At 72.6% G+C, this 57,217-nt stretch carries 52 protein-coding genes and 2 pseudogenes (2 of these 54 only partly in view); 6 read left to right on the forward strand and 48 right to left on the reverse strand.

Annotated features, from left to right (window positions below):
- The 6 genes from rlmN to rpsB form a co-directional block, all read right to left on the reverse strand.
- Positions 1-614 carry the 5' portion of a dual-specificity RNA methyltransferase RlmN gene (gene rlmN, locus ABT122_RS06645; protein WP_351546373.1) on the reverse strand. 493 nt of this gene lie to the left of the window's left edge, so only the first 614 of its 1,107 coding nucleotides appear in the window; its start codon is at positions 612-614; the stop codon falls past the left edge of the window.
- A 102-nt stretch (positions 615-716) separates the two neighbouring features.
- The gene (locus tag ABT122_RS06650) at positions 717-1,883 is read right to left on the reverse strand and encodes a phosphatidate cytidylyltransferase (RefSeq protein WP_351546376.1); all 1,167 of its coding nucleotides are present in this window, start codon (positions 1,881-1,883) and stop codon (positions 717-719) included.
- Positions 1,883-2,440, reverse strand: coding sequence for a ribosome recycling factor (frr, locus tag ABT122_RS06655; protein WP_351546379.1), 558 nt, complete (start codon positions 2,438-2,440; stop codon positions 1,883-1,885). Before frr ends, ABT122_RS06650 begins: the two co-directional genes overlap by 1 nt.
- A 172-nt stretch (positions 2,441-2,612) precedes the next feature.
- On the reverse strand, positions 2,613-3,410 hold the full coding sequence (gene pyrH, locus ABT122_RS06660; protein WP_351546382.1) for a UMP kinase: 798 nt from the start codon (positions 3,408-3,410) through the stop codon (positions 2,613-2,615).
- A 195-nt stretch (positions 3,411-3,605) separates the two neighbouring features.
- Complete coding sequence (gene tsf / locus ABT122_RS06665; protein WP_351546385.1) at positions 3,606-4,442, reverse strand: translation elongation factor Ts; 837 nt, start codon at positions 4,440-4,442, stop codon at positions 3,606-3,608.
- A 141-nt stretch (positions 4,443-4,583) separates the two neighbouring features.
- Positions 4,584-5,522 (reverse strand): 30S ribosomal protein S2, encoded by a 939-nt coding sequence (gene rpsB / locus ABT122_RS06670; RefSeq protein ID WP_351546386.1) that lies wholly within the window; start codon positions 5,520-5,522, stop codon positions 4,584-4,586.
- 260 nt (positions 5,523-5,782) lie between these two features.
- Here rpsB and ABT122_RS06675 point away from each other — a divergent pair.
- A pseudogene (locus ABT122_RS06675) lies at positions 5,783-6,265 on the forward strand (M23 family metallopeptidase); the annotation flags it as partial.
- 166 nt (positions 6,266-6,431) lie between these two features.
- Here the strand turns inward: ABT122_RS06675 and ABT122_RS06680 are convergent.
- From ABT122_RS06680 to nsdA, 23 genes and pseudogenes are all read right to left on the reverse strand, one after another.
- Positions 6,432-6,989, reverse strand: coding sequence for a TetR/AcrR family transcriptional regulator (locus ABT122_RS06680; RefSeq protein WP_351546538.1), 558 nt, complete (start codon positions 6,987-6,989; stop codon positions 6,432-6,434).
- A 70-nt stretch (positions 6,990-7,059) separates the two neighbouring features.
- Positions 7,060-7,896, reverse strand: a complete 837-nt coding sequence (gene whiG, locus ABT122_RS06685; protein ID WP_351546388.1) for an RNA polymerase sigma factor WhiG — start codon at positions 7,894-7,896, stop codon at positions 7,060-7,062.
- 252 nt (positions 7,897-8,148) lie between these two features.
- Positions 8,149-9,276, reverse strand: a complete 1,128-nt coding sequence (gene dprA, locus ABT122_RS06690) for a DNA-processing protein DprA (RefSeq protein WP_451069326.1) — start codon at positions 9,274-9,276, stop codon at positions 8,149-8,151.
- A 296-nt stretch (positions 9,277-9,572) separates the two neighbouring features.
- Positions 9,573-11,201, reverse strand: coding sequence for a YifB family Mg chelatase-like AAA ATPase (locus ABT122_RS06695; protein ID WP_351546394.1), 1,629 nt, complete (start codon positions 11,199-11,201; stop codon positions 9,573-9,575).
- Positions 11,201-11,563, reverse strand: coding sequence for a YraN family protein (locus ABT122_RS06700; RefSeq protein ID WP_351546397.1), 363 nt, complete (start codon positions 11,561-11,563; stop codon positions 11,201-11,203). Before ABT122_RS06700 ends, ABT122_RS06695 begins: the two co-directional genes overlap by 1 nt.
- Before the next feature lie 84 nt (positions 11,564-11,647).
- Entirely contained in the window at positions 11,648-11,956 is a 309-nt protein-coding gene (locus ABT122_RS06705; RefSeq protein ID WP_003965949.1) for a DUF2469 domain-containing protein, read from the reverse strand.
- A 55-nt stretch (positions 11,957-12,011) separates the two neighbouring features.
- Complete coding sequence (locus ABT122_RS06710) at positions 12,012-12,518, reverse strand: NUDIX hydrolase (RefSeq protein WP_351546400.1); 507 nt, start codon at positions 12,516-12,518, stop codon at positions 12,012-12,014.
- Positions 12,508-13,248, reverse strand: a complete 741-nt coding sequence (lepB, locus tag ABT122_RS06715; RefSeq protein WP_351546403.1) for a signal peptidase I — start codon at positions 13,246-13,248, stop codon at positions 12,508-12,510. Before lepB (ABT122_RS06715) ends, ABT122_RS06710 begins: the two co-directional genes overlap by 11 nt.
- A 74-nt stretch (positions 13,249-13,322) precedes the next feature.
- Entirely contained in the window at positions 13,323-14,252 is a 930-nt protein-coding gene (lepB, locus tag ABT122_RS06720) for a signal peptidase I (protein WP_351546406.1), read from the reverse strand.
- Positions 14,170-15,280 (reverse strand): annotated as a pseudogene (lepB, locus tag ABT122_RS06725) (signal peptidase I); the annotation flags it as partial. The gene lepB (ABT122_RS06720) and the pseudogene lepB (ABT122_RS06725), both read right to left, overlap by 83 nt.
- A complete protein-coding gene (gene lepB / locus ABT122_RS06730; RefSeq protein WP_351546409.1) occupies positions 15,273-16,112 on the reverse strand; it encodes a signal peptidase I in 840 nt (279 codons plus the stop codon). The gene lepB (ABT122_RS06730) and the pseudogene lepB (ABT122_RS06725), both read right to left, overlap by 8 nt.
- Positions 16,113-16,200: 88 nt before the next feature.
- Entirely contained in the window at positions 16,201-16,551 is a 351-nt protein-coding gene (rplS, locus tag ABT122_RS06735) for a 50S ribosomal protein L19 (RefSeq protein WP_351546412.1), read from the reverse strand.
- A gap of 130 nt (positions 16,552-16,681) precedes the next feature.
- Positions 16,682-17,503, reverse strand: a complete 822-nt coding sequence (trmD, locus tag ABT122_RS06740) for a tRNA (guanosine(37)-N1)-methyltransferase TrmD (RefSeq protein ID WP_351546415.1) — start codon at positions 17,501-17,503, stop codon at positions 16,682-16,684.
- Entirely contained in the window at positions 17,503-18,111 is a 609-nt protein-coding gene (gene rimM, locus ABT122_RS06745) for a ribosome maturation factor RimM (RefSeq protein WP_351546418.1), read from the reverse strand. The genes trmD and rimM overlap by 1 nt, the downstream gene beginning before the upstream one ends.
- Before the next feature lie 117 nt (positions 18,112-18,228).
- Positions 18,229-18,468: an RNA-binding protein gene (locus tag ABT122_RS06750; RefSeq protein WP_005311361.1), complete on the reverse strand. Its 240-nt coding sequence runs from the start codon at positions 18,466-18,468 to the stop codon at positions 18,229-18,231.
- 2 nt (positions 18,469-18,470) lie between these two features.
- On the reverse strand, positions 18,471-18,917 hold the full coding sequence (gene rpsP / locus ABT122_RS06755; protein ID WP_351546421.1) for a 30S ribosomal protein S16: 447 nt from the start codon (positions 18,915-18,917) through the stop codon (positions 18,471-18,473).
- Between the two features lie 206 nt (positions 18,918-19,123).
- Positions 19,124-19,717, reverse strand: coding sequence for a hypothetical protein (locus ABT122_RS06760; RefSeq protein ID WP_351546424.1), 594 nt, complete (start codon positions 19,715-19,717; stop codon positions 19,124-19,126).
- Positions 19,718-20,164: 447 nt separating this feature from the next.
- Positions 20,165-22,087 (reverse strand): ATP-dependent zinc metalloprotease FtsH, encoded by a 1,923-nt coding sequence (gene ftsH, locus ABT122_RS06765; RefSeq protein WP_351546427.1) that lies wholly within the window; start codon positions 22,085-22,087, stop codon positions 20,165-20,167.
- Positions 22,088-22,206: 119 nt separating this feature from the next.
- The gene (ffh, locus tag ABT122_RS06770; RefSeq protein WP_351546430.1) at positions 22,207-23,757 is read right to left on the reverse strand and encodes a signal recognition particle protein; all 1,551 of its coding nucleotides are present in this window, start codon (positions 23,755-23,757) and stop codon (positions 22,207-22,209) included.
- A 158-nt stretch (positions 23,758-23,915) separates the two neighbouring features.
- Complete coding sequence (locus ABT122_RS06775) at positions 23,916-26,399, reverse strand: [protein-PII] uridylyltransferase (RefSeq protein ID WP_351546541.1); 2,484 nt, start codon at positions 26,397-26,399, stop codon at positions 23,916-23,918.
- Positions 26,400-26,465: 66 nt separating this feature from the next.
- Positions 26,466-26,804, reverse strand: coding sequence for a P-II family nitrogen regulator (locus ABT122_RS06780; protein ID WP_351546433.1), 339 nt, complete (start codon positions 26,802-26,804; stop codon positions 26,466-26,468).
- Complete coding sequence (locus tag ABT122_RS06785) at positions 26,801-28,162, reverse strand: ammonium transporter (RefSeq protein WP_351546436.1); 1,362 nt, start codon at positions 28,160-28,162, stop codon at positions 26,801-26,803. The genes ABT122_RS06780 and ABT122_RS06785 overlap by 4 nt, the downstream gene beginning before the upstream one ends.
- Positions 28,163-28,564: 402 nt before the next feature.
- Positions 28,565-30,037, reverse strand: coding sequence for a transcriptional repressor NsdA (gene nsdA, locus ABT122_RS06790; protein WP_351546439.1), 1,473 nt, complete (start codon positions 30,035-30,037; stop codon positions 28,565-28,567).
- Positions 30,038-30,580: 543 nt separating this feature from the next.
- On the opposite strand from nsdA, the gene ABT122_RS06795 reads away from it, so the two are divergent.
- Positions 30,581-31,243, forward strand: coding sequence for a bifunctional DNA primase/polymerase (locus ABT122_RS06795; protein ID WP_351546544.1), 663 nt, complete (start codon positions 30,581-30,583; stop codon positions 31,241-31,243).
- Between the two features lie 173 nt (positions 31,244-31,416).
- Here ABT122_RS06795 and ftsY read toward each other — a convergent pair whose 3' ends face one another.
- Positions 31,417-32,640, reverse strand: a complete 1,224-nt coding sequence (gene ftsY / locus ABT122_RS06800) for a signal recognition particle-docking protein FtsY (RefSeq protein ID WP_351546441.1) — start codon at positions 32,638-32,640, stop codon at positions 31,417-31,419.
- Positions 32,641-32,815: 175 nt separating this feature from the next.
- Between ftsY and ABT122_RS06805 the strand changes: the two genes are divergently transcribed.
- Positions 32,816-34,054: a GNAT family N-acetyltransferase gene (locus ABT122_RS06805; protein WP_351546443.1), complete on the forward strand. Its 1,239-nt coding sequence runs from the start codon at positions 32,816-32,818 to the stop codon at positions 34,052-34,054.
- Positions 34,055-34,117: 63 nt separating this feature from the next.
- Here the strand turns inward: ABT122_RS06805 and ABT122_RS06810 are convergent, their stop codons facing one another.
- The 4 genes from ABT122_RS06810 to ABT122_RS06825 all read right to left on the reverse strand — a co-directional run bounded on the left by ABT122_RS06810 (position 34,118) and on the right by ABT122_RS06825 (position 40,383).
- Positions 34,118-35,533, reverse strand: a complete 1,416-nt coding sequence (locus ABT122_RS06810) for a sugar porter family MFS transporter (protein ID WP_351546445.1) — start codon at positions 35,531-35,533, stop codon at positions 34,118-34,120.
- A gap of 131 nt (positions 35,534-35,664) precedes the next feature.
- Positions 35,665-39,330, reverse strand: coding sequence for an SMC hinge domain-related protein (locus tag ABT122_RS06815; RefSeq protein WP_351546448.1), 3,666 nt, complete (start codon positions 39,328-39,330; stop codon positions 35,665-35,667).
- A gap of 158 nt (positions 39,331-39,488) precedes the next feature.
- On the reverse strand, positions 39,489-39,707 hold the full coding sequence (locus tag ABT122_RS06820) for a hypothetical protein (protein WP_153486296.1): 219 nt from the start codon (positions 39,705-39,707) through the stop codon (positions 39,489-39,491).
- Positions 39,708-40,101: 394 nt separating this feature from the next.
- Complete coding sequence (locus ABT122_RS06825; protein WP_351546452.1) at positions 40,102-40,383, reverse strand: acylphosphatase; 282 nt, start codon at positions 40,381-40,383, stop codon at positions 40,102-40,104.
- A gap of 236 nt (positions 40,384-40,619) precedes the next feature.
- Between ABT122_RS06825 and ABT122_RS06830 the strand changes: the two genes are divergently transcribed.
- Positions 40,620-41,492, forward strand: a complete 873-nt coding sequence (locus ABT122_RS06830) for a CAP domain-containing protein (RefSeq protein ID WP_351546455.1) — start codon at positions 40,620-40,622, stop codon at positions 41,490-41,492.
- 107 nt (positions 41,493-41,599) lie between these two features.
- On the opposite strand, the gene mutM is transcribed toward ABT122_RS06830, so the two are convergent.
- The 9 genes from mutM to ABT122_RS06875 form a co-directional block, all read right to left on the reverse strand.
- Positions 41,600-42,466 carry a bifunctional DNA-formamidopyrimidine glycosylase/DNA-(apurinic or apyrimidinic site) lyase gene (mutM, locus tag ABT122_RS06835; protein WP_351546458.1) on the reverse strand — a complete coding sequence of 289 codons (867 nt, stop codon included), beginning with the start codon at positions 42,464-42,466 and terminating at the stop codon, positions 41,600-41,602.
- A gap of 187 nt (positions 42,467-42,653) precedes the next feature.
- Entirely contained in the window at positions 42,654-43,622 is a 969-nt protein-coding gene (gene rnc / locus ABT122_RS06840; RefSeq protein WP_351546461.1) for a ribonuclease III, read from the reverse strand.
- A gap of 19 nt (positions 43,623-43,641) precedes the next feature.
- Positions 43,642-43,815 (reverse strand): 50S ribosomal protein L32, encoded by a 174-nt coding sequence (gene rpmF, locus ABT122_RS06845; protein ID WP_043229344.1) that lies wholly within the window; start codon positions 43,813-43,815, stop codon positions 43,642-43,644.
- A 2-nt stretch (positions 43,816-43,817) separates the two neighbouring features.
- The gene (locus ABT122_RS06850) at positions 43,818-44,465 is read right to left on the reverse strand and encodes a YceD family protein (RefSeq protein ID WP_351546547.1); all 648 of its coding nucleotides are present in this window, start codon (positions 44,463-44,465) and stop codon (positions 43,818-43,820) included.
- A 183-nt stretch (positions 44,466-44,648) separates the two neighbouring features.
- Entirely contained in the window at positions 44,649-45,809 is a 1,161-nt protein-coding gene (locus ABT122_RS06855) for a F0F1 ATP synthase subunit B (RefSeq protein ID WP_351546465.1), read from the reverse strand.
- Positions 45,810-45,958: 149 nt separating this feature from the next.
- A complete protein-coding gene (gene coaD / locus ABT122_RS06860; protein ID WP_351546467.1) occupies positions 45,959-46,438 on the reverse strand; it encodes a pantetheine-phosphate adenylyltransferase in 480 nt (159 codons plus the stop codon).
- 26 nt (positions 46,439-46,464) lie between these two features.
- Positions 46,465-47,067: a 16S rRNA (guanine(966)-N(2))-methyltransferase RsmD gene (gene rsmD, locus ABT122_RS06865; protein WP_351546469.1), complete on the reverse strand. Its 603-nt coding sequence runs from the start codon at positions 47,065-47,067 to the stop codon at positions 46,465-46,467.
- 131 nt (positions 47,068-47,198) lie between these two features.
- Positions 47,199-49,391 carry an ATP-dependent DNA helicase RecG gene (gene recG / locus ABT122_RS06870; protein ID WP_351546471.1) on the reverse strand — a complete coding sequence of 731 codons (2,193 nt, stop codon included), beginning with the start codon at positions 49,389-49,391 and terminating at the stop codon, positions 47,199-47,201.
- Between the two features lie 378 nt (positions 49,392-49,769).
- Positions 49,770-51,377: a DAK2 domain-containing protein gene (locus ABT122_RS06875; protein ID WP_502976109.1), complete on the reverse strand. Its 1,608-nt coding sequence runs from the start codon at positions 51,375-51,377 to the stop codon at positions 49,770-49,772.
- 277 nt (positions 51,378-51,654) lie between these two features.
- On the opposite strand from ABT122_RS06875, the gene rpmB reads away from it, so the two are divergent.
- Positions 51,655-51,840 carry a 50S ribosomal protein L28 gene (gene rpmB / locus ABT122_RS06880; RefSeq protein WP_003957616.1) on the forward strand — a complete coding sequence of 62 codons (186 nt, stop codon included), beginning with the start codon at positions 51,655-51,657 and terminating at the stop codon, positions 51,838-51,840.
- Positions 51,841-51,967: 127 nt separating this feature from the next.
- Here the strand turns inward: rpmB and thiD are convergent, their stop codons facing one another.
- Both thiD and ABT122_RS06890 read right to left on the reverse strand, forming a co-directional pair.
- A complete protein-coding gene (gene thiD / locus ABT122_RS06885) occupies positions 51,968-52,771 on the reverse strand; it encodes a bifunctional hydroxymethylpyrimidine kinase/phosphomethylpyrimidine kinase (protein ID WP_351546477.1) in 804 nt (267 codons plus the stop codon).
- Positions 52,768-53,733 (reverse strand): thiamine-phosphate kinase, encoded by a 966-nt coding sequence (locus tag ABT122_RS06890; RefSeq protein WP_351546480.1) that lies wholly within the window; start codon positions 53,731-53,733, stop codon positions 52,768-52,770. The genes thiD and ABT122_RS06890 overlap by 4 nt, the downstream gene beginning before the upstream one ends.
- 373 nt (positions 53,734-54,106) lie before the next feature.
- On the opposite strand from ABT122_RS06890, the gene ABT122_RS06895 reads away from it, so the two are divergent.
- Positions 54,107-54,340 carry an Lrp/AsnC family transcriptional regulator gene (locus tag ABT122_RS06895; RefSeq protein ID WP_351546483.1) on the forward strand — a complete coding sequence of 78 codons (234 nt, stop codon included), beginning with the start codon at positions 54,107-54,109 and terminating at the stop codon, positions 54,338-54,340.
- A gap of 145 nt (positions 54,341-54,485) precedes the next feature.
- Here ABT122_RS06895 and ABT122_RS06900 read toward each other — a convergent pair whose 3' ends face one another.
- The 3 genes from ABT122_RS06900 to ABT122_RS06910 form a co-directional block, all read right to left on the reverse strand.
- A complete protein-coding gene (locus ABT122_RS06900) occupies positions 54,486-55,658 on the reverse strand; it encodes a D-alanine--D-alanine ligase family protein (RefSeq protein WP_351546486.1) in 1,173 nt (390 codons plus the stop codon).
- Between the two features lie 191 nt (positions 55,659-55,849).
- Positions 55,850-56,860: an NAD(P)H-dependent glycerol-3-phosphate dehydrogenase gene (locus tag ABT122_RS06905; protein WP_351546489.1), complete on the reverse strand. Its 1,011-nt coding sequence runs from the start codon at positions 56,858-56,860 to the stop codon at positions 55,850-55,852.
- Positions 56,857-57,217: the 3' end of a lysophospholipid acyltransferase family protein gene (locus ABT122_RS06910; RefSeq protein WP_351546492.1), read on the reverse strand. 392 nt of this gene lie beyond the right edge of the window; the window shows 361 of its 753 coding nt (coding positions 393-753); its start codon lies off the right edge, out of view — the gene reads right to left on this strand; it ends in the stop codon at positions 56,857-56,859. Before ABT122_RS06910 ends, ABT122_RS06905 begins: the two co-directional genes overlap by 4 nt.

Raw genomic sequence — 57,217 nt, forward strand, 5'->3', positions numbered from 1 at the left:
GGCTCCGGGTCGGTGAGGCGGCGGATGGCGCCCACGACCCGCTTGTAGTTGGCCAGCGGCTCGCCCATCCCCATGAAGACGATGTTCGACAGCCGGGCCGGTCCCCCGGGGACCTCGCCGTCGCGGAGCGCGCGCATGCCGTCGACGATCTGGTGGACGATCTCGGCGGTGGACAGATTGCGGTCCAGGCCCGCCTGTCCGGTGGCGCAGAAGGGGCAGTTCATCCCGCAGCCGGCCTGGGACGAGATGCACATGGTGACCCGGTCCGGGTAGCGCATCAGCACCGACTCGACGAGGGTGCCGTCGTGCAGGCGCCACAGGGTCTTGCGGGTGGTGTCGTCGTCGCAGGAGATATGGCGGACGACGGACATCAGATCGGGAAGCAGCTCCGAGGCCAGCTTCTCCCGCGCGGCGGCCGGGATGTCGGTCCACTGGGCCGGGTCGTGGGCGTACCGCGCGAAGTAGTGCTGTGAGAGCTGCTTGGCGCGGAACGGCTTCTCGCCGATCGCGGCGACGGCGTCCTTGCGCTCGGCGGGCGTGAGGTCGGCGAGGTGCCGCGGGGGCTTCTTGGCTCCGCGGGGCGCGACAAAGGTCAATTCTCCGGGCTTGGGCATGGTCTCTCCAGTGTCGCAGAGATACGACAAGGGGCTCGCCACCCTGTGGACAACGAGCCCCTCAGCCCTGATTCAGCCTGATTCACCATGGAAAAGCGCAGGTCAGCCGCTACCCACAAAGATCACCAGCAGCAGCCAGACCACCGGTGCCGTCGGCAGCAGCGAATCCAGCCGGTCCATGATGCCGCCGTGGCCCGGGAGCAGCGTCCCCATGTCCTTGATGCCGAGATCGCGCTTGATCATCGACTCGCCCAGGTCGCCGAGGGTGGCGCTGGCCGCGACCGCGAGCCCCAGCAGCAGCCCCTGCCACCAGGCTCCGCCGTCGATCAGGAACTCCATGCACAGCGCGCCCGCCGCCATCGCGAACACCACCGCTCCGAGCAGGCCCTCGCGGGTCTTGCCGGGGCTGATGCGCGGAGCGAGCCGGTGCTTGCCGAAGCGCCAGCCCACCGCGTACGCCCCGGTGTCGCTGACCACGGTCAGCACCAGGAAGGTGAGCACCCGCTCCGAGCCGTCGTCGGCCTTGAGCATCAGGGCCACGAAGGTCGCCAGGAACGGCACGTAGAACGCGGCGAAGACCCCGGCGGTGACATCCCGCAGATAGTCCTCGGGCGGCTCGGTCATCCGCCACACCAGGACGGCGAGGGCGGTGAGCGCCATGGCGACCCAGGCGCCCTCCGCGCCCCTGACGTACCCGGCCACGACCATCGCCGCGCCGCCGAGGGCGAGCGGCACCAGCGGCGCCTTGATCTGCTTGCGCTCCGCCAGCCGGGAGGTCAGCTCCCACAGGCCGACGACCACGGCGACCACGACCACCCCGACGAAGATCGACTTCACGGTGAAGAGCGAGGTCACGATGACGGCGCAGAGCCCGACTCCGACCCCTATGGCCGCCCGGAGGTCCCGGCCCGCGCTCTTCCGCTCCCGGACGGTCCGCTGGGACCGTCCGGCGCGGCCGGCCGGGCCCCTAGCCCGCCGGCGCTGCGGCTCGGGCGGCTGGTCCATGGGCTCCTGCGGAGACGGGTCGGGGAACGGGGGTCCGCTTCGCCGAGCGGCCCCCCGGTCGCGAGCGTTGCGGCTGTCGCGGCCATCACTGTCGTCGGCGTCTCTACCTGCGTCGGGAAAGTCCGGCACGATGGGCATGGGCCGAGTCTGCTGTGCCTCATGCCCATCGTAGGCGGGACCCGCCGAGGCGGGACCCTGGTCGGACGGTCGCAGGCCCCCGACATAGTCGGCCCTCGGCGGGGCCCCCCAGGAAGAGTCGTTCATCAGACTTCGAGCAGCTCGGCTTCCTTGTGCTTCAGCAGCTCGTCCACCTGCGCGACGTACTTCGCGGTGGTGTCGTCGAGCTCCTTCTCCGCACGGCGGCCCTCGTCCTCGCCGACCTCGCCGTCCTTGACGAGCTTGTCGATGGACTCCTTGGCCTTGCGGCGCACCGAGCGGATCGAGATCTTGGAGTCCTCGGCCTTGCTCTTGGCGACCTTGATGTAGTCGCGGCGGCGCTCCTCGGTCAGCTCGGGGAACGTCACTCGGATGATGTTGCCGTCGTTGCTCGGGTTGACACCGAGGTCGGAGTCGCGGATCGCCTGCTCGATGTTGCGCAGCGCGGTCTTGTCGAACGGGGTCACCACGGCCATCCGCGGCTCCGGCACCGAGAACGAGGCCAGCTGGTTGATCGGGGTCAGCGCACCGTAGTAGTCCGCCACGATCTTGTTGAACATCGCCGGGTGCGCACGTCCGGTGCGGATCGCGGCGAAGTCCTCCTTGGCGACGACGACGGCCTTCTCCATCTTCTCCTCGGCCTCGAGGAGGGTCTCTTCGATCACCACTTGCTCCTGCGTGTCTTGAGTAGGCTGTGGTCCCCCCGTACCAGAGGCCACGGGAAAACTGTCTGGGCCGGCGGAACTGTGTCGCGTCTTTCCTGCACGGTGTCCGACCGGCAGGACTTTGTCCATTCCCCGGACGGCCCTACCGGCCCGTCCCTGGAGTCCCGGGAAGTCAGGCCCGGGTGCCCTGGTCGCTCACCAGCGTGCCGATCTTCTCACCCTTGACGGCCCGCGCGATATTGCCCTCGGTGAGAAGTTCGAAGACCAGGATCGGCAGGGCGTTGTCGCGGCAGAGGGTGATCGCGGTGGCGTCGGCGACCCGGAGGTCCCGGGTGATCACCTCCGCGTACTCCAGCGCGTCGAACTTCACCGCGTCCGGGTTGGCCTTCGGGTCGGAGTCGTAGACCCCGTCGACACCGTTCTTGCCCATGAGCAGGGCCTCGGCGTCGATCTCCAGCGCGCGCTGGGCGGCTGTGGTGTCGGTGGAGAAGTAGGGCATGCCCATGCCGGCGCCGAAGATGACGACCCGGCCCTTCTCCAGATGGCGCACGGCCCGCAGCGGAATGTACGGCTCCGCGACCTGGCCCATGGTGATGGCGGTCTGGACCCGGGAGTCGATGCCCTCCTTCTCCAGGAAGTCCTGGAGCGCGAGGCAGTTCATCACGGTGCCGAGCATGCCCATGTAGTCGGAGCGGGCCCGGTCCATTCCGCGCACCTGAAGCTCGGCGCCGCGGAAGAAGTTGCCGCCCCCGATGACGATCGCGATCTGCGCACCGTCGCGGACGACCGCGGCGATCTCGCGGGCGATGGCGTGCACCACATCGGGGTCGACGCCGAGTCCCCCGCCGCCGGAGAACGCCTCACCCGACAGCTTCAGCATGAAGCGGCCGGCGCCCTTCTTCACGTCATGCTTCCCGTCGTGGTCGCTGTTGTCGCCGGCAGCCTGGTTGGCGTCCGCGCCCTTGTTCATGGAGATCTCCTCGTGCACATACGAAGAAGGCCATCGCCGTGGGTACTGATGTCCCTGTCGGCAATGGCCTCCTCGTCAGAACTGCGGTCGTCCGGCGCTTCAACGCCGCGGTGCCGCATGACACCCGCGGCCGTTGACAGCGTGGGAAACCCTAGCGGGCCCCCGGGCCGATCGCGTACTCGCCGTAACTCTCGCTCAGGCGCCGACGCGGATGCGCGCGAAGCGCGTCAGCGTGACACCGGCCTCGTCAAGAACCTTCTTGACGGACTTCTTGTTGTCCTTCGCGAACGGCTGGTCAAGGAGGGTGACCTCCTTGAAGAAGCCGTTGACGCGACCCTCGACGATCTTCGGGAGGGCGGCCTCGGGCTTGCCCTCCTCGCGCGAGGTGGCCTCGGCGACGCGACGCTCGTTCTCGACGACGTCGGCCGGGACCTCGTCACGGGTGAGGTACTTCGGGGCGAAGGCGGCGATGTGCTGCGCGACGTCCTTGGCGATCTCGGCGTTCTCCTTGTCCAGCTCGACCAGGACGCCGACCTGCGGCGGGAGGTCGGGCATGGTGCGGTGCATGTACACACCGACGTATCCACCGGAGAACTGGGCGAAGCGCTCCAGGACGATCTTCTCGCCCAGGTTGGCGTTGGCCTCGTCGACGTACGCCTGGACCGTCTTGCCGGCCTCGATCTCGGACGCGAGCAGCGCGTCGAGGTCGGCCGGGGAGGTCGCGGCGACGTGCTGGGCGAGCGTGTTGGCGACGGCCTGGAACTTGTCACCCTTGGCGACGAAGTCGGTCTCGCACTTCAGCTCCAGCAGCACGCCGGAGGTCTTGTCCTCGGAGATGAGGGAGACGACGGCGCCGTTCTCGGCACTGCGGCTCTCGCGCTTGGCCACGCCCTTCTGGCCCTTGACGCGGAGCACCTCAACGGCCTTGTCGACGTCGCCGTCGGCCTCGACCAGCGCCTTCTTGCAGTCCATCATGCCGGCGCCGGTCAGCTCGCGGAGCTTCTTGACGTCAGCGGCGGTGTAGTTCGCCATGTCCTTGAGTCTCTTCTCGAAAAGTCGAAATTCGAAGATCAGCCGCAGTTCGGAGGGTCTGACGGCGATCTACGGGTGAGCGGCGGGGGCCGGTGTCGCCACCGTCCCCCGCCGTTCACCTACCGAAGCTGTGCGACGCGGTCAGGCCTGCTCGGCGTCCGCGGCGGGCTTCTCGGCCTCGGCCTCGGCCGCGGGGGCCTCGGCGGCGGCCGGAGCCTCGGCGGCGTCGGCCTCGGGGGCCTCGGCGGCCGGGGCCTCGGCAGCGTCGGCGGGCTTCTCGTCAGCGGACTCGTCCGCCTTCTTCTCACCCTCGAGCAGGTCGCGCTCCCACTCGGCGAGGGGCTCGCCGGCGGCCTTCTCGCCCGGCTTGGAGTCACCGGTGGCGACGCCGGAACGGGCGATGAGGCCCTCGGCGACGGCGTCGGCGATCACGCGGGTGAGCAGGGTGACGGAGCGGATCGCGTCGTCGTTGCCCGGGATCTTGTAGTCGACCTCGTCGGGGTCGCAGTTGGTGTCGAGGATCGCGACGACCGGGATGTGGAGCTTGCGCGCCTCACCGACGGCGATGTGCTCCTTCTTGGTGTCCACGATCCAGACGGCGCTGGGCACCTTCTGCATCTCGCGGATACCGCCGAGGGTCTTCTCCAGCTTGGCCTTCTCGCGGGAGAGGACCAGCAGCTCCTTCTTGGTGAGGCCGGACGCGGCCACATCCTCGAAGTCGATCTGCTCAAGCTCCTTGAGGCGCTGCAGACGCTTGTAGACGGTGGAGAAGTTGGTCAGCATGCCACCCAGCCAGCGCTGGTTGACGTACGGCATGCCCACGCGGGTCGCCTGCTCGGCGATCGCCTCCTGGGCCTGCTTCTTGGTGCCGACGAACATGATCGAGCCGCCGTGGGCGACGGTCTCCTTGACGAACTCGTAGGCGCGGTCGATGTACGACAGCGACTGGAGCAGGTCGATGATGTAGATGCCGTTGCGCTCGGTGAAGATGAAGCGCTTCATCTTCGGGTTCCAGCGACGGGTCTGGTGACCGAAGTGGACGCCGCTTTCCAGCAGCTCCCGCATCGTGACGACGGCCATGGCCGTATCTCCTTGGATTCTCGGTTATGTCCTGACGCCCCGACGCGCCGTGCCACAGAGGACCGAGGAGCGCGGCCACCGGCCTGGAGAGGCTGAGTGGTGGCGGGGCGTGCGAAGTCGACCCGGTGACCCGGATCGCCAGAAGAAGTGTACGGGACGGGCGCGGTGCCGGGTGACGGCACTGTCCACAACCTGCCGGTTCTGCACAGATCGGGTCCATGATCCGCCCGCGTGGGGCCGGTCGCGGGACGGTCTGTGCCATGAGAAACGGACTCTCCCTTCTCCCGGCGCTGCTGTCGCTGCTCGCCCTGGCGGGGGTGGTGCCGGCGGTTTCCGGACAGCCACCGCCGGTGGAGGGCCCCGGCGGGGTGACCACCGCCGCGGCCCGCGAGGTCGGCGTTGGCCGGGGTGAATCGCCCCGGAGCTGGCCGGTGGGCCCGCCGCGCCCACGGGTGGTACGTGGCTGGGAACCGCCCTCGTCCCCGTACGGGCCCGGGCACCGGGGCGTGGATCTGGCGGCCCCGCCCGGCACGGTGGTGCGGGCCGCGGCGGCGGGGCGGATCGCCTTCGCGGGCCGGGTGGCGGGGCGCGGTGTGCTGACCATCACGCTCGGTGGCGCGTCCGGCGCGGGTGGGCGGGGCGGGCCGCTGCGGATCACCCTTGAGCCGGTCACCGCGGTGCCGGCGGTGGGCACGGAGGTGGCGGCGGGCGAGAAGGTGGGCCGGGTCCCGCCGGGCCCGTCGCACTGTGTCACGGGCTGTCTGCACTGGGGCCTCCTGCGCGGACGGGAGTATCTGGACCCGCTCTCGCTGCTGCCGCCGGAACTGCTGCGCCGCCCCCCGTCCAGGCTGCTGCCGGTGACGGGCACCGCGCCCCTGGCCGGCGACCGCCGGGCCCGGAGGGCGGGGGTCAGGCGAGGACACCCCGGAGCGCCATGGAGACGGCGGCGTCCGCGATGGTCCCGGGCTCCTCTGCGGCACCCAGCTCGATCCGCCGGACAGCCGCGTCCACCACGCCCTGGAGCAGCATCGCCGCCAGCCGGGGCTGTTCGTGCCCCAGGTCGGCCAGGGCCTCGACGATCATCGCGATCAGCCCGCCGTGCGCGGCGCGGATCTTCTCCCGCGCGCCCGCGTCCAGCTCACTCGCGGAGATGGCGACCACCGCGCGGTGCCGCCGGTCCCCGACGAGGTCGAGCTGGCTCCGCACATAGGCCTCGATCTTGCCGTCGGCGGTGCCGGCGCGCTCCATCGCGGCCTCGACCTCCGCCGCCCAGACGGGGAAGTCGACGGCGCAGAGCTCCTCGACCACCGCCGCCCGGGAGCGGAAGTACTCGTACACGGACGACCTGGCGAGACCCGTGCGCTCGGCGAGGGCGGGGAAGGTCAGGGCCTCCGTACCCCCCTCGGACAGCAGGGAGCGCGCGGCGTCGAGCAGGGCGTCGCGCTGCATGGTCCGGTGCTCGGCCACGGAGGCCGCTCGAATCCTGGGCACGTCTCCACTTTACGGATGCCGCGCAAGACCCGGCCATCCTTCCGTCTCAGCGGCCCACGTCGGCCAGCTTCGCCCGGAGCTGGAGGACGGACTTTGTGTGGATCTGACTCACCCTGCTCTCGGTGACGCCGAGCACATTGCCGATCTCCGCGAGGGTGAGGCCCTCGTAGTAGTAGAGGGTGACCACGGTCTTCTCCCGGTCGGGGAGGGTGTTGATGGCGCGGGCGAGCAGCCGGCGCAGCTCGCGGTCCTCGGCCACCTCGACCGGGTTGTCGGCCGCGGTGTCCTCCAGGGTGTCCATCAGGCTGAGCCGGTCGCCGCCCTCGCCCCCCACATGGAGCAGCTCCTCCAGCGCGACCACATTGGCCAGGGACAACTGGCTGAAGACGGCGTGGAGTTCCTCCACCGCGATACCCATCTCACCGGCGACCTCGCTCTCCGACGGGGTGCGTCTGAGCTGGGCCTCCAGCGTGGCGTAGGCGCGCTCCACGGCCCGCGCCTTCTGCCGGACGGAGCGGGGAATCCAGTCGAGGGCGCGCAGTTCGTCGATCATCGCCCCGCGGATGCGGGTGATGGCGTAGGTCTCGAACTTGATGGAGCGCTCGATGTCGAACTTCTCGATGGCGTCGATGAGTCCGAAGACCCCGGAGGAGACGAAGTCGGCCTGCTCGACATTGGACGGCAGGCCGACGCTCACCCGGCCGGCCACGTACTTCACCAGGGGTGAGTAGTGGAGGATCAGCTGCTCCCGCAGCCGCTCGTCCCCGGTGGCCTTGTACGACCGCCACAACTCCTCGACCGACGTGGGGGCGGGGGGACGCACGGTGCCACGGGCAGCGGGGGGCACCGCCGCGCGGTCAGACCCGGAGGTGTGCTGGGGCATGCGTTGCCTTGAGCCGTTCTGCCGTGAGGGGACTCGGGGAGGGTGAGCGGACGTGCTGCTGGGCCGGGGAGTGTGAGCGTAGCGTGACTATGTGGTCGCTGTGGGCGAAGAGTGGAGGAAACCCCCTCTCCAGGGCACCGGCGCGCGTCGGCGCCCACGGCCGGACCGGCCCGGCCGCGCTCCGGCCCCGGGGCGTCGCCGATGCTGTCGCGCCGGGGCGGTCTCCATACCTTTTCACCCGAATGCTCCAGGTCAAGACCCGCCTCGCCGGGCGTTCGAACGGTGAAGCGCTTGAAGGGTCAACCGCCAACTGTCGCCCTGCCGTTCGACGAAGCCCAGCGCGTGCAGCTCGTAGAGCCTGCCGAGCGCGTCGTCGGTGGTCGTTCCCGCGGCGCGGGCGAGGTGTGTGCCGTCGACGGCGCCTCGCGCGGGGAGCGCCTCCAGGACCCGGGCGGTGCGCGGGTCCAGCAGATCCCGGGGGAGCACCGGTCCCCTTCGGCGCGGGGCCAGCTCACCCATCTCCCCGATCAGTTCCACGACTTCGTCCGCGTCGGTGACCAGTACCGCCTCACCGCGCAGCAGTTCGTGCACTCCGGCCGAGAGACCGCTGGTGGCCGGGCCGGGGACGCCCATGGTGTGGCGGGAGAGCCGCCGCGCGTGGCGCGCGGTGACCAGGGAGCCGCTGCGGTACTCGGCCTCCACGACGACCGTGCCCCGGGTGAGGGCCGCGATCACCCGGTTGCGGAGCACGAATCTGCTGGGCGTGGGGTGGTCGCCCGGGGGCAATTCACCGACGATCAGCCCTTGTTCGGCGATCCGGGCGATCAACTCGGCGTGGCCCCGGGGATAGACGACATCGACCCCGCAGGCGAGCACGGCGACGGTGGCGCCGCCGGCCGAGAGCGCGCCCCGGTGCGCGGCGGCGTCGATCCCGAACGCGGCTCCCGACACCACCACCCAGCCGCGCTCGGCGAGCCCCGCGCCGAGGGTGGCCGCCATGTGAGCGCCGTAGGGGGTGCAGGCGCGGGCGCCGACGACGGCGACGGACCGCACCGCCCAGGTCCGCAGCCCGAACCGGCCCCGGGTCCACAGCCCGATGGGGCGGCCGTCCCCCAGGTCGTCGAGTTGACTGGGCCACTCGGGATCACCCGGGCAGATGAAGCGGCCTCCGGCGGCGGCGATGGCCGCCAGGTCCCGGTGGGGGTCGGCGGCGGCGGCCCTGGCGCGGTAGCCCGCGAGCCGGCGCTCGGTGGCGCCGGGGAGCAGGTCGGCCGCGGAACCGGGGGCGGAGAGCCGGTCCAGGAGCCCCCGGGCCCCGAACGCGCGCAGCCACCGCCCGCCGCGTTCGTCCCCCGGTTCGATCACCCGCGTCAGCACCACCCGGGCGAGCCGCTCCCCGTCCCCTGCTCCCGGCCCGCCCTCCGGGACCGCATCACGCCGCGGAGGCACGGCCCGGCCCGGCTGCCGGGCCCCGGGGCCGGAGCGTGCCGGAGCGGCGGCCCCGCCCCGGTTCTCGGCCCCAACCCGGCCGCCAGGCACACCCTGGCCCTCGGCTCCACTTCGCACCCCGGCCCCGCCCCGGTTCTCGGCCCCGCCCCGGCCGCCGGGCTCAGCCCGGCCCCCGGCGGGCTCCGGGGGCGTGACCGGGGTGCCGGGCCCGCCGGGGCCCGGGCCCCTCATGGGCCCTTCCTCTCGGGCGCCGGCAGCGGCGCCCCGCGGGCGACCCCGGTGCGCAGTTCGAGCGCCAGGCCGACATCGGCCGCCGCCGGGCGGTCGCGGCCCGAGAGATCCGCGAGGCTCCAGGCCACCCGGAGGACCCGGTCGAGACCGCGCGCGGTGAGCAGCCCGCGCTCCATGTCCCGCTCGGCGGCGGCGAGCGCCCCGGGAGCCACGGACCAGCGGGTGCGCAGCTCATGCCCGGGGACCTCGCTGTTGACGGTCCAGGGCGTGCCGCGCAGCCGGGCGGCGGCGCGCTCCCGCGCGGCGCGGACCCGATCGGCGACCGCCGCCGTCGGCTCGCCCCGGCCGCTCCCGGAGCCCCGGCCCAGCAGATCGGCGCGGTCGACGGGCTCCACCCGCACCCGCAGATCGACCCGGTCGAGCAGGGGCCCGGAGAGCCGCGCCTGATATCGGCGGATCACCGACGGCGGGCACTCACAGCCCCCGGTCCGCAGCCCATGCCTCCCGCAGGGGCAGGGATTGGCGGCCAGCACCAGCAGAAAGCGCGCCGGCAGCCGCACCACTCCCCCGCTGCGGGCCACCACCACATGCCCGGCCTCCAGCGGCTGCCGCAGGGCGTCCAGCGCCTTGCTCGTGAACTCGGGGCTCTCGTCCAGAAAGAGCACCCCGCGATGGGCCAGCGAGACCGCTCCGGGCCTCGGCAGACCGTTTCCCCCGCCGACCAGGGAGGGCATGGTGGCCGAGTGGTGCGGGGCGCAGTACGGCGGGGTGCGGACCAGGGGCTCACCGGGCGGCAGGATGCCCGCCACCGAGTGGACGGCGGTGACCTCCAGCGACTCCTGCCGGGTGAGCGCCGGCAGCACCCCGGGCAGCCGCTCGGCCAGCATGGTCTTGCCGGCTCCCGGCGGCCCGTGGAGCATCAGATGGTGGCCGCCGGCCGCCGCGACCTCCAGGGCCCTGCGGGCCATGTGCTGACCCGCGACATCGGCGAGGTCGGGACCGTCGGCCGGGGTGGCCGCAAGGCCGGTGCCGACCCCCGCGCCCGGGACCAGCAGCCCCGCGAGCATGGGGTCCGGGCTGCCCTCGGGCACCGGTTCCTCCTGCGGGACCGGCTCGTCGGAGAGGACCGCGATGAGCTGCCGCAGGCTCCGCACCCCCAGCACCGAGATCCCGGGCACCAGCGCGGCCTCCCCCGCCGTCTGTTCGGGCACGACGACCTGGCGGTACCCCGCCTCGGCCGCCGCGAGCACGGCGGGCAGCACCCCGCGCACCGGCCGCACCCGGCCGTCGAGTCCCAGCTCCCCGATCAGCACCAGATCGGCGATCGCCGCGGGATCGAGGCGTTCGGAGGCGGCGAGGACCGCGCTGGCCACCGCGAGATCGAAGCCGCTGCCGCTCTTGGGCACGGACGCGGGGCTGAGTCCCACGGTGAGCTTCCGCTGGGGCCACTCCGCCCCGGAGTTGACGACCGCCGCTCTGACGCGGTCACGGCTCTCCACCAGGCTCTTGTCCGGCAGTCCGATGAGCGCGAACGCGGCCACCCCGCGCTCCAGATCGGCCTGGACCTCCACCACCACGCCCTCGACGCCCACCAGCGCCACCGAGCACGTACGCGCGAACCCCATCACGCCACCCCCCGGGCGTGCTCCAGGCGCGCGGCACCGCGCCGGGGCAGCACCACGCCGACGAGGTCGATCCGGACCCCGGCGGGCGGCGGATCGCCGTGACGCTCCAGCCAGCAGGCGGCGAGCCGTCTCAGCCGCTCGGCCTTGGCGGGGGTGACCGCCGCCATCGGCTGCCCGAAGGGACCCGGTCTGCGGGTCTTGACCTCGCAGACCACCACCGTGTCGCCGTCCCGGGCGACGATGTCGATCTCACCCGCCCGCCCGCACCGCCAGTTCCTCGCGAGAACCGTCATCCCGGCCTCGGTCAGCAGCCGCGCCGCCAACTCCTCGCCGTACCGCCCCAGTGCCCCCGTCGCGTTCATCCCGGCACCACCTCCGGGACCGACTGTGCCGCGCGGGAGTCTCAGCCGTGGATCTTGGTGGACAACCCGGCGCCTGTGGACAACTCAGCCACCCGGAAGTTCGAGATCGCTCTTGTTCAGCTCCTCGATGTTCACATCCTTGAAGGTGAGCACCCGTACCTGCTTGACGAATCTGGCCGGCCGGTACATGTCCCAGACCCATGCGTCCGCCATCGAGACCTCGAAGAAGACCTCACCCTGTACCGAGTGGACCTGCATTTCGTAGTCATTGGTGAGATAGAAGCGGCGCTCGGTCTCGATCACGTATTTGAACAGCCCGACGACATCTCGATACTCCCGGTAGAGCTTCAGCTCCATCTCGGTCTCGTACTTCTCGAGGTCCTCGGCGCTCATGGCATGTTCCCCTTCAGCCGTGCGTCCCCCAATGATGCGCCCGGCGCTCCCGCCCCTAGACGATTTCCGGAGCGAGGACGACAGGCGTGCTCGGAGGGCCCTCGTCGAGCAGCGTGCGCAGCAGCCCGGCGAGCTTGGTCGGGTACACCGTCTCACGCGCTGACGACAGTTCGGCGGAAGTCCACCACCTCAGCCCCGTGACGCTGCGCCGCTCCAGCTCCGTCAGACCGCCCGGGGCGGTAACAGTCTGCGCCGTACGTCCGAGGAAGTACCACTCGTCCTGATTCCAGCGGCGTCCGTCGAAGGGAAAGGAGCAGGTACGCAGCCACAGCACCGGTCCGAGGTCCACCTCGGTGATCCCGGTCTCCTCGGCCAGCTCCCGCAGCGCGGCCTCCTCGCGGGTCTCGGTGCCCTCCACACCGCCCCCGGGGGTGAACCACCAGTTGTCGGAGGGGTCGCCCGGCTCGAAACCGTGCATCAGCAGAACGCGGTCCCGCGGATCGAGCAGCACGACCCGCGCGACCCGGCGCAGCGCGCCGTCGAAGGCCGGCTCACCGGACACCGGCCGCCGCCCTCCCGGCCCGCCCGCGGGCAGCCCGCCGCGCGACCGGCCCGTACAGCGCTCCGCCGACGATCAGCACCGCTCCCGCGATCACCGAGGAGAGGACCAGCCGCACCGGCCCGGGTTCGGAGATCCCGCCGGGCAGTTCCGCGAAGCCCTCCGGCCGTTCGATCACTCCTCTGCCGAGCGGCCAGGCCACGGCGTCGAGCCGTCCGGTCACCGCCGACCTGGGCACGGACCCCTGCCCGGGGTCCGCCAGACGGGTGCGGGAGTCCAGCGACCCCATCCGTTCGTCGCCGAGCAGAAAGAGATGCCCGTCCGGGACCTCGGCGGTGAATCCGTCCGGGGAGGCGGGCCCGGACCCGGCGCGGTACGGCTCCTCGACGGCCCGGCCGTTGACGGTCAGCCTGCCGTCGTCGCCGCAGCAGGCGACCTCGTCACCGCCGATCCCGACCACGCGCTTCACCATCGGGCTGCCGCCCCAGGAGGCGTCCCGGAAGACCACCACATCGCCGCGGCGCACCCGGTCGCCGTCGATCCGCTGGGCCAGCACCCGGTCGCCCGCCGCCACGGTCGGCGTCATGGAATCGGTCGGCACCGTGTACGGCTGGTAGACCACCGCGCCCCAGACGAAGCCACCGAGGAAGAGCACAGAACCGGCGGCCACGGCCAGACCCGACAGCGTACTGCCGAGCCGGCCGCGGCCGCCGTCCTCGCGTTCCGAACCCATCGCGCGCGCTCCCCACCCTCGCAGACGCGGCCCCGCGGCGGCGGCCCCGGCGATCCGCGCTCTGGGACGGCACCCTACCGGGCGGTATCCCCGGCGGTCAGCCTCTTCCGGCGCCAGAGCACGAGCGGCAGCGCGCCCAGGGTGCCCATCGCCAGCGGGGCGGACGAGACGGCGACGGACGCCGCCGCGTTGAGCCCGGGCTGGTCGAAGGTGGAGGGGACCGGGAGCGTCGACCAGCGGTCGATCGGCCAGGCCACCACGAAGGCGCGCCCGACGACCTCGTCGACCGGCACGAAGCCGTCGTTCACATCCTCCATGTGGTAGCGGGAGTCCCGGGAGTTCTGCCGGTGGTCGCCCATGACCCAGATCCGGTCGTCCGGCACCTTGAACGGGCCGAAGGGCTGGTCGTCGCAGGGGGTGTCGCCGGGGAAGATGTACGACTCGTCCAGCGCCTTGCCGTTGACCTTGACCGGGCCGCCCTTGCGGCACTCCACGGTGTCGCCCCCGACCGCGATCGTCCGCTTGATCAGGTCCTTCTCCTCGGCCGACGGCATCAGACCGATGAAGCTCAGAAACTTCTGGAGGGCGTTGGGATCGGGGGTGGGCTCGCCATCGAGCCAGCCGCCCGGGTCGTGGAAGACCACGACCTCGCCGCGCTCCGGCTCGGAGCCGAACCACGGGGTGAGCTTGTCCACCAGCACCCGGTCACCGCGCTGCAGGGTGTTCTGCATCGAGTCCGAGGGAATCGAGAACGCCTGCACCAGGAATGTCTTGATCAGCAGCGCCAGCACCAGCGCGATACCGATCAGCAGCGGCAGTTCCTTCCAGAACGACCGCTGGGCCGGCCGTCCGCGACGGCCGCCGCCGGGGCCGTCGTCGTCCGGGCCGCCGTCTGCCGGGGGCGGCCCCGACGGATCGTCGCCCGCCACGGGCGCCGGTGACTGCGCGGGCTCCCCCGGCCTGTCCTCCGGCTGTTCGTGTCCGGACCGTGCGCCGACCGCCACGTCCCCCACATCCACTCCTCACTCCGTGCGAACCGCCTGCCCCGAATGAGAAGCAGGCCCACTACTCCCATAACGAGCGGGAGTTCCGCAGGGATCGGGAGCAGGACCATTCCGTTTCGATCCTCGGAAGACACACTATTCGACACCCGCTCCGTTCCGCTCGGCGCGGCGGCCGTCGCGGCCCCCGCTTCCGGGACGGATGCGAAGGTCTCGGACGCCCCCAGCCCGCTCCAGTGGCCGATCGGCCAGGCGATGACGAAGGCCCGGCCCACCACCTCGTCCTCGGAGACCGTGCCCCGGTGCTTCCCGTCGAGGTGGAACCGGGAGTCGGCCGAATTGGACCGGTGGTCCCCCATCACGAAGAGCCGCCCCTCGGGGACCTCGACCTCGAACGTCAGCGACGACGGGTCGTTCCCCGGCTTCAGATACGGCTCGGTCAGCGGCACTCCGTTGACGGTGACCCGGCCGTCCTCCGCGCAGCACCTCACGGTGTCGCCGCCGACCGCGATCACCCGCTTGATCAGGTCCTGCCGGTCGTCGGACGGCAGCAGGCCGATCTGGGTCAGCCCCTGCCTGAGCTGGGCCAGAACCACTGGGTCCGCGCGCTCGGGAGCGCTGTCCTCCGCCTGGAGCCACCCCCCGGGGTCCTTGAAGACCACCACGTCACCGCGCTCGGGCTCCGAGCCGAACCAGGGGGTGAGCTTGTCCACCAGCACCCGGTCGTCGATCCGGATCGTGGGCTCCATCGAGCCCGAGGGGATGACGAATGCCTGGACCAGGAAGGTCTTCAGCACCAGCGCGATCACCAGCGCCGCCCCGATGAGCAGCGGGATCTCCCGCACGGCCGACCGGCGGCGCCTGCGGGACACCTTCCGGGCGAGTCTGCGGCGCTCGGCCCGGCCGGGCAGGGGCCTGGAGCCGTCCATGGCGTCCGTGGCGCACGCGCCCGGCGTGCCGTCGGCGGAGCCGGTGCGGGCCGGCGGCCGGGGGCCGGCCCGGTGGCTCCCGGGGCGCCCCCGGCTACCCATGGCCCCCACCGGGACCCGGCGGGGCACCGGTGCGTCCGGCGGCCCCCGGGTGTCCCCCGGAGGGCGCGTCCGGGACGCGCGCGAAGGCGTCGGTACGGTCCAGGGAGGCCCAGCGCCCCATCGGCCAGCCGATCCACTCCGCCCGCCCGACGACCCTCTCCACGGGCACCATCCCGCCGCCGGGGGACCCCAGGTGGTCGCGGGAGTCCCGGGAGTTGCCGCGGTGGTCCCCGAGGACCCAGAGCCGCTCCCCGGGGACGACGATGTCGAAGGCGACCTCGGACGGGGCGTCCCCGGGGTGCAGATACCCCTCGTCGAGCGAGGTGCCGTTCACCTGGAGCCGGCCCGCGCTGTCGCAGCAGACGACCCGGTCGCCGCCCACGCCCACCACGCGCTTGACGAAGTCGGTCTCGGCGGGCTCGGCGAGACCGAGGGCCGCCAGCACCCCCTGGGCCGCGGCACCCACCGGGTTCTCCTCCACCGGGCCCCGGACGAAGGAGCCCCGGCCGTCGAAGACGATCAGGTCCCCGCGCTCGGGGGCCGTGCCGAAGCGGTACGCGAGCTTGTTCACCAGCACCCGGTCGCCGACCCGGATCGTGGGCTCCATGGAGGAGCTGGGGATCTGGAAGGGCTGCACCACGAACCGGCTGAAGAGCAGGACTCCGGCGGTGACGGCGACGGCCTGGAGCAGCACCCTGCGCCAGGAGCCGCGCGACGGCCCGCCCCGGCCCGGGAGCAGCCGTGAACGCACAGAGCGCGACCGCTCGCCCTCGTCCCCACTGCCGGGGGCCGAGGAGGGGTCGCGCTCTGTGTTCTTCGCTGCGGTGTCCATACAGGGGCGAAGCCTATCCGGCCGCGCCCCGGACCCGGAGGTGGTGTGAGCCGGGGCCCACACCACTCCGCGCGCTGTGAGCCGGGGCTCAGTTGTCGCGCTTCTCCTTGATCTTCGCGGCCTTGCCGCGCAGCTCACGGAGGTAGTAGAGCTTGGCACGGCGGACGGCGCCACGGCTGACCAGCTCGATCTTCTCGAAGATCGGGCTGTGCACCGGGAAGGTCCGCTCGACACCGACGGAGAAGGACACCTTGCGGACCGTGAAGGTCTCGCTGACGCCCGCGCCCTGGCGGCGGATGACAACACCCTTGAACTGCTGGATACGGGAGCGGTTGCCCTCGATGACGCGAACGTGGACGTTCACGGTGTCACCGGGACGGAACGCGGGGACGTCGGACCGCAGCGATGCGGTGTTGACGGCGTCGAGCACGTGCGACATATTCGTCTGCTTTCTTCGCGATGCCACAGGTCATCAGCGGGAGAGATGATGAGATTCAGGGGGCCGTCGCGTCGGAGCGGGCGTCGTGTCCCCCTGTGGCAGGGGCGCACGCCGGACGCACGGCAGCGGCCTATTCTTCCACGGCCCGGGGTCTGCGCCAAAATCGGCCACCGGGCTCCGGGGCCCAGCCCAGGATCGAGAGGATCTCGCGGTCCTTCTTGTCGAGGGCGGCCGGGTCGCAGCGCTCGATCAGATCGGGCCGGTGGAGCGCGGTCCGGCGGAACGCCTCGTCGCGGCGCCAGCGGGCGATCTTCCCGTGGTGCCCGCTGACGAGCACATCGGGGATGGTCCGCCCGCGCCAGGACGGCGGCTTGGTGTAGACGGGGCCCTCCAGCAGATCGGCCATGGCCCCGGGGGCGAAGGAGTCGTCCCGGTGGGACTCGGCGTTGCCGAGGACACCGGGCAGCAGCCGGGCCACCGCCTCCGTGATCACCAGCACCGCGGCCTCGCCGCCGGCCAGTACGTAGTCCCCGATGGAGACCTCGTACACCGGCATCCGGGTGGCGTACTCGTCCATGACGCGGCGGTCGATGCCCTCGTAGCGGGCGGGGGCGAAGAGCAGCCAGGGCCGCTCCGCCAGCTCCACGGCCAGCTCCTGGGTGAAGGGCCGGCCACTGGGGGTGGGCACGACCAGGACCGGGCCGCCGGCGCCGGCCTCGTACCCGTCCGCGAGGGCGTCGTCCAGGGCCTCGCCCCAGGGGCCGGTCTTCATCACCATGCCCGGGCCCCCGCCGTAGGGGGTGTCGTCCACGGTGTTGTGCCGGTCGTGGGTCCAGTCGCGCAGATCGTGCACCCGGACGTCGAGCCGGCCGCTCGCGCGGGCCTTGCCGACGAGCGAGACATTCAGCGGTTCCAGGTACTCGGGGAAGATCGTGACGACATCCAGCCGCATCAGAGGCCGCCCTCGGCGTCCCGGCCCGGTGCCGCGTCCGAGGACGCCCCGGGGGCGGCACCGGGGTCCCCGGCGTCGCGCGCGGAGGCGATCTCGGCCCGGTCGTCGATGAGACCGGGCGGCGGGTCGATCACGGCCCGCTGCTCGTCCAGATCGATGCCGGTGACGATCTCCTCCACGAAGGGGATCAGCACCTCGCTGCCGTCCGGCCGCTCCACGATGAACAGATCCTGCGAGGGCAGATGGCTGATCTCGGTGATCCGGCCGACCTCGGTCCCGTCCGCGGTGACCACATCGAGGTCGATGAGCTGGTGGTCGTAGAACTCCTCGGGGTCCTCGGGGACCTCGTCGGGGTCCACATCGGCGATCAGCAGGGTGTTGCGCAGCGCCTCGGCGGCATTGCGGTCCCGTACGCCCGCGAAGCGCAGCAGCAGCCTGCCGCTGTGCACCCGGCCGGTCTCGATCGTCAGGGGGCCCGTGCCGGCCGGTTCGGTGGCCAGCACGGCCCCGGGCGCGAGCCGCTGCTCCGGCTCGTCGGTGCGGACCTCGACGGTGACCTCGCCCTTGATGCCATGGGCACGGCCGATCCGGGCGACTACCAACTGCACTTCGCACTCTCTCCTGTCATACGGCTCGGACGGCTCCTGTCACGACGGTCCGCCGGGACGACTACGGGCCGGGGACGGCCGGATGGCCCTCCCCGGCCCGAGCCGGTGTTCAACTGTTCAGCGGACCTGATCCACATCGACGAGGTCGACACGGATACCACGGCCGCCGATGGCGCCCACGACGGTGCGCAGAGCGCGGGCGGTACGGCCATTGCGGCCGATCACCTTGCCGAGGTCATCGGGGTGGACCCGAACCTCCAGCACGCGTCCGCGACGCAGGTTGCGCGAGGCGACCTGCACATCGTCCGGGTTGTCGACGATGCCCTTCACGAGGTGCTCGAGAGCCTCCTCGAGCATGCTCAGGCCTCGGTCGACTCGGTGGACGCAGCAGCCTCAGCCGCGTCGTCCGCCTTCTTGTCGGCCTTCTTCGCCTTCGGGGTGATGGCCTCACCCTTCGGCTCGCCGCCCTCAAGGGCCTTGGCGAACTCGTCGAACGCGGCGCGCTTGTCGGCCTTGGGCTCGGCCACGAGCAGCGGCGCCGGGGCCGGGAGGCCCTTGTGCTTCTGCCAGTCGCCGGTGAGCTTCAGGATCGCGAGAACCGGCTCGGTCGGCTGGGCGCCGACGGACAGCCAGTACTGCGCCCGCTCCGAGTCGACCTCGATGCGGGAGGGGTTCTGCACCGGGTGGTACAGGCCGATCTCCTCGATGGCCCGGCCGTCACGGCGGGTACGGGAGTCGGCGACGACGATGCGGTAGTGAGGCGAACGGATCTTGCCCAGACGCTTCAGCTTGATCTTGACTGCCACGGAAGTGGTGTCTCCTGGTCTTGACGTGGTTGGGCACAACGGGATGCCACGTGGGGTTGCGGTACTCGGGGTGCCCGATGGACGCGTCAGCCGGAGGAGAGAGGGGTCCTATGCGGCCGTCGAGTACAGCTGTCCATTGTGCCACACGCCGATGACGTGCTCTCCCCCGGTCCTGCGCCGCCCCCGTCAGGCGGCCGGCCCGGGGGTCAGCTCGCCGCGGCGACCGGCTCGGGGATACGGAACGGCTTGCCGCAGCCACCGCACACGATGGGGGCCTGGGCGAGGACCGATGGGACGACCCGCACATTGCGGCCGCAGTCGCAGACGGCCTTGACCCGCACACCGCCGCCCGAGGAGCCGTGCCGGGCGGCAGGTCCGCGGAAGGAGCGCTTGGTGTCGGAGGCCGTGGCGACCGTGTGCGCCTTGAGGGCGCGCTGGAGCCGCTCGATCGTGGGGCGGTAGCGGCGCTTGGCCTCGGGGCTGAGCACGACCAGCGAGAAGCCGCTGCTGGGGTGCGGCTCCTCGGCGTGGTCGAGACCCATCTCCTCGGCGATCGCCAGGAATCTGCGGTTGTGGTAACGGCCGGCGCGTGAGGTGTCGCGGACACCTCGCGCGGCGGCGATGCCGTGGACTGCTTCGTGGAGCAGTCGCTCGAAGGAGAGCTCGGCGCCGCAGGCGGACGACGACTCTCCGATCAGGGACTCGGGGGCGGCTAGATCTGGCAGCTCGGGGTGGTGCCGCTGAATATCGGCCCACGCCTGTGCCAGCTCTGCGGCGAGAACAGGTGGTGTCGTGCTCACGTCGTGATAACGAGCCGAACCGGCCCCGGGTTCCATTCCGGGGCATCCCAAATAATTTGCACGTACCCGTCAGTTGGCATTGATGCGCAACGAGGAGGGCGGGTACGAGGATCTGCGGAGAAGTCTCACAGCTCACACCAAGGTGGTACGTAACACCGCGCGCGTCTCCGTGGGGACACGGCTCCCCCGCACCCCCGTGCGCACCCGGCGCACGCCCCTGGCGCACCGCCCCCGGCAGCCGGCCCGGGAGGCTCCGTGCGATCCTCGCGACCCTACCCGGAGCCGGGGCGCCGGCGCCCCGGGCGCGGCGGGCTCAGGACAGCCGCCGGGCCGTCCGGGGGCACCCCTCGGCGGGCCCGGACGCACCTCTCAGCGGGGCCGGGGGCGCCCCTCGGCGGGCCCGGGGGGCTCCACTCAGCGGGTCCCTCGGAGACTCCGGGGCACCCCTCAGCGGGTGTCGTCCTTGGAGAGCCGGGTGATCCCCGCCGCGCGGTAGGCCGCCTCCTCCTCCAGGGTTTCGTGTTCCAGCAGCGCCCGGGCCAGCGCGTCGAGCCGGTCGCGGTTCTCCCGGAGCCGGCGGCAGGCGCTCTCGTAGCACTCGTCCACGATCCGGCGCATCTCGTGGTCCACCGCGTCCAGGGTGGCGGGCGCCGCGGAGAGCCCGTACGGCACCTGGGCGTCCCCGGGGATCGCGGTCAGCCGCCCGACCCGCTCGCTCATCCCCCAGCGGCCCGCCATCCCCCGGGCCAGCGCGGTCACCTGCTCCAGATCGCTCTCCGCGCCCGTGGTGACCATGCCGAAGACCACGTGCTCGGCCGCCATCCCGCCGAGGGCGCCGATGATCCGGCCGCGCAGGTACTCCTCGGTGTGGGCGTACTTGTCGGCGTCGGGGGTGGAGAGGGTGACACCGAGCGCCCGGCCGCGCGGCACGATGGTGACCTTGCGGACCGGGTCCGCGCCCGGCTGGAGCATCCCGAGGAGGGCGTGGCCGCTCTCGTGGTAGGCGGTGCGGCGGCGGTCCTCCTCCGCCAGGACGAGGGGGCGTTCCGCGCCGAGCTGGACCTTCTCCAGCGCGGTCGAGAGATCCGCCTGGGTGACCTCCGACTGCCCGCGCTTGACGGCGACCAGGGCGGCCTCGTTGGCGAGGTTGGCCAGATCGGCGCCGGTCATCCCGGGGGTGGCACGGGCCACCGGGGCCAGCTCCACCCCGGGCGCGAGCGGGATCTCCCGGGTGTGGATGCGCAGGATCGCCTCCCGCCCCGCCCGGTCGGGCGGGGATACCTGGACGACGCGGTCGAAGCGGCCGGGCCGGGTCAGCGCGGGGTCGAGCACATCGGCGCGATTGGTCGCCGCCAGCACGATCACCCCTTCCGAGCCGGTGAAACCATCCATTTCGGTGAGAATCTGATTGAGGGTCTGCTCGCGCTCGTCATGGCCGCCGAGCCCGCCCCCTCCGCCGCGCGCCCGGCCGATGGTGTCGATCTCGTCGATGAAGACGATGGCGGGGGCGACCTTGCGCGCCTCGGCGAACAGCTCCCGCACCCGGCCCGCTCCGACGCCGACGATCATCTCGATGAACTCGGACGCCGAGGCCGAGAAGAAGGGCACCCCGGCCTCTCCGGCCACCGCACGGGCCAGCAGGGTCTTGCCGGTGCCCGGCGGCCCGGCGAGGAGCACCCCGCCCGGCATCCGGGCGCCCATCCTCCGGTAGGGCTCCGGGTTCCTCAGGAAGTCCACGACATCGTTGAGCTCGCCCTCCACCTCGTCGATCCCGGCGACGTCCGCGAAGGTGGTGCGCCCGCCCTCGGTCACCTCGACGGGCTTCGGCGGCGGCTTGCGGCTCAGCGCGCCGCCGCCGAGACCCGCGCCCATCCGGCGGGCGATGAACACCCACAGCAGGACCAGCAGCAGCATCGGCGCGAGGGCGATCAGCAGATTGACGAGAAAGCTGCGCTGCTGGACGACCGGCTCGGCCGTGACGGTGACCTGCTTCTCGGTCAGTTCGCTCCAGAGCCTGTCATCGGCGAAGGCGGGCCGCTGGGTGGTGAACTTGGTGTAGTCGCCCTTCTTGTCGCCGGGGACGGGGGCCTTCTTCTTGAGCTGCCCCTGGATGGCGTCGCCCTTGGAGTAGATCTTGGAGACATTGCCGGCGTCGACCTGCTTGCTGAACTCGGTGTACGAGATGGTGGGCTCGTCGCCCTCGCCGAAGAGCGAGAGCACCAGGTTGGCGATCAGATAGACCACCAGCGCCGTGAGGATCAGCCCGCCCCAGCCGCCGGGCATCCGCTTCCGCGGCGGCTCGGGCGGTGGCGCGCCCTCGGAGCGCCAGGGCTTGTCCGGGGTGCGGCGCGGCGGCGCGGCATTGCTCATATCCGGACGTTAAGCCAGAAAAACGGTGTCGGCACCCGCGCGTGTGCGGGTGCCGGCACCGTCGTGCGTACCGGCCGCGCCCGCCCGGGAGACGGTCCGGACGGGGGTGCGGGGAGGGCTCAGCCCATGAACTTCTTGAACTCGTCCGGCAGCTCGAAGTCCTTGTCCTGGGCTCCGGCGGGCAGGCCGAAGGCGCCGCCGGCCGCGGCCTGCTCCCGGCGGACCGCCGCGGCCTGCTCCTCGGCCTTGCGCTTCATCGGGTTGCCGCTCTTGCGCTTGCCCTTGGCCTGCTTGACCTGCTTCTTCTGACGGCCGGGGCCACCCCCCATACCGGGAATCCCCGGCATCCCGGGCATTCCACCGCCCTGGGCCATCCGCGACATCATCTTGCGGGCCTCGAAGAACCGCTCGACCAGGCTCTTGACCGCGCTGACCTCGACGCCCGAGCCCTTGGCGATACGGGCCCGGCGCGAGCCGTTGATGATGGTCGGCTCATGCCGCTCGGCCGGGGTCATCGACTTGATGATCGCGGCGGTACGGTCCACATCGCGCTCGTCGATGCTGTTGATCTGGTCCTTCATCTGGGCCATGCCGGGCAGCATGCCGAGCAGCTTGGAGATGGAGCCCATCTTCCTGACCTGCTCCATCTGCGCCAGGAAGTCGTCGAGCGTGAAGTCCTTGCCCTTGCTGCTCGCCAGCTTGGAGGCCATTTTGGCGGCCTCTTCCTGGCTGAAGGTCTGCTCGGCCTTCTCGATCAGCGAGAGCACATCGCCCATGCCGAGGATGCGGGACGCCATGCGGTCCGGGTGGAACGCGTCGAAGTCGTCCAGCTTCTCGCCGTTGGAGGCGAACATGATCTGGCGGCCGGTGACATGCGCGATGGAGAGCGCGGCACCGCCGCGGGCGTCGCCGTCGAGCTTGGAGAGGACCACACCGTCGAAGCCGACGCCGTCGCGGAAGGCCTCGGCGGTGTTGACCGCGTCCTGGCCGATCATGGCGTCGACGACGAAGAGGATCTCGTCCGGGCTGACCGCGTCGCGGATGTCCGCGGCCTGCCGCATCAGCTCCTGGTCGATGCCGAGACGGCCGGCGGTGTCGACCACGACCACGTCGTGGACCTTGGTTTTGGCGTACTCGATGGAGTCCTTGGCGACCTGCACCGGGTCACCGACGCCGTTGCCGGGCTGGGGCGCGTAGACCGCGACTCCGGCGCGCTCGGCGACGACGGAGAGCTGGTTGACGGCGTTGGGGCGCTGGAGGTCACAGGCGACGAGCAGCGGGGAGTGGCCCTGGCTCTTGAGCCAGCGGCCGAGCTTGCCGGCGAGGGTGGTCTTACCGGCGCCCTGGAGACCGGCGAGCATGATCACGGTCGGCGGCTGCTTGGCGAACCGGAGCCGGCGGGTCTCACCGCCGAGGATGCCGACGAGCTCCTCGTTGACGATCTTGATGACCTGCTGCGAGGGGTTGAGGGCCTTGGAGACCTCGGCGCCCCGGGCCCGCTCCTTGACGTTCGCGATGAAGGCCCGGACGACGGGGAGGGCGACATCGGCCTCCAGCAGGGCGATACGGATTTCCCGGGCCGCGCCGTCGATGTCCGCCTCGCTGAGGCGCCCCTTGCCCCGCAAGGTCTTGAAGGTATTCGCCAAGCGGTCGGAGAGAGTATCGAACACGGCGCTCGTCGGTCCTCAGAGTCGGGGGCAGGGAATCGTCCTCCAGGGTATCCGGCCGCGCGGAGTGCGTGACCTCGCCGTCGCGGATCGGCGCGGATCGGTCACGGACGCGGGCGCCGACCGGGCCGCCCGGCACCGCTTCCCGGCACCGTTTCCCCTCACCCGAGCGCCGCCTCCAGCGCGCGGGCGAGCCCAGCGGCCTCGGGCGCGGGCAGCGGGAGCCCGTCGGGGGAGGTCACGTAGAAGGCGTCCACCGCGTTGGCGCCGAGCGTGGAGACATGGGCGCTGCGCACCCGTACCCCCGCTCCGTCCAGGGCGTGGCCGATGCGGTGCAGCAGTCCGGGGGCGTCCTGGGCGCGGACCTCGATCACGGTGGCGTGGCGGGAGGCGCCGGCGGGGGCGACGGTGACCCGGGGCGGCGGGGCCGGGGCGCACCGGCGGCGCGGGGCGGCGGCGTCCCGCTCGGCCAGCCGGGCGGGGATGTCCAGGGAGCCGTCCAGCGCGCGGACGAGGTCGGCGCGGAGCCTGGCCTCCTGCGGCAGCGCGCCGTAGGCGGCGGCGACCCGCCAGTTCAGTACGAGGACGGTCCCCGCGCCCGCCCCGCCGGCCGGCTCGGCGGGGCCCGGCTCCACCGGCAGCTCCACCGCGCGCAGCTCGGCGGCGCGGACGGTGAGCCGGTGCAGGGCGAGGACTCCGGCGACGGCGGGCAGGATGCCCGCCGTCTCGGGCAGCGCGATCAGCAGTTCGACGCCGACCGGGTCGGGGCCGCTCTCCCCGGGGCCGTCCGCGGGCCCGTCGGCTCGGGCGCGCAGCGTGAGGACCGGGCCGGCGGTCCGCAGCGCCTCGCCCGCGAGCCGCTCCTGTTCGGCGCTGGGGGCGGCGGGCCCCGGCGCCTCGGCGGCCCGCCCGGCCAGCACGGCGGCGACCCGGGCGGTCAGCTCGGCGACGAGGGAGCCGCGCCAGGCGGACCAGGCGGCCGGTCCGGTGGCGAGGGCGTCCGCCTCGGTGAGGGCGTGCAGCAGCTCCAGGGTGGACCGGTCGCCGACGGCGGCGGCGACCGCCTCCAGGGTCGCCGGGTCGTCCAGATCGCGCCGGGTCGCCGTCTCGGCGAGCAGCAGATGGTGGCGTACGAGCGTGGCGACGACGGCGACATCGGCGGGCTCGAAACCGAACCGGGTGGCCAGGTCCCGGGCGATGGTCTCGCCGGTGACGCTGTGGTCGCCGGGCCAGCCCTTGCCGATGTCGTGGAGGACCGCGGCGACGAGCAGCAGATCGGGGCGGCCGACCCGGCGGGTGAGCGCGGCGGCGCGGACGGCGGTCTCGACGAGATGGCGGTCGACGGTCCAGGTGTGGACGGCGTTGCGCTGGGGGCGGCAGCGCACCCGCTCCCAGTCGGGGACGAGCCGGGTGATCAGCCCCTCGGCCTCCAGCGCCTCCCAGACGGCGATGGTGGGCTCGCCGGCGCCGAGCAGGGTCACGAACTCCTCGCGGGCCTCGGCGGGCCACGGTGCGGGCAGCGCGGCGGCGGTGGCCGCGAGGTGCCGCACGGCGTGCGGGGAGAGCGGGAGGCCCGCCTGCGCCGCCGCGCCGGCGGCCCGCAGCACCAGCACGGGGTCGCGCTCGGGCCGGGCGGTGCGGGCGAGCACCGCCTCGCCGTCCTGCTCCACGACCCCCTCGGCGAGCGGGGTGCGCTCGGGTTCGGCCCGGCCGCGCCCGCCGAACACGGCGCGCAGCCGGGGACGGACGGAGCGGGCCCGCAGCACCCGGTGGACCTCGCGCCAGGTGATGTCGGTGGCGTACGAGATGGTCCGCGCGGCCTCGTACACCTGGCGCAGCAGGGCGTCGGCGTCGAGCAGGCCCAGTTCGGCGGCGACCTGGTCCTGTTCCTGGAGGGCGAGCCGGTCGGTGGCCCGGCCGGTGGTGAGGTGGAGGGCGTCGCGGGCGTCGAGCAGGGTGCGGCGGGCCGCGTCGAGACCCGCGCGGGGCGCGTCGGCGAGCCAGGAGGCGGCGACCGCGCGCAGCGCGGTGGCGTCGCGGAGGCCGCCGCGCGCCTCCTTGAGGTCGGGTTCCAGGAGAAAGCGCAGCTCGCCCTGGCGTTCGGCGCGCTCGCGGCAGAGGGCGCCGAGTTCGGGGAGCCGGGACGGGGCCTGGTTGCGCCAGTCGGCGAGTACGGCGGTGCGCAGCGCGGCGACCAGTCCGAGGTCCCCGGCGACCGGGCGGGCGTCGAGCAGTCCGAGCTGGGCCCGGAGGTCCTGGGCCGCGGTCCTGCGGGCCTCGGCGGGGGTGCGCACGGAGTGGTCGAGCGCGAGCCCGAGGTCCCAGACCGGGTACCAGAGGCGGTCGGCGAGCGCGGCGACATCGGCGGGGCGGGCGGAGCCGTCGTGGAGCAGCAGCAGATCGAGGTCGCTGCGGGGGGAGAGTTCGCCGCGCCCGTAGCCGCCGACGGCGACCAGGGCGGCGCCCCGGAGGGAGCCGGCCCGGCAGGCGGCGGTGAAGAGCGCGGCGAGCCATTGGTCGGTCAGGGCGGCGAGCGCGGCCCGGCGCGGCGGCCCGGCGTCTCCCTTCTCCTGGAGGAGGGAGAGCCGGGCCGCCGCGTAGCCGCTGGGCCCCGGGTCGTCCGCCTCGGTCATCGTCTGGGGCATCGACACCGGACCGGCCTTTCTTCGAGCGCTGTACGGGCTGTGCACGGGGTGCGGGGCGGGCCGCCGCTACAGGGCGTCGGGGCCGCGCTCCCCGGTGCGGACCCGCACGGCGGTGTCCACGGGAACGGACCAGACCTTCCCGTCCCCGATCTTCCCGGTGCGGGCCGCCTTGACGATCACTTCGATCAGCTCGTCGGCGTCGTCCTCCTCGACCAGGACCTCGATACGGATCTTGGGCACGAGGTCGACGGTGTACTCGGCTCCCCGGTAGACCTCGGTGTGGCCGCGCTGGCGGCCGTATCCGCTGGCCTCGGTGACGGTGAGGCCCTGGACCCCGAAGGACTGGAGCGCCTCCTTGATCTCGTCGAGCCGGTGCGGCTTGACGACGGCGGTGATGAGCTTCATGCGTCCACCTTCTTGTTCTGGGCGGCTGCCACCGCCCGGATCTCACCGGGAGCGGGCAGGGCCTCGCGGCTGCCGGTGCCGCCGCCCGCGCCGCTGAAGTCGTAGGCGGTCTCGGCGTGTTCGTGCCGGTCGATGCCGGAGACCTCGATGTCCTCGTCCACCCGCATGCCCATCGTCCGGTCGAGCACGAGGGCGAGGAGGGCGGAGACCACCAGAGAGTAGGCGAGCACCGAGAAGACTCCGACGGCCTGCTTGCCGAGCTGTTCGAGACCGCCGCCGTAGAAGAGGCCCCTGGCGTCGGACTGGACGCCTCCGGTGGCGAAGAAGCCGACGAGGAGGGAGCCGGCGACACCGCCGACGAGGTGGACGCCGACGACGTCGAGGGAGTCGTCGTAGCCGAACCGGAACTTGAGCCCGACGGCCATGGCGCAGAGCACCCCGGCGATCGCGCCGATGGCGATGGCCCCGAGCGGGGAGCAGGAGCCGCCGGCCGGGGTGATGGCGACCAGGCCCGCGACCGCGCCGGAGGCGGCGCCGAGGGTGGTGCAGGCGCCGTGCCGGAGCTTCTCGTACACCAGCCAGGAGAGCATCGCGGCGGCGGTGGCGACCTGGGTGTTGACGAACATCACCGCGCCGACGCCGTCGTCGTTGCCGAGCCAGGAGCCGGCGTTGAAGCCGAACCAGCCGAACCAGAGCAGTGCGGCGCCGAGCATCACGAGAGGCAGGCTGTGCGGACGCATCGGGTCCTTCTTGAAGCCGACGCGCCTGCCGATGACCAGGATGACGCCGAGGGCGGCGGCGCCGGCGTTGATGTGGACGGCGGTGCCGCCGGCGAAGTCGATGACGCCCATCTCGAAGAGCCAGCCGCCGGAGCCCCAGACCCAGTGGGCGACGGGGAAGTAGACCGCGGTGGCCCACAGGGTGATGAAGAGGGCCCAGGCGGAGAACTTGACCCGGTCGGCGAGGGCGCCGCTGATCAGCGCGGGGGTGATGACCGCGAACATCAGCTGGAAGACGGCGAAGACATAGACGGGGATGGTGTAGCCGTCCCACAGCTCGGTGATGCCGATGCCGCTGAGGCCCACATAGTCGCCGGACCAGCCGATGAGGGAGCCGTGGTCGGTGCCGAAGGCGAGGCTGAAGCCGTAGAGCACCCAGAGGATGGTGACGATGCCGAGGCTGACGAAGCTCATCATCAGCATGTTGAGGGTGGACTTGACGCGGACCATGCCTCCGTAGAAGAAGGCGAGGCCGGGGGTCATCAGCATGACCAGCGCTGAGCAGATGAGCATGAAGCCGGTGTTGGCGGCAGACCAGGTCGGGGCGTCTGCGGCTAGCGTCGAGATGCCTGAGGGCATCGGCGTCTCCTCGTCGTCGGTGCGGCCTCGTGCGGGCGGAGCCTGAGCGGTTCGGGCGGGGGCCTGAGCGGATCGGGCGGCGGGCCGGTTATGGGCCCTGAGATTGACGCAGCACGGTTTCGGCCAACGCTGCCCGATGTTTCACCGCAGTGACGAAGAGCCGCCGTGTGTTACACGGCCATGAACGCGGGATGCGGGGGCGGGTCCGCGGGGGAAGACGGAAACCGGCCGCGACGCTCCCCGATGACCAGGCACGGGGGAGCCGAGTCGAACGGTTCGGGGTGGCGTCGCGGCCGGGGTCGGGGGGCGGGACCGCCGGGTCGGGCGGCGGCCCCGCCGGTCAAGGGATTTCCTTCGGATCGTGCGGGGCTCGCGAGCCCCGCGCGATCCGAAGGAGACGGCCTAGACGGCCTCCGCGGTCTCGGGGAGCTGGGCGGTGAGCAGATCGGTGAAGTGGGCCACATCGGCCACATCGCCGAAGTCCCGGGCCGCGGTGTCCACGGTCTTGCGCAGCCGGGTGTTGACCCGCTCGGAGCGGACCCGCTTGGCGACGCCGAGGGCCTGGGAGGCCAGCTGGGTGGCCTGCTCCGGCTCCCGTTGCAGCAGATGGACGGTGGCCATGCCGATCAGGTTGAGCGCGTACGACCGCTGGTGCACCGGGTCCTGCTCGAAGAGCCGCACGGCCCGGGCCATGACGGGCTCGGCGAGGGAGGAGTAGGTGGGGCTGCGGCCGGCCACATAGGCGAGGTCGCGGTAGGAGTGGGCGTTCTCGGCGTTCAGTTCGGCCTCGGAGAAGAAGCGGATCCAGTCGGGCTCGGGCTCGCCGTCGATCCCCGCGTCGGCGAAGGAGTCCTCGGCCATCCGGACGGCCCTTTTGCACTTGCTCGGCTGGCCCATGGTGGCGTAGGCGCGGGCCTCCATCGCATACAGCATCGCCTGGGTGCGGGCGGTGGCGCAGTCGCGGCTGCCGTACTGCGCGAGGTGGATCAGCTCCAGCGCGTCCTCCGGGCGGCCCAGATGGATCATCTGGCGGCTCATGGAGGAGAGGATGTACGAGCCGAGGGGCTTGTCACCGGCTTCCTTGGCGGCGTGCAGCGCGAGCACGAAGTACTTCTGGGCGGTGGGCTGGAGCCCCACGTCGTAGCTCATCCAGCCGGCCAGCTGAGCCAGTTCGGCGGCGCAGACGAAGAGCCGGCGGCGGGTGGCCTCCGGGTGCGGCTCCTGGAGCAGATCGGTGACCTCGTGGAGCTGGCCGACGACCGCCTTGCGCCGCAGCCCGCCGCCGCACTGCGCGTCCCACTCGCGGAACATCGAGGTGGTGGACTCCAGCAGCTCCAGCTCGGGCCGGGAGAGCCGGGAGGGCCGGGGCAGGGCGGCGGGTTCGGGCGCCGGGGCGCCGCCCGGGGCGGGCACCAGCCACCGCTGCATGGGCTCCACCAGGGCGGGTCCCGCGGCCAGCGCCAGTGAGGTGCCGAGGAAGCCGCGCCTGGCGAGCATCAGATCGCTGCGGGAGAACTCGCTCAGCAGGGTGACGGTCTGCGGCCCGGCCCAGGGGAGGTCGACCCCGGAGACCGAGGGCGACTGGTGTGCCGTGCGCAGCCCCAGGTCCTCGATGGCGACGACCGTGCCGAACCGTTCGGAGAACAGCTCGGAGAGGATGCGCGGGATCGGCTCGCGCGGCTGCTCGCCGTCGAGCCAGCGGCGCACCCGCGAGGTGTCGGTGCTGATGTGGTGGGCGCCCAGCTCGCGCGCCCGGCGGTTGACCTGGCGGGCCAGCTCGCCCTTGGACCAGCCGCTGCGCAGGAACCATGAGCCCAGCCGCTCGTTCGGGCGCTTGCCGGTACTCGCACGCGTACCGGCGCCGCTGCCGTCCACTGGAATGCCCCCATCCGTCACACCCTGAAGAACCGGGGCCGCTGTCCGCCCCTCGCCCTGACTGCCGCTCTGCAATGCCGCTCCGGAGTGCCGCTCTGAAATACCGGTCGAAAGATGGTGCTCGGAGGTGCTGCCCGGGGTGCCGCGAGTGGCGGGGCCGTCCGTCCGCACGACGTACGGTCCGCCGGGGGTCGCGCATCCCAGGGGGTTCGAGTGCTTCCGGCATACCCATGTGTGTGCGACCGACGCACCGGGTTCGTGCACTGAAAGTAATCCTACGATCACCCGCCCGCGATGGCGATCCCGGAAACGCCACCATTCGCCACCCCTTCGAATGAACTCCGCCACCGTCGGCCGCGATTCACTTGACGGACCACGATTCAGAAGACGGCGGAACAGTGCTTACACAGGCGTGCGGCAGCGTCCGCACTCCCCCTCGCGCCACCGTGCGCCGCCCGAGCTTCACCTGTTGCGACGCAGTGTTACGAGGAAACTTCGGGTCGTAACCACCGGCGAGCACGACCCGTTGGAGGGGGCATGGGCATGGGCTTTACGATCGGCAGCAGCCGGGGAATCAGGGACATCCGGTCCGGCTCACGGCGCCGTGGCCGCACGGCCGAGTGCACCGTGGTCGCCGAGTACACCGGGCTGTGGGGCTGGTCCGTGGTCCCGGGGGCGCGCGTGGTGGCCGGCGGCTGTTCCTGCGAGAGCGCCGGGTGCGCGGCTCCGGGGGCGCATCCGCTGCCGTACGCCGACGAGGTCCCCGCGGGCGCCACGCTGGACCGGGTGCTGGCGGCCTGGGCGCGGCAGCCGGAGGCGGCACTGCTGCTGCCGGTGGGCCGCACCTTCGACATCCTCGACGTGGCGGCGCCGGCCGGACGGCGGGCGCTGGTGCGGCTGGAGCGGATGGGGCTTCCCCTGGGCCCGGTGACCGCGACACCGGACGGCCGCTGCCAGTTCTTCGTCGCCCCCGGCGCGGCGGACGATCTGCCGGATCTGCTCTACCGGATGGGCTGGGACGACGCGGATCTGGATCTGCACTGCCTGGGGCCGGGCGACCACATCACCGCGCCGCCGTCGGACCACGCCGGTCTGGGCCCGGTGGACTGGCTCCGCCCGCCGTCCCTGGACACGGCGGTGGCGCCGCCGGAGGCCCGGCTGCTGCTGGGGACACTGGCGTACATCTGCCACCGCTCGGCCGCCTAGGTCGTCTCTTTCGGATCGTGCCGGGCTCGCGAGCCCCGGCGCCGCGCCTCGCCGATCCGGCCCGATCCGAAAGAAACTCCCCAGGCGACGAGCGGAGGGCCCGCGCGGGGTCCGCCGCCTCCGGGCGGCGGACCCCGCGCGGGCCCGGGGGTTGATCTGCCGGGTGGGGCAGGTCAGTCGCCGATCAGCGCGTCCACGAACGCCTCCGGCTCGAACGGCGCGAGATCGTCCGGGCCCTCGCCCAGGCCGATCAGCTTCACCGGGACGCCCAGCTCGCGCTGGACGGCGATGACGATGCCGCCCTTGGCGGTGCCGTCCAGCTTGGTCAGCACGATGCCGGTGATGTCCACGACCTCGGCGAAGACCCGCGCCTGCACCAGGCCGTTCTGGCCGGTGGTGGCGTCCAGGACGAGCAGGATCTCGTCGAGCGGGCCGTGCTTCTCCACGACGCGCTTGACCTTGCCCAGCTCGTCCATCAGACCGGTCTTGGTGTGCAGCCGGCCCGCCGTGTCGATCAGCACCACATCGGCGCCCTCGGCGATGCCCTCCTTGACCGCGTCGAACGCGATCGACGCCGGGTCGCCGCCCTCGGGACCGCGCACGGTGCGGGCGCCGACGCGCTCGCCCCAGGTCTGGAGCTGGTCGGCCGCCGCCGCCCGGAAGGTGTCCGCGGCGCCGAGGACGACCGAGCGGCCGTCCGCGACCAGCACACGGGCGAGCTTGCCGGTGGTGGTGGTCTTGCCGGTGCCGTTGACGCCGACGACCATGACGACACCGGGGGTGTCGAGGCCGCTCTCGGTCTTCACCGCGCGGTCGGCCTCGGTGCCGATGAGGTGGAGCAGCTCCTCCCGGAGCAGGGCGCGCAGCTCGTCCGGGGTGCGGGTGCCGAGCACCCGGACCCGCTCACGGAGCCGTTCCACCAGCTCCTGGGTGGGGGCGACACCGACATCGGCGACGAGGAGGGTCTCCTCGATCTCCTCCCAGGTGTCCTCGTCGAGGTGCTCGCGGGAGAGCAGGGTGAGGAGCCCCTTGCCGAGGGAGTTCTGCGAGCGGGCGAGGCGGGCGCGCAGCCGGACGAGCCGGCCGGCGGTGGGCTCCGGGACCTCGATCGCGGGGGCCGGGGACTCCGCGACGACGGGGTCCTCGACGGCGACCGGGGTGCCGGCGAGTTCGTCGGCCGGCGGGAGGTCGACCTCTTCGATGGTGCGGCGTGGTTCTTCCCGCGGTGTCTCCGCCTCGTCGCCGACATGCGGCTCGGCGGGCGGAGCGGTGATGGTCGGCGCGGACGACGGGGCCGATGGCGGCAGCTGCTTCTTCTTGCGGCTGCTGATCACGAGCCCGCTGATCGCGCCGACGGCGACCAGGGCGATGACTACAGCAAGGATGACGAATTCCATAACCCACCCAGTATCGGTCACACCCCACCGGACCCGGGGGGCCACACCCCGGGCGGACCCGCACGGCCTTCCCGGCCGTCCCGGGAGCCTGTTTCCCGGGGCTGTCCCCCTGCCCGCGAGCGGCGGCGGAAAACCCGGATGACGGGTGTGCGCCACGCGGGCTAGCGTCGGGGAAATGACCGCCCTGGAGTACCGGACCATTCCGGATGAACAGCTCGACCGCGCCCTGGACCTGCACTATCTCGTCTTTCTGGAGAAGGGCGTCGAGGAGGACACCCGCAAGCGCCACCGGGAGGCCCTGGCGCACTGCGAGCGCGTCGGAGCCTATGAGGGGGAGGAACTCGTCGGACTGCTGGGCGCCCACCCGCTGGAGCTGTCGGTGCCCGGCGGGGAGCTGCCGTGCGCCGGGGTGACCTTTGTCTCCGTGGCGCCGACCCACCGCAGGCGCGGGGTCCTCAGCGGGATGATCGCCGAGCTGTGGCGGCGGTGCGCGGCGGCCGGGCAGCCGCTGGCCGCGCTCTGGGTCTCGGAGTCGGGGATCTACGGCCGGTTCGGCTATGAGCCGGCGACCCGCTCGTACTCGGTGGAGATCGACACCGACGTGCCGCTGGAGCTGCGGATCGAGCCCGACGGCCGTCCGCTGCGGCTGGTCCCCGCCTCGGACGCGCCCGCGCTGATCGGCCCCCTGCACGCCGCCGCGCGGGCGGAGCGCGCGGGCCGGGTGGCCCGGGACGAGTTCTGGTGGCGTACGCACACCCTGCCCGAGGAGGACGAGGACAGCGACGAGCTGAGCCCGCCCCGGGTGGTGACGATCGGCGAGCCGGGCGAGGAGCCCGCGGGCTATGTCTTCTACCGCACCACGCGGGACGACGAGGGCCGGGGCACGGTCCATCTGCGGGAGCTGGAGGCCGATTCCCCGGCCGTGGCCGCCGCGCTCTGGCGGTTCGTGACCTCGATCGACCTGGTGGACAAGGTGAAGGCGTGGGGCCGGCCGCTGGACGATCCGCTGCTGCGGATCGTCGCCGACCGGGACCGGGTGCGGGTCACCCAGGAGTTCCCGGCGCTCTGGCTGCGCACGGTCGATGTGGCCGCGGCGCTGGAGGGACGGAGCTGGTCGGCGCCGCTGGATCTGGTGCTGGAGGTGACCGACACACGGCTGCCCGCCAACGCCGGGCGGTACCGGGTGACCGCCAAGCCCGGCGAGGGCGGCCACCGGGCCCGGGTCGCGCGCACCGGGGACGCCGCCGATCTCACCCTGGACGTCCGGGAGCTCGCGGCGCTCTATCTCGGGGACATCGACCCGGCGGAGCTGGTCCGCGCGGGGCTGGTGACCGAGCACGCGCCCGGCGCGGCGCGGCTGCTGGGCCTCGCCGCGCGGACGGAGCTGCTGCCGCACACCACGGACGAGTTCTGACCGTGCCCCCTGTGCCCCCGGCGCGTCCCGGGGGCACAGGGGGCACGGGGGCCCGGGGAGGGGTCAGCCCATCTCCTCCAGCGACTTGCCCTTGGTCTCCTTGACGAACAGCAGCACGAACGGGATCGAGAGCACCGCGAAGGAGGCGTAGATGACGTACGTCCCCGAGAGGTTCCAGTCCGAGAGGCTCGGGAAGGTCGCGGTGATGGCCCAGTTGGCGATCCACTGCGCGGACGCGGCGACTCCGAGCGCCGCCGCCCTGATCCGGTTGGGGAACATCTCGCCCAGGAAGACCCAGACCACCACACCCCACGAGAGGGCGAAGAAGAGCACGAAGACATGGGCGGCGACCAGCGCCACGGTCCCCTCGGTGCCGGGCAGTTTGCCGTCCACCAGATCGGCGGAGAAGGCCCAGGCCTCGAACGCCAGGGCGATGGCCATTCCGGTCGAGCCGATCAGCGCGAGGGGCCTGCGGCCAATCCGGTCGACGAGCACCATCGCGATCACCGTGCCGATGATGTTCACGATCGATGTGGTGAACGAGTAGAAGAACGAGCTGGTCGGGTCGATGCCGACGGACTGCCAGAGCGTGGACGAGTAGTAGAACGCCACATTGATGCCGACGAGCTGCTGGAAGACCGAGAGTCCGATACCCACCCAGACGATGGGCAGAAAGCCGAAGCGCGAGCCGAGCAGATCCTTGAAGGTCGACTTGTGCTCCCGGCGCATCGCGTGGTCGATCTCCTGGACCCGGGCGTCCAGATCGATGTGCTCGCCCTCCACCTCGGCGAGCACCTTCTTCGCCCGGCCGACCTTGCCGACCGAGATCAGATAGCGGGGGGACTCGGGGATCGCGAAGGAGAGGAGCCCGTACAGCAGGGCCGGGATGACCATCACCCCGAGCATCCACTGCCAGGCCTCCAGGCCGGCGAGCTCCCCGCGCTGGTCCCCGTCGGCGAGCTGGAGGATGCCGAAGTTCACCAGCTGGGAGACGGCGATACCGATGACGATCGCGGCCTGCTGGAAGGAGGCGAGCCGGCCCCGGTAGGCGGGCGGTGAGACCTCGGCGATGTACGCGGGGCCGATGACCGAGGCCATGCCGATGGCGAAGCCGCCGATGATGCGCCACATCGCCAGGTCCCAGAGCGCGAACGGCAGCGCGGAGCCCACCGCGCTGACGGCGAAGAGCAGGGCCGCGATCCGCATGCACGCGATCCGGCCGATCCGGTCGGCGATCCGGCCCGCGGTGGCCGCGCCGATGGCACAGCCGATCAGGGCGATGGCGATGACCTGGGCGAGTTCCCCGGAACCGATGGCGTAACGGTCACGGATGGCCTCGACCGCGCCATTGATGACCGAACTGTCGTAGCCGAAGAGGAAGCCGCCCATCGCGGCGGACGCGGTGATGAAGATGACATGACCGAGATGCTCGGGGTGGGCCTCACGGGCCCCCGAAGCCGGGGGCGGACTGCTGGTCACATGTACTCCTGGGGCCGTTGCTCGTGGACCGCCCGACAGCTCCGCCCCTCAGGGCGAGCCCTTCCAGTGGTGCACACCCGCACGGGGGTCACCAGCGGGGTGGGCTGTCGGTGTGAGGGCGGCCGGGAAGGTCAGCGCAGGCGCTGGCTGATGACCTTGGAGACGCCGTCGCCCTGCATGGAGACGCCGTACAGCGCGTCCGCGACCTCCATCGTCCGCTTCTGGTGGGTGATCACAATCAGCTGGGAGGACTCCTGAAGCTCCTGCATGAGCCGGATCAGCCGCTGGAGATTGGTGTCGTCGAGCGCCGCCTCGACCTCGTCCATCACATAGAACGGGCTCGGCCGGGCCTTGAAGATCGCCACCAGCAGCGCCACGGCGGTCAGCGAGCGCTCGCCGCCGGAGAGCAGGGAGAGCCGCTTCACCTTCTTGCCCGGCGGGCGCGCCTCGACCTCCACGCCCGTGGTGAGCATGTCGCCGGGGTCGGTCAGGATCAGTCTGCCCTCGCCACCGGGGAAGAGCCGCGCGAAGACGCCTTCGAACTCGCGGGCCGTGTCCCGGTACGCCTCGGTGAAGACCTGCTCGACGCGTTCGTCCACCTCCTTCACGACCTTCAGAAGATCGGCTCTGGTCTTCTTCAGGTCATCGAGCTGTTCCGAGAGGAACCGATGGCGCTCCTCCAGCGCCGCGAACTCCTCAAGGGCCAGCGGGTTCACCTTTCCGAGCTGCTGATACGCCCGTTCGGCCGACTTCAGGCGCTTTTCCTGATCGGCGCGGACGAAACCTGCGGGCCGGTTGCGGGGGTGGGCGGGGTCCTCGGGCAGCTCCTCGCCGTCGGCCGGCGGGGACGGCGGTACGGGCTGGTCGGGGCCGTACTCCGCGACCAGCGCGGCCGGTTCCACGCCCAGCTCCTCCAGGGCCCTGCCCTCCAGCTGCTCGATCCGCAGCCGCTTCTCGGCGCCCAGCACCTCGCCCCGGTGGACCGAGTGGGTGAGCTTGTCCAGCTCCTCCTTGAGCTCGCGGCCCCCGGCGCGGGCGTGGGCCAGCTCCCGCTCCCGGCCCGCCCGGGCCGCCTCCGCCGCGGTGCGCTCCCCGTCGGCGCGCAGCAGCGACACCTCCACATGCGCCAGCAGTTGGCGGGCGCCGGCCGCCACGGCCGAGGCCACCGCCGCCTCGTGGCGCAGCCGGGCGCGGCGCGCGTCGGCGCGGGCCCGCGACTCCCGTTCGGCGCGGGCTCCCCGGTCGAGGGAGTCGGCCCGGCCCGCGAGGCCCTTCATCCGCTCCTCGTGGGTACGGAGCTGGAGCCGGGCCTCCATCTCGGTCTGGCGGGCGTTGGCGCCGTCGGCGGCGAGCCGGTCCCGCACCTGGGTGTCGGGCTCGTCCTCCGCGGGTGCCTCCTCGGCGACGAGCAGCCGCTCGGCCAGCTCCTCGGCCTCCTCGCGGGCCCGCTCCAGCGCCTGGCGGGCGCGGGTGACGGCGGCGGCGGTGCGCTCGGCCTCGCCGCCGGCGGCCCTGGCCTGCCCGGAGAGGGTCCCGAGCCGGCCGGAGACGGCGGACTTCTCCCGGTCGGCGGCACGACGGCGCTCCCCCAGCTCCTCGACGAGCCCGGCGCACTCCGCGTGCCGGGCGGCGGCCCGCTCCCTGGCCCCGGCCAGCTCCGTGCGGCGGCCGGCCAGCTCCGCGAGACCGGCCGCCGCCTCGTCCACGGCCGCCCGCACCTCCAGCAGGCTGGGCGCCCCGGCCGCCCCGCCCTGGGCGAAGTGGGCGCCGAGCAGGTCCCCCTCGGCGGTCACGGCGGTGAGCCCGGGCCGGGCGCGGATCAGTTCCTCGGCGTCCGCGAGGGTCTCCACCACGACGCATCCGCTCAGCAGCCGCCGTACGGCCGGCATCAGCTCATCGGGACCGCGCACGAGATCGACGGCGTACGGCCAGGCTCCGGGGACGGCGCCCGGCGCGGTGTCCGTGCCGGGGCCGGTGCCCGTGCGGGGACCCGGGTGCGGGCCGGGGCCCGGGTGCGGGCCGGGGCCCGGGTGCGGGTGCGGGTGGTGAGGCGCCGCCGGGGCGCGGTCCTGTTCCGGCGCACCGGCCAGCAGCAGGGAGGCCCGGCCCGCGTCGGTCTTGCGCAGGAGCCGCAGGGCCTCGGCGGCCGTCGTGGGGGTGGTGACCGCGACCGCGTCGGCGGCGGCTCCCAGGGCAGCGGCGACGGGGACCTCCCGGCCGGGGGTGACGTCGAGCAGCCCGGAGGCCGGGCCGAGCACCCCGGTGAGCCGGTCGGCGGCGGCCAGCAGCGCGCCGGTGCCGTCCTTGCGGCGCAGCCCGAGGGCGAGGGCCTCGCGGCGGGCGGTGAGGGCGGCGTGCTCGCGCTCGGTGGTGGTGAGCGCCTCGCGGGCGGCGTTCAGCGCGGACTCGGCGCCGGCCAGGGCGCGCCGGGCGGCGTCGTGGCGCTCGGCCAGTTCGCTGTCGCCCGCGTCCAGCCCCGCCACCTCGGCCCTCAGCCGCTCGTACGCCCCGCCGGCGGTGACGGCCCGTTCACGGGCCTCCTCGTGGGCGGCGGCGAGCCGGTCGATCTCGGCCTGGGCGGAGGCGGCCCGGCCCCGGGCCGCGGTGACCTGGCCGCCCAGCCGGGCGAGGCCCTCGCGCCGGTCGGCGATGGCGCGGGCGGCGTCCCTGAGCCGGCGCTCCTCGTCGGCCAGTCCCCGTTCCAGCCCGGCGCGGTGGGCGACGGTGTCCTCCAGCGCCCGCTGGGCCGCCTCCACCGCCGCCGCCAGCTCGGCCTCCTGCTCACGGACGCGGGCGGCCTCCCGCTCCATGTCCTCGGGCTCCCGGCCGCGCCGCTCCTCCGGCGGCCGCGCGGTCGCGCTCTTCACCCGGGCGTCGGCGAGGGAGACGGTGCCGCGCACCCGTTCGGCCTGCTGGGAGAGTTCGTACCAGCTCTGCTGGGCGCGCTGGAGCCGGGGGGCGAACCGCCGCGTCTCCTCCTCCAGGGCGGCCTCCCGGGCGAGTGCCGCCGCCAGCCGGGCCGCCGCGCTCTCCCTGCGCTCCCTGAGCGCGGCCTCGTCGGCCAGCTCCGCCGCGAGGGCGGCCCTCAGGGTGACGAGGTCGTCGGCGAGGAGGCGCAGCCGGGCGTCGCGCAGATCGGCCTGGATGACGGCGGCCCGGCGGGCGACGGCCGCCTGCCGTCCCAGCGGTTTGAGCTGTCGGCGCAGTTCGTCGGTGAGGTCCTGGACACGGGCGAGATTGGCGCGCATCGCGTCGAGTTTCCGCAGCGCCTTCTCCTTGCGCTTGCGGTGCTTGAGCACTCCGGCGGCCTCCTCGATGAAGGCGCGGCGCCCCAGGGGATCGGCGTGGAGCACCGAGTCGAGACGTCCCTGTCCGACGATGACATGCATTTCCCGGCCGATGCCGGAGTCGGAGAGGAGTTCCTGGATATCGAGGAGCCGGCAGGTGTCGCCATTGATCTGGTATTCGCTGCCGCCATTGCGGAACATGATCCGCGTAATGGTGACCTCGGCATAGTCGATGGGGAGCGCGCCGTCGGAGTTGTCGATGGTCAGGGAGACCTCGGCCCGGCCGAGCGGCTGCCGCCCGGTCGTCCCGGCGAAGATGACGTCCTCCATCTTTCCGCCGCGCAGCGACTTGGCGCCCTGTTCGCCCATGACCCAGGAGAGCGCGTCCACCACATTGGACTTTCCGGAGCCGTTGGGGCCCACCACACAGGTGATACCGGGTTCGAACCGCAGTGTCGTGGCGGAGGCGAAGGATTTGAAACCGCGCAGGGTCATGGCCTTGAGGTGCACGCAGCCGGACTCTACCTTCAGCCGGCGGTTTCACCCATGAAGGCGAGGGGCACATCAGACGGTGAGGGGAGGGACAGGATGGCACGGGGGGAAAGAAAGAAGGGACGCCGAGGCGTCCCTTGCATATCTTGCGCGATGAATCCAGCGGACCTCCGGGCTCAGGTGAGCGCGGGCTCCGCCTGCGGTACGTCGATGTCGATGCCGTCAAGCAGCGACTCTCCGGGGTGCTGAGCGACGGCGGCGCTGAGCGCGTCATTCTCGGACTGAATCCGTACGAGTTCGGATTCGAGGTCCTGGACGCGCTGCTGAAGCCGTCGCATCTCGGCGAGGAGTCGCGGGTCAGAACCGCCGACGTAACCGAGAAGCGCCTTTGCCATGATGGATGGTCCTCCACACTGAGTGACCGACCGATGCGGTGTGGGTCGTGAGGGATTCGCACCCGCGGTGCTCGACAGTGCTGTGGTACTGCTGAATCGCTGCGGTTCTTACTGCCAAACAGCTAAGGTGCGCGGGGATTCCAGAGTCTCACCAAAAAGTTTGACGGTCAACACGATCACGCCCCGTGCGGAGGGGGCGACCCGGGTGCTCACGGCTGCCGCGACGGCGCCGGAGGGCTCTGCCCCGGGGCTCCGGGGGCGGGTGTTTCCCCCTGGTCGCCGCATCCTGGCACGGACCGCCCCCATCGGCAACCACCTGCTCGTTTATGCGTTCGGCGGGTGCCGGGACGAGCCGCGCCGGGCGCCCCCGGAGCCCCGGGACCGGGTGCGTTGCTCAGCGGATGGCGAAGCCGTCATAGCCGCCTCTGGGCGTGTCCCATATCTCAGTCACACCGTCCACACGGCCGGGTGTGTCGTCCGAACGCAGCCACTCCAGCAGCCGGTGGCAATTCTCACGTGACCCCTCCGCCACAATCTGCACCCTGCCGTCGTCCAGGTTGAGGGCGAATCCGGTGAGCCCGCCGATCTCCAGTGCATTTGCCCTGGTGAACCAGCGAAATCCCACTCCCTGTACTCGACCGCGTACCCAGGCGGTCAGTCGTGCCTTGTCGTTCATGACTGCACGGTATCCGCACGGGCGGCGAGTGATTTGCTCATGAGCCGCTTACGGCCCAGGCGTCATGGCGTACAGTCCCGTCGCAATGAAGGTCACCCGTTCGGGTGAACCGGATCGATCCGTTCCGCCACCGCGGAACCGGTGCGCGACCGGCGTGCGACCCGGCCGTGCGAACGGCGCCCGGCGGTGCGCGGGCGGATCGTCTCAGCCGTTGAGTACGAGGAAGGCACAGTTCCATGGGACGCCATCGACGCTCCACTCAGCGTGCGGGCAGGCCCGTACGCACGGGACTGCTCGGCGCCTCCGCCGCGATGGCGGTGGGGGCCGTCGCCGTCGCGTCCGGGCTGATTCCCGGCGGCTCCACCTTCACCTCCGGCTCGGGCAGCACTCCCAGCGGGGCGCTCCGGAGCGAGGGGTCGGCCACGCTCCAGACCCAGGGCGAGCAGAGCGGAGAGCCCTCCCGGAGCAGCTCCGGCGCCGCTCCCGCCCACGCGCCCTCCACCTCTCCCGTTCCGAAGCCGCCGGCCGAGCCGTCGGCGAAGCCGTCGGAGCGGAGCAAGGCCCCCGCGCGGGAGACGACCGCGCCGAGGACGCGTCCGTCCGCTGCCGCCAAGCCCCCGGTCCGCGAGCGGGAGCGCACCCCCGACCGCTCCGCCGAGCGGACCACCCCCGCCACCAGAACCCCCGCTCCCCCGCCGTCGTCCGCGCCCGCGCCGCCCTCCACCCCGTCCGAGTCGGGTGTCGAGGCCGAAGTGCTCGCACTCGTGAACGAGGAGCGCGCGAAGGTCGGCTGTGCCCCGGTCCGGTTCGACGCCTCGCTGGCCCGGCTGGCGGGCGACTTCAGCGGTGACATGGCGGCGCGCGGCTTCTTCTCGCACACCGACCCCGACGGGGACACCCCCTGGGACCGGGCCGAGCAGGCGGGCGTGGCGAATCTCGGCGGCGAGAACATAGCCCGCGGCCAGGCGGACGCGGGTGCGGTGATGAACTCCTGGATGAACAGCGAGGGCCACCGCGCCAACATTCTCAACTGCGACTACAAGACCCTGGGGGTCGGTGTCCACATGGGCGACGGCGGCCCGTGGTGGACCCAGAACTTCGGCTTCTGACGGCCGGTGCCCCGCGCGGCCCGGCCGGGCACGGTCACCGGCCCCTTGCCGTCACCCCGCCGTCACCGGACCCTTGCCGTCACCCCGCCGTCACCGGACCCTTGCCGTCACCGGGCGCGCGCGGGCCTGGCGGGACGCTGACAGCGCGGGCAGAAGTAGCTGGAACGGTTCATCCAGGGACGTCTGCGCATCGGGGTGCCGCAGCGGCGGCAGGGCTCGTCCTCCCGGCCGTAGGCGTCCAGCGAGCGGTCGAAGTACCCCGATTCGCCGTTCACATTGACGTACAGGCTGTCGAAGCTGGTGCCGCCGACCGCCAGGGCCGCGCGCATCACCTCCCGTACATGACCGAGCAGCTCGGCCGACCGGGCCCGGGAGATGCCCGCCGTGGGGCGCTCGTAGTGGAGCCGGGCACGCCAGAGCGCCTCGTCCGCGTAGATATTGCCCACGCCGCTGATCAGGGACTGGTCGAGGAGCGCCCGTTTCACCGTGGTGCGCTTCAGCCGCAGCGCCGTGTGGAAGGCGTCGTCGTCGAAGGCGGGGTCGAGGGGGTCGCGGGCGATGTGCGCGATGACATCGGGCAGCCCGTCGGGGGTGTTGTCGTGGAGGGAGAGCCCGCCGAAGGTCCGCTGGTCGACGAAGCGCAGTTCGGTGCCGAGGGTGTCGTCGAAGCTGACCCTGATCCGCAGATGCTTCTCGTCGCCGGCGTCCTCGGGCTGCACGAGCAGCTGTCCGCTCATGCCCAGGTGGCCGAGGACGGAGGAGTCGGTGTCGGCGAGCGGCAGCCACAGATACTTGCCGCGGCGCCGGGCGATGCCGACGCTGTGTCCCTTGAGCCGGGCCGCGAAGTCGTCGGCCCCGGCGAGATGGCGGCGGACGGCCCGCGGATGCAGCACCTGCACCTCGGCGATCGTCCGTCCGCTGACCCAGCGCTGGAGTCCTCGGCGTACGACCTCGACCTCGGGCAGCTCGGGCACGGGGCTCCTCCGGAAATGCTCACGGTAACGCCCGCAGCGTACCGCTCCCGGGTCGTGGACCCTTCATCGGACAGCGGGCGGAGGACGAGATTCCGCCGGTCACCGGGGGTGGGGCGGGTGGGAAGAGCGGTGGCCCCGCGCCTCCGGACGGGTCCGGTGGCGCGGGGCCGGTGGTGCGGGTGACGGATCAGGCCGTGGCCCGGTCCGCCTGCTCCTGGGGTCCGGCGTCCGCGGGGGTGCCGGCGGGCACCTCCGGGGAGGCGGACACGGAACCGGTGCCGTTGCCGCCGGGGCCGGCCACGGGGGCCGGCTCCGCCGGGTCCTGCTCCGAGACCTCGGCCCGGGCCGCGGCTTCCGCCACGTTCGCGGCTTCGGCTTCTGCCGCCGCCCCTGCCCTCTCGGCCTCGGCGCGCCGGTCCGCGGCGGCACGGATCTCCCGCCACGCGGACTCCGCCGCCTGCTGTTCCGCTTCCTTCTTGCTGCGGCCGGTGCCGGTGCCGTACGAGACACCACCGACGCGGGCGGCAGCGGTGAAGGTCTTCTCGTGGTCCGGACCCGTCTCCGTGACGAGATACTCCGGGACCCCGAGTCCCTCGGCCGCGGTGAGTTCCTGGAGGCTGGTCTTCCAGTCCAGGCCCGCACCGAGGTTCGACGATTTCTCGATCAGTGGATCGAAGAGGCGGTGCACCAGCTCCGACGCCGCTTCGAGACCCTGGTCGAGATAGACCGCGCCGATCACCGCTTCCAGGGTGTCGGCGAGGATGGACGCCTTGTCCCGGCCGCCCGTGCCCTCTTCGCCCCGGCCGAGCCGGATGAAGAGGCCCAGTTCCAGCCCGCGGCCGACCTCGGCCAGCGCACGCGAGTTGACCACCGCGGCCCGCAATTTGGCCAGCTGGCCTTCCGGCAGATCGGGGTGGGTGCGGTAGAGGGTGTCGGTGACCACCAGTCCGAGCACGGAGTCCCCGAGGAACTCCAGGCGCTCGTTGGTGGGCAGGCCGCCGTTCTCGTACGCGTAGGAACGGTGGGTCAGCGCACGCACCAGAAGGGCGGCCTCGAGCTGATACCCGAGCCGCCCTTCCAGAAGCGTGTGGGACGAGGCTGCGTTGACTGTTTTGCCGGCGTCTTCCTGCTTCTTGGCATTGGACAGCTCAGACATCGGGCCTCTCACCAGCCGCTCAGACCGCGAGGACCTGGCGCTTGTTGTAGGTGCCACAGCTAGGGCACGCGATGTGCTGCAGCTTGGGCTCCTGGCAACGCTCGCACGAAACCAGGGTGGGGACCGCAGCCTTCCACTGCGACCGGCGGTGGCGCGTGTTGCTGCGCGACATCTTCCGCTTCGGAACAGCCACGGCTACTTCTCCTGCTTCTCGTCGACGCCCGCTTCGGCGCCGCCCATGTTGTCCTTCTCGCCGTCCTTGACGGTTTCGGCGAGTCCTTGCAATGCCGCCCAACGGATGTCGACGGCATCATGGTGGTGGTCCGGGTCGTCGTCCAGCCTGATTCCGCACTGAGCGCAGAGTCCGGCACAGTCCTCCCGGCACACCGGCTGCATCGGCAGTGCGAGCACCACCGCATCACGCAGCACTGGTTCGAGGTCGAACATGCCGTCCTCGAGAGGGAGGATGTCCTCGTCCTCGGCGTCGTCGCCGGGCTCCGCGGCTCGGCCGCGGCCCCGGTCGTCGGCGTCGGGGTACGTGAACATCTCCTGGAAGTCCGCCACGACATCGAGGCGCAGCGGCTCCAGACACCTTACGCACTCCCCCTCGGCCGACGCACGGGCGGTGCCTGTGACAAGCACCCCTTCCATGACCGACTCCAGGCGGAGGTCCAGCTCGACACTCTCGCCGTCCGGCACGACGATGACGTCCTCGATCCCGAAGGCGGCCGGCGAACCGGGTGCCGGGACCGTGCGGGACAGCCGCTGGAGCGCGCCGGGACGCCGGCCCAGCTCGTGCGTGTCGAACACGAGGGGGTTTCGGTGGTCGAGGCGGGCGTTCAGGGCTCTTCCTGCTTTCGGATCGTGCTGCCGGGGGGAGAGGGGCTGCCGTCCCCGCACTGCGGGGGAGGCGGACAGCCTGGATCGCGTCACTACGGGCGACCGAAGAGCCAGGATACTGGACGGCGGGCGATAGACCCAATCCGGCCCCGGACCGCCCCCGGACCGGCCTCCCGGCTCATGGCCTCAGTGGCCCTGCTCATAGCGGCGGAGCTGGTCGAGGTCGATCATGCTGGTGTCGAAGAGGCTGGTCTCGTCCAGCGCCGCCGCCCCCTGCGGGCCGGGCTGCTGCGGCCCGCCGCTCTGCCCGGAGGCGTCCGGGTACGGGGCGTAGGGATCGGGCTGCGCGTACTGCCCGCCGTACTCCTGCTGCTGGTAGGCGGCGTAGGGGTCCTGCGGCGGGTCCTGCGGGTACTGCGCGTACGCCTGCTGTGGCTGGTAGTCGGCGAAGGGGTCGTGCTGGGCCGGGATGTGCGGCTGCGCGGCCGGCAGCGGCTGGGCGTGGGGCTGGGCGTGCGGCTCATGGACGGGCAGCGGCGGCGGGGCCTGCTCCGGGAGCCGCAGCGGCGGGGCCGGCTGGGGCGGGTGGGGTACGCGGGACTGGCGCGGCTCCGGGTCGGCCAGCTCGGCGAGACCGGCCAGATACTCCGCGTCACTGGAGTGGCGCCGGGTGCTGCCCGCCGCGTCCTGGGCCGCCATGTGCTCGCCCAGGGCGTCACCGGTGGTCCGCCCCTGGAGCTTCTGCCGGCCCCGGCCGACCGCCTCCAGGGTCTTGGAGAGCACCGCCTCGAACGCGCCGAGCTTGGCGTCCACGTACTCGTCGGCGCGGTGGATCAGGGTCTGCGGGTCGGCGCTGTACTCGGGGGCGTCCGGGTCGGGGTAGCCGTCCGGGGTGAGCCCCGGGCCCCGGCCGAGCAGCTTCTCCCGGCCCCGGTCGACCGAGCCGATGGTCTTGGTGAGGACGACCTCGAAGTTGGCGAGCTTGGAGTCGACGTAGTCGTCCGCCTCGGCCCTGATCTCCTCGGCCTCGCGCCGGGCGTCGGAGAGGATGCGGTCGGCCTCGTCCTGGGACTGCCGGGCGACCTGGGTGCTGGAGATCAGCGAGCCGCGCTCGGCGTGGGCGCTCTCGATGATCCGCTCGGCCTCGTGGCGGGCCCGGGCGACCAGCTGCTCCCGGTCCCCGATCAGCTCCTGGGCCTGCGCGAGCGACCCGGGGAGCGCCGCGCGCACCTCTTCGAGGCCGGCGAGCAGATCGGCGCGGTTGACCACGCAGGACGCCGACATGGGCATGGAGCGGGCGCTCCCGATCGCCTGGACGATCTCATCGAGCTTCTTCTGCACGTCCACCGTGGTCCGCCACTCCTGCCTGATGCCTCTGCGCCGCGTCCGCCGCGTCAGGGGACGGACGGGAAGACTGTACGGCGAGTGAGCCGCCCTCCGACACCGTTTGACGGGCCATCAGCCGCCGGCGTCCGGTGTCCCCCGAGGTCAGCGGGTCATTTGTCGGTGAGCCGGTCGATGAGCGCCTCGTGGACGGCCGGCGGGAGCAGATGGGAGACGTCCCCGCCCCAGGCGGCGACCTCCTTGACCAGACTGGAGGAGAGGAAGCTGTAGGTGGGGTTGGTGGGGACGAAGAGGGTCTCCACGCCCGAGAGGCCGTTGTTCATCTGGGCCATCTGGAGTTCGTAGTCGAAGTCGCTGACCGCCCGCAGGCCCTTGACGATGGCGGGGATGTCCCGCTCCTTGCAGAAGTCGACCAGCAGCCCGTGGTGGGACTCGACGGTCACGTTCTCGTACTCGGCGGTCACCCGGCGGATCAGGTCCATCCGCTCGTCGACGGTGAACAGGCCCTTCTTCGACTGGTTGATCATCACCGCGACGTGGACGACGTCGTACAGCTTGGAGGCGCGGGCGATGATGTCGAGATGTCCGTTGGTGATGGGGTCGAACGACCCCGGACAGACTGCGCGGCGCACTGGAAGTCCCTCGCTCTCCGGCCCGTTCATGGGGCGTCTTCGCACATAGATGCCTCGTCGCAGACAGAGGCGGCGCGACCGTACCAAAACGTTCCCTCGCCGTAGCGACGGGAGCGCAGTGGCTCGAAACCCGGTGGCCAGCTGAAGGTGCCGCCTCTGGTGCTGCGTTCCACGGTGGCCAGCGCATCGCCCGTGAGCCAGCCCTGGGTGCGGAGTGTGAGCAGGATCTCCCGAAGATCATCGTCCGTGACGGCGTACGGCGGATCGAGGAAGACCACGTCGAAGGGGTCGGCGGGGGCCGGTCCCGCCACGATCTGTTCGGCCCTGCCGGTACGGACCTCGGCGCCGGGCAGACCGAGCGCGCGGACGTTCTCCCGGACGGTGCGGGCGGCGCGGGCGTCCGCCTCCACGAGCAGGGCGTGGGAGGCGCCCCGGGAGAGCGCCTCCAGGCCGACCGCTCCGGAGCCCGCGTAGAGATCGGCGACCCGGACGCCGTCGAGCGTGCCGAGCAGCGCCTCCCAGCTGGAGAAGAGGCCCTCGCGAGCGCGGTCGGACGTGGGGCGGGTGCCGGTGCCGGGCGGGACGGCGAGGCGGCGTCCGCCGGCCGCACCGGCGATCACGCGGGTCATCTCGGTCCTTCTGGGGTGAGAGGGGCGGTCGGGTCCGGTGGATCGGCGCCGGGCCCTCGCGGATCAGTCTCTCAGCTCGCCCCGGGGCGGGCTCGCCGGGGATTCCCGGCCCCGGCGGAGCGCGATCCCCCTCATCCCTTGTCGAGATACTGCTCCCGCTCGCGGTCCAGCAGGGCGTCGAGCGCGAGGCGCAGCCCGGGCGAGCGCTCCAGGGCGGGGTCCTCGCGGACGACCCGGGCGGCCTCCTCGCGGGCGGCGGCGATGATCTCCTCGTCCTCGATGACGGCGAGCATCCGCAGGGAGGAGCGGACACCGGACTGGGCCTGGCCGAGCACATCGCCCTCGCGCCGCTGCTCCAGGTCGATCCGGGACAGCTCGAAGCCGTCGAGCGTGGCGGCGACCGCGCCGAGGCGGGCCCGGGCGGGGGACGCCTCCGGCATCTCCGTGACCAGCAGACAGAGCCCGGGGGCCGAGCCCCGGCCCACCCGGCCGCGGAGCTGGTGCAGCTGCGAGACGCCGAAGCGGTCGGCGTCCATGATCACCATCGCGGTGGCGTTGGGCACATTGACCCCGACCTCGATGACGGTGGTGGCGACCAGGACATCCACCTCGCCCGCGGCGAAGCGGCGCATCACCGCGTCCTTGTCGTCGGGGTGCATCCGGCCGTGGAGCACCTCGACGCGCAGCCCGGCGAGGGGTCCCCGGGTCAGCTCCCCGGCGACGTCGAGCACGGCGAGCGGGGGGCGCTTCCCCGAGCCGTCGTCGGTCTTCTTCGGCTTCTCGTCCTCGTCGTCCCCGATGCGGGGGCAGACCACATAGGCCTGGTGGCCCTTGTCCACCTCCTCACGGACCCGCTCCCAGGCGCGCGCCAGGAAGTGCGGCTTGTCCTGGGCGGGCACCACATGGCTGGCGATCGGGGAGCGCCCCGCCGGGAGCTGGTCCAGGACCGAGGTCTCCAGATCGCCGAAGACGGTCATCGCGACCGTCCTCGGGATGGGGGTGGCGGTCATCACCAGGAGGTGCGGGGGCTGCTTGCCCTTGGAGCGCAGGGCGTCGCGCTGCTCCACGCCGAAGCGGTGCTGTTCGTCGACGACGACCAGGCCCAGATCGTGGAACCGCACCTTGTCCTCGATCAGGGCATGGGTGCCGATCACGATGCCCGCCTCGCCGGTGACCAGGTCGAGCAGGGCCACGCGCCGCGCGGCGGCCCCCATCGACCCGGTGAGCAGCACCACCTTGGTGGCGTGCTCCGCGCCCCCGAGGGTGCCGCCCTCGGCCAGATCGCCCATCATCTCCACGATGGAGCGGTGGTGCTGCTGGGCGAGGACCTCGGTGGGCGCGAGCATCGCCGCCTGGCCGCCGGCGTCCACCACGGTGAGCATGGCGCGGAGGGCGACCAGGGTCTTGCCGGAGCCGACCTCGCCCTGGAGCAGCCGGTGCATGGGGTGTTCGGTGGCGAGGTCGGCGAGGATCTCCCCGGTGACCTTCCGCTGGCCCTCGGTCAGAGTGAAAGGAAGCCGGGCGTCGAAGGCGTCGAGGACACGGCCGGGGACGGGGCGGCGGGCGACGGCGGGCAGCTGGGTCTCGGCGAACCGCCGCCGGGCCAGCGCGACCTGGAGAACGAAGGCCTCGTCCCACTTCAGGCGTGCCCTGGCGTCCTCGATGTCGGCCCTGGTGTGCGGGCGGTGGACCTTGAGCAGCGCCTCGGGCAGCGGGACGAGGCCCCGGCCGTCCCGCAGCGCCGGCGGCAGCGGGTCGACGGCCTCCGGCGCCCGGGGCAGCACCGCGTCGACCGCCTTGGCGATCTTCCAGGACTCCATGCCCTTGCACGCGGGGTAGATGGGGATGAGGGCGCCGGCCCAGGAGCCGACCTCCACCGTGTCGTCCTCGCCGCCGAGTCCGGCGTACGACGGGTGGGCGAGCTGGAGCTTGCGGTTGAACACCGACACCCGGCCGGCGAACATCGCCCGGCTGCCCGGCAGCAGATCCTTCTGCGGCTTGTGGACACCCCGGCCGAAGAAGACCAGCTGGAGGCGGCCGGTGCCGTCGGTGATGGTGATCTCCAGGCGCTTGCCCCGCCCGCCGTTGAAGGTGTGCACCCGGGCGTCGGCGACCTGCGCCACCACCGTCACATCCTCGTCGAGCGGCAGCTCGGAGAGCCGGGTGAGCTGACCCCGCTCCTCGTACCGCCGGGGGTAGTGGTGGAGGAGGTCGCCGACGGTGTGGAGATCGAGCTGCTCGGCGAGGACCTTGGCGGTGGCGGGGCCGAGGGTCGTCTTCAGCGGGTCTTTCAGGGGTTCATCGAGCACGGGCACGCGAACCATTGCACACCACTCCACTGACAACCGTCGTGATCTGTGAGATTCCGCTGGTCATGGCTGTGCGACCGCGAGGCGCGGGCCCTCGTCGGGGGCCTGCCCCCGAACCCCCGCGCCTCAAACGCCGGCGAGGCTGATTTTGCCCCGACGGGCCGGGGAGTGGGGAGAGCGGGGACGCGCAGGGGGGTGCCGGGGCGTGGAACGTGATGTGTGGCGCTTTGGGGCCGCGCTGGACAAGGGCTGGAAAGCGCCGTAAATCATGAGCCCCGGTACCACCCGGAGCGCCCCCGGGCCCGCACCACGAGAGCCCACGCGCCACAGGCCCCCGCACCGGACCCCGGCCCGCGCCACGGGAGCCCCCCGCGCCCCAGGGCACCCCACCCCCTACTCCACTCCGATCAGCAGCAGCGCCGCCCCCCGGCCGCCCCGGTAGACGAGGGTGTCCACGGCCAGGTACCTGTCGCGGACGTGGTGTTCGAGGCGGGCGGGGAAGCCGGCGGCGTCCGGGAGGGTGTCGCCGAGGACCAGGGTGACCAGCTCACCCCCGGCCGCCAGCATCCGGTCCAGCACCGCCGTCGCCGTCGCGGCGAGGTCCGTCCCGATGACCGCGACATCCCCGTCCATCAGACCGAGCACATCCCCCGCCTGGCACACCCCCGCCGACGTCCACGACTGCCGCTCCGCCACCACCAGCTCCGCGTACCGCGTCGCCCCCGCCGCCGCCGTCATCGCCACCACGTCCTCGTCGAAGCGGCGCTCCGGCTCGTGCACCGCCAGCGCCGCGATGCCCTGGACGGCGGCCCGGGTGGGGATGAGGGCGACCCGCATCCCCTCCGTCCGGGCCTGCTCGGCCGCAGCTGCGGCGGTGTGCCGCAGCTCGGCGGAGTTCGGCAGCAGCACCACCTCCCGGGCGTGCGCGCGCCGGATCGCGTCGACGAGCTCCCCGCTGGCGGGCGGCTCCCCGGGCCGGGCGAGGACCGTGGTCGCGCCGGCCTCCGCGCAGACCTCGGCGAGCCCCTCCCCCGGGACGACCACGACGACCGCGCGCTGCACGGGCGCCGGAAGGGGCTCGGCGGGGTGCGCCCCGGCGAAGTGCGTGACGCGGATGCGGTGGGGCCGCCCCGCCTCCACCCCCGCCTCGACGGCCGCCCCGGCGTCGTCGGCATGGACGTGCACGTTCCACAGCCCGTCCCCGCCGACGACGACCAGCGACTCCCCCAGCGCGTCCAGCCGGGACCTCAGCACGGCCACGGCCTCGTCCGTCGCCTCCAGGAGGTAGATCACCTCGAAGGCGGGCCCCTCGGCGCCGGCGCACTCCCGCCCGACGGCGCCGGGGACCCGGACGGCGGGTGCGGGGACCCGCGCGGGCGCCTCCCCCGAGACCGCCTCGACCAGCGCCCCGAGCACGGCCAGCAGCCCCCGCCCGCCGGCGTCCACGACGCCCGCGCGCCCGAGGACGGCGAGCTGGCCGGGGGTGGCGTCCAGCGCGATCCGGGCGCCGTCGTAGGCGGCCCGGGCCGCGGCGGCGCCGCTCCCGGGGTCGCCGGCCCGCCCGGCCGCGTCCGCCGCGGCGGAGGCCACGGTCAGGATGGTGCCCTCCACCGGGTGCGCCACCGCCTCCCTGGCGAGCGCGGCGGCCCGCCGCAGCGCCCCGGCGAGGTGGTCGCCCGCGCCGATCCGCTCGGCCATCCCGCGCAGCAGTTGCGCGAGGATCGTCCCGGAGTTCCCGCGCGCCCCGATGAGCGCGCCGTGTGCCATGGCCCGCACCGCGTCGGCTGTGGCGGGCCGGGTGCTCCCGGTCTCATGGGCGGCGAAGACGGCCTCCACGGCCTGGGCGGCGGACTCGACGGTCAGATAGAGATTGGTCCCGGTGTCACCGTCCGCGATGGGATAGACATTGATCGCGTCGATCTCCTCGCGCTCCCGGCCCAGCGCGTCCAGTGCGCGCGCGCACCAGATCCGTACCGCTGCGGCGTCGAGATTCTGCGGCACCTGGTGGTCCTCCTTGAGCAGCCGGGCGGGCGGGTTCGGCCGGATCGGGGCCGTGGGCGGCGGGTCGCACCGCAGGGTAGACCCCGTCCTCGGGGCGGGGAGCGGGGAGGGGGCGGCGGCAACCATGGTAGTTTCGTACTGCGGATGCAGTCGTTGTATGCTGCTCCGGTTGCCCGATGAGAATCGGGCCATTCCCCCGGCAGGCCAACGAATCAGCTTCTGATTTCCGGCACGCCGGAATTCACTGTAAGTGCATCTGAAGTCTTTGGAGTGACCCGTGGCTGCCAACTGCGACGTCTGCGGCAAGGGGCCGGGCTTCGGCAACAACATTTCGCACTCGCACCGCCGTACGTCTCGTCGCTGGAACCCGAACATCCAGCGTGTGCGTGCAGTGGTCGGTCGGACGCCGAAGCGGCTCAACGTCTGCACCTCGTGCATCAAGGCCGGCAAGGTCTCGCGCTAAAGGTGAAGATCCCCACGCGAGTGGGGATGTTCTCGTCGTAGCGCAGCCCCTGCGGTTGCCTTGAAAGCCGGTCCACCTCGGTGGACCGGCTTTCTGCCGTACCCGGAGACCGGGACGGCCGGTCAGGTCAGGTCAGGGGCTGACGGAAGCGCCAGCCGTGGTCGACCGGCCCGATCCCCCGGCCCAGGGCGAAACCGGCGGCTATCGCCCCGGTCACGTACTCCTTCGCGGCGGTGACGGCCGCGGGCACCGTGAGCCCCTTCGCGAGCCCGGCGGCGACCGCCGAGGCGAGGGTGCAGCCCGTGCCGTGGGTGTGCCGGTTGTCGTGGCGCGGGGCCCGCAGCCAGTGCTCGTCGGTGCCGTCGCTGAGCAGGTCCACCGCGTCGCCCGGCAGATGCCCGCCCTTGATCAGCACCCAGCGCGGCCCCAGGTCGAGCATGGCGCCGGCGGCGCGGCGCAGCCCTGCCTCGTCGGTGACCTCCACCCCGGTGAGCTGGGTCACCTCGTCCAGGTTGGGGGTGGCGAGGGTCGCGGTCGGCAGCAGTTTCCGGCGTACGGAGGCGAGTGCGGAGGCGGCCAGCAGCGAGTCGCCGTGCTTGGAGACGCCCACGGGGTCGACCACGACGGGCGCGTCGGTGTCCGCGAGCAGTTCCGCGACGGTCTCCACGAGGGGGGCCGACGCCAGCATCCCCGTCTTCACGGCCTGGACGCCGATGTCGTCCACGACGCTGCGGTACTGGGCGCGCACCGCTTCCTCGGGCAGTTCCCAGTAGCCCTGGACGCCGAGGGAGTTCTGCGCGGTGACGGCGGCGATCACGCTCATGCCGTGCGTACCGAGCGCGAGCATGGTCTTGAGGTCGGCCTGGACTCCGGCGCCGCCGCCGGAGTCCGATCCGGCGACGGTGAGTACGAGAGGCAGTTTCACGATCATCCCTCCGAGGGGCCGAAGTGGTCCCAGCCGCCCTTGCTGTGCCAGGGCGCGCCGTCGACAGTGACCTGGGGCAGCGCGGAGGGGTGGAGCACCTCTCCGATGACCTTCCAGCGGGCGGGCAGTTTGGCGTCGCGGGGGAAGGTGGCGACGATGGCGTGGTCCTCTCCCCCGGTCAGCACCCACTGGAGCGGGTCGACGCCGACGGCCTGGCCGATGTCGTACATCTGGCTGGGAATGTCGATGGTTCCCGAGCGCAGATCGATCCGGACCTTGCTGGCCTCGGCGATATGGCCGAGATCGGCGATGAGTCCGTCGCTGATGTCGCACATGGCGGTGGCGCCGAGCCCGGCCGCCGCGGGGCCCGCGTGGTAGGGCGGCTCGGGGCGGCGGTGGGCCTCGACGAAGGCGCGCGGGGAGCGGAATCCCCGGGAGAGCACGGCGTGCCCGGCGGCGGACCAGCCGAGCCAGCCGGTGTAGGCGACGACATCGCCGGGCTGTGCGCCGTCCCGGGTGACGGGGTCGTGGTTGCGCAGATCGCCGAGGGCGGTGATGGCGAGGGTGATCAGTTCGCCGCGCACCACATCGCCGCCGACCACGGCCGCGCCGGCGACCTGGCACTCGTCGCGGATGCCGTCCATGAGTTCGGTGGCCCAGGTGACGGGGAGTTCGGCGGGGACGACGAGGCCGAGGAGGAGCGCGGTGGGGACGGCGCCCATGGCCGCGATGTCGGCGAGGTTCTGGGCGGCGGCCTTGCGGCCGACGTCGTACGCCGTGGACCAGTCGCGCCGGAAGTGCCGGCCCTCCAGGAGGATGTCCGTGCTCGCCACGACCCTGCGGTCGGGCGCGGACACGACCGCGGCGTCGTCGCCGGGTCCGATCCGGACCGCGGGGGTGGAGGTGAGACGGGAGGTCAGCTCTCTGATGAGCCCGAACTCCCCCAACTCGCCCACAGTGCCCTTCACCCGAGTCTCACCTCTCCGTCGTCCCGCCGGGCCGCCGCCCGGCCGGGAACCGCCCACCGGACCGGAGTCCGGCGAAGAACCGCCCACCGGGCCACCGCCCGGCGAAGAACCGCACGCCGGACCGGAGCCCGGCCGGAAACCGCCTGCCGGACCGGAATCCGGCGAAGAACCGCACGCCAGGACGGTGCCCGGCCGGAATCCGCCCGCCGGGGTGCCACCCGGCGCACACCCTCGGACCACACACCGGCGCCGCCCGGCGCGCGGGTCTCCCCGTGGCGCGCGGCGACGCGATACCGTGGCGTCCCTTTCTCTCCCCCCGGGCTCTCCCCACCGACGGTAGGGGAGTCGATCCCCGGGCCGCCCTGGAGGTTCCGTGGTACAGGCGTACATCCTGATTCAGACCGAGGTGGGCAAGGCGTCGACCGTCGCCGAGACCATCGGAAAGATTCCGGGAGTGATCCAGGCCGAGGACGTGACCGGCCCTTATGACGTCATTGTGCGTGCCCAGGCCGATACGGTCGACGCCCTGGGCCGGCTGGTGGTGGCCAAAGTGCAGCAGGTGGAGGGCATCACCCGCACTCTCACCTGCCCGGTCGTCCACCTGTAGCCCCCGTCCGCACCGGGCCGGTGACATCCCCGGCCGTTCCCCGTTCCGTTCGGCCGGGGCGACGCCGCGATCGTACTGCGCCGCGGTGTCCCCCGGCCGGTGAAGCCGGACGCCGCGCCCCGCCGCCCCGGCGCGCGCCGTCGCCTCAGCGCAGTCCGGTGGAGCGGCGCAGGGCGGCCCGGATCAGCAGGTCCACCAGCTCCGGGTAGCCGACTCCGGTCTCCTGCCACATCCGCGGGTACATGGAGATCGGGGTGAAGCCGGGCATGGTGTTGATCTCGTTGATGACGAACTCGCCGCTCTCCGTGAGGAAGAAATCGGCGCGCACGAGCCCCTCGCAGGAGGCGGCGTCGAAGGCGGCGACGGCGAGCCGGCGCACCTCGGCGGTCTGCTCCTCGGTGAGGGGGGCGGGCACGATCCCGGACGCCGAGTCGATGTACTTGGCCTCGAAGTCGTAGAACTCGTGGGACCGCACCGGCGGGATCTCGGCGGGGACGCTGGCGCGCGGGCCGTCCTCGAACTCCAGCACTCCGCACTCGATCTCCCGGCCGCGCAGCAGCGCCTCGACGAGGATCTTGGGGTCGTGGCGCTGGGCCTCCTCGATCGCGGCGTCGAGGCCGGAGAGGTCGTCCACCTTGGTGATGCCGATGGAGGAGCCGGCGCGGGCGGGCTTCACGAACAGCGGCCAGCCGTGGTCGCCCGCGAAATCGATGATCTTCTTGCGGGCGGCGGACGGGTCCAGCTCCCACTCGCGGGGGCGGATGACCGCGTACGGACCGACGGGCAGGCCGAAGGAGGTGAAGACCCGCTTCATGTACTCCTTGTCCTGGCCGACGGCCGAGGCGAGCACCCCGGAGCCGACATAGGGCACTCCGGCCAGCTCCAGCAGTCCCTGGAGGGTTCCGTCCTCGCCATAGGGTCCGTGCAGCACCGGGAAGACGACATCGACCTCGCCGAGGGCCTTGGGCACCGCGCCGGGCTCGCTGTAGACGACCTCACGGGTGCCGGGCTCGACGGAGAGCACCACACTGCCCTCGGCGGACTCGACGAGCTGCTCGACGTTGGGGGTGCGGCGGTCGGCGATCGTCATCCGGTCCGGGGCGTCGGCGGTGAGCGCCCAGCGGCCGTCCGTCGTGATGCCGATCGGCAGGACGTCGTACTGGGAGCGGTCGATGGCCCGCAGCACGGCTCCCGCGGTGACCGTGGAGATCCCGTGTTCGGAGCTGCGTCCGCCGAAGACGACGGCCACACGCGGCTTGCGGAGCGGCTGCCCGGGGCTCGACGGCTCGGGGCTCTGGGGGAGGTTCTCGGTGCTCATATCGCCATGAGACTACCGTGCAGCGGCCGTGTCCCAGCAGTGCCGTCCACGGTCCGGCGGCGCCGTGGCGGAAGGCCGGCGCCGCCGCCGGGGGCCGGGTGGCGCCGCCGCCGGGGGCCGGGTGGCGCCGCCGCCGGGGGCCGGGTGGCGCCGGGGGCGCGGCCGGGGAGCTGCGGCGGCGCGGCCGGGGGTCAGCGGCGCTCGGGCTTGGCGCTGCGGGACATCAGCTCCTTGAGCGCGACCACCGGCGGCTTGCCCTCGTGGACGATGTCGACGACCGTCTCCGTGATGGGCATGTCGACGCCGTGCCGGCGGGCCAGATCGAGCACCGACTCGCAGGACTTGACGCCCTCGGCGGTCTGCCGGGTGGCCGCGATGGTCTCCTGGAGGGTCATGCCCCGGCCGAGGTTGGTGCCGAAGGTGTGGTTGCGGGAGAGCGGGGACGAACAGGTCGCCACGAGGTCGCCGAGGCCGGCGAGGCCGGAGAAGGTCAGCGGGTCGGCGCCCATCGCGAGGCCGAGCCGGGTGGTCTCGGCGAGGCCGCGGGTGATGAGGGACCCCTTGGCGTTGTCGCCGAGGCCCATGCCGTCCGCGATGCCCACCGCGAGGCCGATGACGTTCTTGACCGCGCCGCCCAGTTCGCAGCCGATGACATCGGTGTTGGTGTAGGGGCGGAAGTAGGGGGTGTGGCAGAAGGACTGGAGCCGCTGGGCGACCGCCTCGTCCCGGCAGGCGACGACGGCGGCGGCGGGCCGGCGCTGGGCGATCTCCTTGGCGAGGTTGGGCCCGGTGACGACGGCGACCCGCTCGGCGGGCACGCCCGCGACCTCCTGGACGACCTCGCTCATCCGCTTGGCGCTGCCGAGTTCGATGCCCTTCATCAGGGAGACCAGCACGGTCTCCGGGGGGAGCAGCGGCGCCCAGGCGGCGAGATTGGCGCGCAGGGTCTGCGAGGGGACGGCGAGCACGGTGAAGTCCGCGCCGTCGAGCGCCTCGGCGGGGTCGGTGGTGGCCCGCAGGGAGGGCGGCAGCTCGATCCCCGGGAGATAGTCGGGGTTGGTGCGGGTGGTGTTGACGGCCTCCGCCAGTTCGGCGCGGCGACCCCAGAGGGTCACCTCGCAGCCCGCGTCCGCGAGCACCATGCCGAAGGCCGTTCCCCATGAGCCGGTTCCGAAGACGGCCGCCTTGGCGCGGTGTGTCACTGTGTTCCTTCCCCTGCGGCCTTGCGCCGCTGTTCTTCCCGTGCGGTGCGGTGGTCGTACGGCTCGGCCGGGGCCTTCTCGCGGCGTACGTCCTCCAGCAGCGCGGTGATCTCGGCCATGATGACCTCGGTCGCCTCGCGCAGCACCTCGGGGGTTGGCTCCTGATCGTAGAACCGGCTCAGATCGACGGGCGGTCCGGCCTGCACGATCAGGGTCCGGCGGGGGAAGAGCCGCACTCTCCGCTCCTTGGCGTACGGCGGCATCACCAGGTTGGCGCCCCACTGGGCGACCGGGACGACGGGCACCCGGGTCTGGAGGGCGATCCGGGCGGCGCCGGTCTTGCCCGCCATGGGCCAC

This window comes from Streptomyces sp. NPDC001985 (assembly GCF_040296845.1).
In the GTDB taxonomy this organism is placed as follows: Bacteria; Actinomycetota; Actinomycetes; order Streptomycetales; family Streptomycetaceae; genus Streptomyces.

Bases quoted from the DNA above. Each gene is read 5' to 3' on its own strand.
- ABT122_RS06650 (WP_351546376.1), bottom strand. From the start codon at position 1,883: ATGAACGACTCTTCCTGGGGGGCCCCGCCGAGGGCCGACTATGTCGGG.
- pyrH (WP_351546382.1), bottom strand. From the start codon at position 3,410: ATGAACAAGGGCGCGGACGCCAACCAGGCTGCCGGCGACAACAGCGAC.
- tsf (WP_351546385.1), bottom strand. From the start codon at position 4,442: ATGGCGAACTACACCGCCGCTGACGTCAAGAAGCTCCGCGAGCTGACC.
- rpsB (WP_351546386.1), bottom strand. From the start codon at position 5,522: ATGGCCGTCGTCACGATGCGGGAGCTGCTGGAAAGCGGCGTCCACTTC.
- whiG (WP_351546388.1), bottom strand. From the start codon at position 7,896: ATGCCCCAGCACACCTCCGGGTCTGACCGCGCGGCGGTGCCCCCCGCT.
- ABT122_RS06695 (WP_351546394.1), bottom strand. From the start codon at position 11,201: ATGGGGTTCGCGCGTACGTGCTCGGTGGCGCTGGTGGGCGTCGAGGGC.
- ABT122_RS06700 (WP_351546397.1), bottom strand. From the start codon at position 11,563: ATGAACGCGACGGGGGCACTGGGGCGGTACGGCGAGGAGTTGGCGGCG.
- ABT122_RS06705 (WP_003965949.1), bottom strand. From the start codon at position 11,956: ATGAGCGCCGAGGACCTCGAGAAGTACGAGACCGAGATGGAGCTGAAG.
- lepB (WP_351546403.1), bottom strand. From the start codon at position 13,248: ATGGGTTCGGAACGCGAGGACGGCGGCCGCGGCCGGCTCGGCAGTACG.
- lepB (WP_351546409.1), bottom strand. From the start codon at position 16,112: ATGGACACCGCAGCGAAGAACACAGAGCGCGACCCCTCCTCGGCCCCC.
- rplS (WP_351546412.1), bottom strand. From the start codon at position 16,551: ATGTCGCACGTGCTCGACGCCGTCAACACCGCATCGCTGCGGTCCGAC.
- trmD (WP_351546415.1), bottom strand. From the start codon at position 17,503: ATGCGGCTGGATGTCGTCACGATCTTCCCCGAGTACCTGGAACCGCTG.
- ABT122_RS06750 (WP_005311361.1), bottom strand. From the start codon at position 18,468: ATGCTCGAGGAGGCTCTCGAGCACCTCGTGAAGGGCATCGTCGACAAC.
- ftsH (WP_351546427.1), bottom strand. From the start codon at position 22,087: ATGAGCAATGCCGCGCCGCCGCGCCGCACCCCGGACAAGCCCTGGCGC.
- ABT122_RS06775 (WP_351546541.1), bottom strand. From the start codon at position 26,399: ATGCCCCAGACGATGACCGAGGCGGACGACCCGGGGCCCAGCGGCTAC.
- ABT122_RS06780 (WP_351546433.1), bottom strand. From the start codon at position 26,804: ATGAAGCTCATCACCGCCGTCGTCAAGCCGCACCGGCTCGACGAGATC.
- ABT122_RS06785 (WP_351546436.1), bottom strand. From the start codon at position 28,162: ATGCCCTCAGGCATCTCGACGCTAGCCGCAGACGCCCCGACCTGGTCT.
- ABT122_RS06795 (WP_351546544.1), top strand. From the start codon at position 30,581: ATGGGCTTTACGATCGGCAGCAGCCGGGGAATCAGGGACATCCGGTCC.
- ftsY (WP_351546441.1), bottom strand. From the start codon at position 32,640: ATGGAATTCGTCATCCTTGCTGTAGTCATCGCCCTGGTCGCCGTCGGC.
- ABT122_RS06805 (WP_351546443.1), top strand. From the start codon at position 32,816: ATGACCGCCCTGGAGTACCGGACCATTCCGGATGAACAGCTCGACCGC.
- ABT122_RS06820 (WP_153486296.1), bottom strand. From the start codon at position 39,707: ATGGCAAAGGCGCTTCTCGGTTACGTCGGCGGTTCTGACCCGCGACTC.
- ABT122_RS06825 (WP_351546452.1), bottom strand. From the start codon at position 40,383: ATGAACGACAAGGCACGACTGACCGCCTGGGTACGCGGTCGAGTACAG.
- ABT122_RS06830 (WP_351546455.1), top strand. From the start codon at position 40,620: ATGGGACGCCATCGACGCTCCACTCAGCGTGCGGGCAGGCCCGTACGC.
- rnc (WP_351546461.1), bottom strand. From the start codon at position 43,622: ATGTCTGAGCTGTCCAATGCCAAGAAGCAGGAAGACGCCGGCAAAACA.
- rsmD (WP_351546469.1), bottom strand. From the start codon at position 47,067: ATGACCCGCGTGATCGCCGGTGCGGCCGGCGGACGCCGCCTCGCCGTC.
- recG (WP_351546471.1), bottom strand. From the start codon at position 49,391: ATGGTTCGCGTGCCCGTGCTCGATGAACCCCTGAAAGACCCGCTGAAG.
- thiD (WP_351546477.1), bottom strand. From the start codon at position 52,771: ATGATCGTGAAACTGCCTCTCGTACTCACCGTCGCCGGATCGGACTCC.
- ABT122_RS06900 (WP_351546486.1), bottom strand. From the start codon at position 55,658: ATGAGCACCGAGAACCTCCCCCAGAGCCCCGAGCCGTCGAGCCCCGGG.